The following is a 57,671-nucleotide window of genomic DNA, read 5'->3' on the forward strand; positions in this document are numbered from 1 at the left end:
TCCCCCACCGCCAAAGCATTGACCACACCCGTACTGTCAACACTGGCAACGGTTAAGTCCGAAGATAGCCAATCAACATTGGCGGTAACATCAGCATTCGTGCCATCACTAAATTGGCCGATGGCGGTGAGCTGAGTGGTAAAACCTATCGCTAACGGTGATGTTATGCCAGACACTTGAATGCCCGTGAGCTGCGCATCTGTGATGGCAACCGGCACGTCATTGCTGCTAAGACCAGATAGGCTTGCGGTAAATACACCAAGCCCTTGGGCAGCGCCGCTGACTTGCCCATCAAGGCTTACCGTCGCAATGGCTGTGTCACCACTTTGCCAAGCAACATCACCACTGATATCGGCTGTGGTGCCATCACTGAATTGGCCTATCGCCGTTAATTGGGTTGTCACCCCAAGGGCTATACTTGACTGAGCGGCGCTGACTTGAATTGACGTTAAAGTGGCATCCGATACCGCAATGGTAAGCACATTACTGGTCACGTCTGCTAAATTAGCACTAACACTCGCACTCCCCAGTGCGTTGGCCGTCGCTAGACCACTAATACCAACACCGACAGTCGCCGTGTTTGACGAGAGCCAAGTGACGTAATCGGTAATGTCGTAAAGTGAACCATCGCTAAATTCACCAATAGCTGTTAACTGGGTGTCAAAACCAACAGCCAAACTGATTTTAGGCTGGGTGATTTGAATACTGGTTAATGTCGCATCGGTGATTGCAATCGCTACATCATTGCTCATGACACCTGAGCTAATAGCCGTCAAGATGGCAAGGCCACTGTTAATTCCTGAAACCTCGCCCGTTACGCTCACCGTAGCAATATCAACGGCATCGCTGCGCCATGATACCGTGTCGGTAATATCTATCCGCGTACCATCACTAAATACGCCAACAGCGTTTAACTGGGTGCTAAAGCCTTTGGCAATATTGCGTTCAGCGGCTGTGACGTCAACCGCCACCAGTGTGGCGTCAACCACACTGATTGGTAATAAATTACTGCTCAACTGACCCAATGAGGCGGTAATAATCACGTTACCAACAGAGCTTGCGCTAAGTTTCCCAGCGAGATCGACCGTTGCAATCGATGCCTTTGAAGACAACCACGTGACACGCTCAGTAATATCGTCACTTGAACCGTCACTAAATTGGCCAATCGCTGTCAATTGCGTGCTAAACCCTTGGGCAATTTGGCTGTCATTGGCGCTGATTTGAATCGCCGTTAACGCCGCACTGGTCACCGCAATCGGCACTTGATTACTGCTGATCTCTAAAACACTTGCCGTTAATAAGGCAAGCCCGCTATCGACGCCTCTGACTTCTCCTGATTCATTCACCGTAGCGATGGCACTATCATTACTGAGCCAAGACACCGAATCACTGATATCGGTACTCGAACCATCGCTGAATACGCCAATAGCTGAAAGCTGAGCCGTGAAGCCTTTGGCAATACTGCTATGGGTTGTGCTGACTTGAATCGCTGTTAACGTGGCATCCATTACAGATATCGCAAGGTCATTACTGATGACTTGCTCAATTGATGCTGTGACTGTGACATCACCCACGGCATTAGCACTCAGCAAACCGCTTTTATCTGCACTGGCAATATTGGTAGCCGATGATAACCAATTGACATTATTGGTCACATCGTAGCTTGAGCCGTCACTGAATTGGCCAATGGCCGTCAGTTGTGTGTTAAATCCTTGCGCTAGTTGACTATCATTAGAAGTAATTTGAATCGCTATCAAGGCGGCACTGGTCACCGCAATCGGCACCTCGTTACTCACTATGCCAGCAACACTTGCTGTCAGCAGCGCAAGGCCAGTATCGATACCGCTGACTTCACCGCTAAGGCTTACCGTAGCAACAGCCGCATCATTACTGAGCCAGGACACTGAATCACTGATATCCGCGCTTGAACCATCGCTAAATACGCCTATGGCTGATAATTGGCTGGTAACCCCTTTGGCAATGCTACTTTCTGACGCACTCACTTGGATCGAAGTTAAGCTCGCATCCACCACAGACATCGCAAAGCCATTGCTGGTCACTTGATCTATTGTCGCTGTAACGGTGACATCACCCACGGCATTGGCGGTCAGTAAGCCCACCATGTCCACAGAGGCGATGGTTGCATCCGATGAGAGCCAATTAACATTATTAGTAATATCATAGCTTGAGCCATCACTGAATTGGCCGATTGCGCTATATTGGGTACTAAAGCCTTGTGCCAGTTGACTGTCATTGGCGCTGACTTGTATGGCCGTTAAGGCCGCGTTGGTAACCGCTATGGGTAACTCATTACTACTCACACCAGCAACATTTGCGCTTAACAGCGCAAGCCCCGTTCCAACACCACTCGCTTCACCTGAAATACTTACCGTTGCGACGTTGACATCATTACTTCGCCAAGAAACATATGTGCTGATATCGTAACTAGAGCCGTCACTAAATACGCCAATCGCGGTTAACTGACTGGTGATACCTTTAGCAATACTGCTCTGATTGGCTGTCACTTGTATCGCCGTTAACGTCGCATCGACCACAGAAATCGCCAACACCGGACTACTCGCTTGTTCAAGCGATGCCGTCACCGTCATATTACCGACAGCATTGGCAGTGAGCACGCCAGAGCTATCAACCGTGGCAATGCTAGTATTGGAAGACAGCCAGTTGACATAGTCGGTAATATCAAAGCTAGAGCCGTCGCTAAATAAGCCAATCGCGGTTAGCTGCGTCGTAAACCCTTGCGCTAGTTGACTATCATTCGAGCTAATTTGAATACCCGTTAACGTTGCCGTTGTCACGGCAACAGGCGCAGCATTACTGGTCACCCCTGCCACATTTGCAGTAAATAACGCGAGCCCAGTGTCGACACCGCTGACTTCGCCTAGCTCATTCACTGTCGCTACATTTATGTCGCTACTGCGCCATGAAACACTTTCACTAATGTCATACGTTGTGCCGTCACTGAGCACACCCAGTGCCGTTAATTGGCTGGTGAAGCCTTTGGCAATACTACTCTGTGTTGAACTGACTTGGATAGAGGTTAATGTCGCCTCGCTAACCGATACGAACACACTGTTGCTGTTAATTTGTGCAAGTGTTGCGCTAATGCTGGCATCACCAACGTCAAGCGCTGTAACACGGCTCGAGGTATCGATCGAAACAACATCAAGTGCACTGTTTTGCCAGTTAACATAGGGAGTTATATCAAATGTCGAGCCATCACTAAACAGGCCGATTGCCGTTAACTGACTCGTAAAGCCCCTAGCAAGTTGATTGACTGATATACTCACTTGTATCTGTTGCAGTGCAGCTTCAGTTACCGAAACAAGTACGCTGTTACTTTGCACACCGATAACTTGCGCCGAAATATTGCTACCTCCCGAAGCTACCCCCGTGACCAGCCCTTGTTGATCAACAGTGGCAACGCTAAGTTCGCTGGATTTCCAGGTAACCTGATCGGTGATATCAACTGAGGATCCATCACTGAAAATACCGATAGCCGTCAATGACGTTGTCAGACCTTTAGCAATAGCACTCTTTGTTACAGACACTTGGATGGCGGTTAACACCGCATCGCCAACCGTGATAGTTAGTTGATTACTTGTGACAGTATCGATAGAGGCACTGACAATAACCTCTCCTGACTCTATCGCCAATAGTCTGCCATCTTGACTTATCGTCACAGCATCCGTGTTACTCGTCTGCCAGCTGACCTCGGTGGTTAAATCGAACGTTGAGCCGTCATCATACTCACCAATCGCCTTCAGTACCGTGCCATATCCTTTGTTTAGGGTGTTGTCTTGAGCAGTAATTTGTAACCGAACTAAGGCCGGATCAGTGACGCCTAATTCAAGTGCATTACTGCCGACACGCCCCAGACTTGCGGTGATAACCCCGGAGCCAACGCCAACCCCCGTAACCTCGCCCTTTGCATCAACGACCAACACATCAAGTGCGCTTGATCGCCAATCAACACTGCTACTGATATCCAGCACGCTACCGCCACTGTATGTCCCTATAGCCGTTAACGAGGAGCTAAGTCCTAAAGCAAGGTTGTTTTGTTGGGCATTAATAACGATAGAGGTCAACACTTCATCTGCCACCGATATTGTTGCTACACTACTGCTCACCTCTGCCACCTGAGCGATAATCTCTGCTTGCCCTGCTTGAGCGCCTTGAATTTCACCGGCAGCATTTACCGTGACAATATTGGCGTCACTCGAACGCCAGCCAACACCGTTAGATAGGTCAAAACTTGAGCCGTCACTGAAAATACCGGTTGCGACGAGCGGGTAACGCACACCGAGCGGTAAGCGCAATTCTGCGGGGGTCAGTTGTATCGTGACTAATGCCGCATTGGTGATTGAAAACACAACAGCATTACTGTCAACGCCGTTTAAGCTCGCTGACACTAACGCGCCACCAACAGACAAGCCTACCAGCGCATTATTCGCATCAATAATGGCGGCATCAAGATTATCGGAATACCATTGAACATCGTCGCTAATATCTACTGATGAACCGTCACTATAAATACCTATAGCAGTTAAAGGCACACGAAAGCCCTTAGCAACAGTGCGCTCAGTGGCGCTTAACTGGATACGGGTTAAGGTCGCATCGGTAATGGTTAATGGCCATGTGTTGCTCGTTGCACCGTCTAATTGCGCACTAACAACCACATCGCCAGTATTGGTGGCTGTGAGCACGCCCGACTCGTCGATGGATGCAAGTGATGTGTTATCGACCGCCCAATTAACATATTGGGTAATATCAAACGTTGAGCCATCGCTAAATATCCCTGTTGCCGCGAATGCCGTGGTTAGTCCTTGAGCAACACTGCTTTGCGCGGATGTCACCTGAATGTCAGTTAACTCAGCATCTGTTACCGAAATAAGCAAGGCATTACTGGTGATCGCATCAACGGTTGCAGTCACCGTCATCCCCCCTGTGCCGACGCTGGTTAATATGCCTGTATCGTCAACCGTTGCCACCGTCGTGTCACTTGATGTCCAAATAACATAATCACTGATGTCATAAACTGAGCCATCACTTAAAATACCGGTTGCGGTGAGTGATGTAGTAAAGCCGTTCGCAAGCCGCGTCTGCGCAGCTTGCACTTGAATGGCAAGCAAACTTACCGCATTGACATGAACATCAATGCTGTTACTGACTATGTCTTCAAGGCTTGCCGTTAAGGTGCTACTCCCCACCGCAAGGCTATTTAATGAACCTTCCACACTAATTTGTGCAACAGTTTCATCCGTTAATCGCCAAGACACCTGTGAGGTAACATTTTTGATTAACCCTTGTGCACTGACCCCGTAGGCTTCAAAGGCAACGACGGCACCAACACCAAGGTCAATGCGGTCTGATCCGGCAACGTTAAATTGACTGGGAATAATATGTAATTTAACGACATCAATGTCAGTTGCGCTAACAACGATGTTTTGCTTGATAACAACGGTATTGCTGTCTTTACAGCCCAATAAACACAATACCAGGATAAAAATTCTAAGAAGGGTTGACCACATGTTGCTTGTTATTCTCCATGCTAAACGTTTGCTTAGCGCAAAGCGTCAATCACGACAACCGGCTACTTACCTCATCTCATGGACATGAATAACGTCTCGATAGCATGCCAAGCACGAGCTTGAGAGGAAATAATCACAGTGTCGTCAATGTCTGTGTAAAACATTCTTAGATGCCACAAAGATAGGGAACTTTGGCACGTAAAGGCAGTAATGTTTTCTTATTAAAACAAATATAGTACAAATTCTGAGGATGTTTATAACCGTTAAGGTTTTGTTATTCATATAAGTTTTAGGGGTAGCTCGCCTTCCTCATCTATCACCAGAGAGCGGGCGAACGCGATCAAACCTTAGAAACAGATATGATGATAATGGTCATAAAATTCAGGTAAGACAGGAAAGCGTATCGTCATCAAACCGAACGACACTATGTTGCTCATTTTTACATTTTACTAACAGATTTTTTAACTGTGGGGAGTACAATAGTCAACGTTAACTTTTCATAGTTTTCCTCCCTGAAATGATATTTCGCCCCACAACCTTGTGGGGCTTTTTTTTACTCTTTGTCCCGTCCTAAAATGGGTTTACCCTTTTAGGGCTGAGTTATGGACACTTCAAGCATCCAACAGGGGATATCAAAAACACAAAGACATCCCCCAGAGCAACGCGCTCCAGCAAGGCTAGTAATGAAATTCAAGATTGCTATAACTGCAGTACAAGTAAGGCTTGTCTTGATATACGCTCTGCCCGAAATACACTTTGGTATTATCGCTATGGTGCAAACTGATGTGATAGCGCTTATCTTGCCATTGATAACTCGCTTGCATCGCCCGCTTGGCTTGATGGCAGACCTTTTGCGCAAACAACTTAAAGTTATCACCTGCAAAAACGTCGTTTCGTTGTGGCGTCACATTAATGTTAAGATCTGACGGTGACTTATTAAATTTCACCTCGATATCATCGCCGCGAATGGTCGCCGTATCCCCTCGCGTTAAATAATGAATCATTGCCTTTCGTGCTGCTTTAGGCTGCAAAACAAACACCCCTTTGGCACCAACAACCGAAAAATCAATCGCATGTTCCTTGGTGACACCGTTCATGGAAGGCCAGTCAATGACTACCGCCGTCGCTTCATCGACGCCCAGTACGAAACTCGCTTGCGTCTGTTCCGCCAATATGGCAACGCGTCCCTGGCGACCACGCTCTGAAAAGTGCGTATCCATAATGGCAAAATTCACTAAGCCTAAGCCGCCTTGTGAGTGGTAGGTTAAATCCGTATTGAGCAAATTATCGTCACAGGTATTGGTTTTTTGACAGCCTTCTATCGGTAACACGTCAGCTTTAGCACCTCGTTGTAGTGCCGTTTCACTGCGACCATTGCTGATCATCACCGTTGGTTTACCTCGGTATTGACCACCCGACATGACCGCCGTTCCGGCGCTGGTGCCACCAACCACAAAGTGGCCCTGATTAAGTTTTTGCTTGATCAAGGCTAACACCTCATTATCGCTGCCATCGTCATTTAAAAAGGCTTTTCGGGTTAGTGATTGATCACCGCCATTGATAAATAGACCATCCGCATTGGCAATTTTATTAAGGATCAGACGTTTATCTTCACATGCTTGTTGCTGCTTAAGATACAAGTCACGATAGACTGACTGACGATTGGTTGAACCGTTTTCACGTAAACGGATGTTATCGAGCTCTAGACAAATATCTGCGTTATCCGCTTTTTGTTGCCAAGCTTTGTTAAGGGTCGCGTCAAGCGGTAACCATTCACTGTTAGCCCCCGCCTGAGCAAACACTTGCTGATAAAAATCGGCCGCTTCAAATGGATCGCGCGCCGATGCGGTTAACACCACGACATAGGGTTTATCAGTATCACTGTTATTTTTTGCGTGGTTAACAAAGGCGTAATATAACTCTTTAGAGAACACATCTTTACTTGACGCTAAATCGACTTTTTCAATCACTCGCTGCTCGCTCTCTGCGACACGGACTTCCAATAAGTCATGCAATAAAAAGTACTTAAAATCATTGAGATTTTTAATCACTTGGTTGCGATCATAAATACGGATTAATTCTCGAAGCTTTGACTTGCTGAGCACTTGTTGTTTGGCGATTTGACTGATGTTGGTGAGCACCGTCATTAATGCGTGAAATTCTGCATCACTAAAATTCGCTTGATGGTTGGCAAGCAAACTAAGTTGTTGCTTGCTAACTTGATAACGGCTTTCGCTCTTGCCACCCTTTATCATGGCACCGTTTAAGCACTGGCTCTGATTAAACGACGAGCAAGTTTTTAATCCGCCACCGACTAAAAACAATTTACTTAAACGTTTTTCATCGGTGGTTTTCGACTGGCTATATACCGGGCTAACCGTCGCAAACAGAGCGCAGAAAACGATGCCCGAAGCCACGGTGCTGATGGGCTTTAGCAAGCTTTTTAGCTCAAAGAATTTCATTGAAGATAAGGTGTGACGCAACATAAATAGTTTCCAAATCAGTCAGAAATAACTCTTGACTTAAGAATTATTAACATTTAAAAAATAAGTGTTACGTTAAAGAAATGCAAAATCATACTAACCAATAAAACCTATATGTACAAGAAAGCCTTTAAGCTAAATACATATAACTACTCAAATTATTACCTTTCTGAGTGGTTCGACGAATAAGCCACAGACGCTTTACCAGCAGTCTGGGGATTGTCGTATCCACAACTTACACTCTATTACTGATTAATCCTAGGACTGTGTCTATCTGTTTTTGCACATCGCTTTTGCGCGGGTTGCAAAAAATACAACAAAAATAAACCAATCTAGGGATCTAACTATGAGAACGTTTACCAAAACGCTGATTGCTGGTGCGATCAGCTTGGCAACTATCCAAGCGCATGCTGAACAACAAACTGACGACAAAGACATCGAGCGCATCGCCGTTACCGGTTCACAAATCAAAGGCGTCGATTTAGAAGGCGCGCAACCACTGAGTGTCTTCTCCGCTGAAGACATCGCCCGCTCTGGAGCCAGCAGCATTTCCGAATTTATGATGCAAGTGGGACAAACCCGTGGTGGCACAGGCTCATTTTCAACATCGGAATCTGGCGCATTATCCACCTCAACACCGGCCGGTATGGCAGCAGCCTCATTACGTGGTTTAGGTCCATCGTCGACGCTGACGTTAGTCAACGGACGACGCATTGCCGCCAGCTCATTTGCCGCGGGTACACAAAACTTTGTCGATGTGAACAGTATCCCATTGGCAGCGATTGAACGTATCGAAATTTTGGCCACCGGGGCATCGGCCATCTATGGCGCGGATGCGGTAGCTGGTGTCATTAACTACATATTGAAAAAAGATTATCAAGGCGCTGAACTGGGTGGTTTTTACGGTAATTCCACAGCGAGCAGTGATGAAGGTCAAAAAAACCTGAGTTTTGTCATGGGCACCACGGTGGCTGATGGGCAACTTACACTTTATGCCGATTACTATGACCGCAACGCGTTCAGCGCTCAAGACAGAAGCTATACCCGCGACCCATTGTTAGAGAGCTCATATTCTTATTTACCAAAAGACACACCGAACATTTACTATTGGTCAGCACGTGATGGTAATGAAATTGGCGCACCAAATTGTAAAACTGAGTTTGTAACCACGGAGTTTGGTGAGCAAATTTGTGCTTACTACGGCAATGAAGACGATTTACTGCAAACGGAGCTCGAGTCCGCTACGGCAGGTTTTTACTACAATAAAGAAATTGGTAACGTTGAGTGGAGTACCGATTTTTTCTACGCTCGTACCAAGTCAGTAAGCCAATCGACACCGGCGCCCATTGATCAAATCGATGATGAAGAAGGTCCATGGGCAAATGAGACTGCGTTAGAGATTTTTGATGAGGCGACTCAAGATGCCTTATTTGATGCCATTTACATTGACCCTTACGACACACCGGCTGGGCAAGAACTATGGGGCTTTCGTTACGATGCCCGTTTTGGCACCCCACGCACCATTGAAATTGAAACCGATGCATTTCGTTTGGTCACAGGCCTAAGCGGTGAAATCAATAACTGGGATTGGGAAACCGCGGTAACCTTATCAAAATCAGAATCTGAACAAGTGGCTGTTGCCGGTGTTTATAACCGTTACAAATACCATGCGGTATCGAATGGTGAGCTATGCAGTGACGGCAGTATCGCCAGTTTTGACGGTAGCCGCTTAGATTGTGGATCCGCAGAGCTGCTCGGTATGTATAATCCATTTTTGGCCGGTGATGCCGCCAACGATGCACTGTTAGCCATGGCGCAAGAGATGCCAACCCGTGACGGTGACAGTACCATCTATGCGTGGGATGCCAAGATCAGTGGCGAACTGTTTGAGATCAACGAGCAACCCGTCAGTGCAGCCTTTGGTGTTGAAGTGCGCAAAGAGGAAATCACCGACATTCCCGCACCGAGCTCACGCGCTCGACCGGAAAACGACTATTTAGTCGATGTCTATGGCTTTGGGTCAAGTTTGTCTGAAGCCGATCGCACCCAGTACGGCGCCTTTGCCGAAATTTACTGGCCAGTTAATGACCAACTTGAGGTCACACTAGCAGGACGTTTTGACGATTATGACGACTTTGGCAGTACATTTAACCCCAAAGTTGGCGTGACCTTCCGTCCCATCGACTCATTGGTATTTAGGGCGTCATGGTCAACCGCCTTTAGAGCGCCGTCATTAACCCAAGCTGGGGTAAAATTACGCACCACCACCGCCGGCTTTGATTGCGGCGCTAACCAAGCCGTTGCCGCGTTATACTGTGAAGGCTTTGGCGACGAACGCCGTGAAAACGTACTTGAATTAGGTAACGCCAACTTACAACCTGAAGAATCTGAATCGGTTAGCGTTGGTTTTGCCTTTAGCCCAACACAAGACATTACCTTAACCGTCGACTATTGGTCGTTCGATCACGAAGACCTGATTGATACCGACATGACTGGTGTACTTGCCGCTGCCATCACCGATGCAAGCTTGCGTCATTGTGGCTTAGTTCCTGAAGGCCGTACGGGTATTTCTTACGACCCCGACTTATGTCTGGTTACCGATGAAGCGGGTTTAACCATCGAACAAGACGGTGCTAATTTGGACCAAATTCTTAATGAGTGGGTACTTTTTGACGATCCGCGTTGGGCTGAATTACCCTTGTACCGCGATCATATCATTCAATTACAAAACACCGGTGAGCAAAACGTTAGCGGTATTGATGTTGCTTACGTTCAGGACATCGAGTTAGCGTCAGGTCGCTTATCATTCGATGCAGATTGGACCCATTATCTGGAGTTTGATCGCAATAAGCCGGGCTCTGATCAAATCGAAGAGTTGATTGGCACATGGCAGTACCCTGAGAACATCGCCAGTGTGCGTGTGGGTTATGAGCTAGAAGACTTCTACTCAAGTATCACCGCACTTTATACCGACAGTTACGCAGATGACATTGATGGCATGCGCGGTCGTGAACTGGACGAATTAGATTCGCTTGGTGTATTGGATGAAAACGGTGAGCGTGATGTCGATTCATGGACAACGGTTAACCTCAATGTCGGTTATGACTTTGAGGATGTGAACATTAACTTGGCCGTTAACAACATCTTCGATGAAGAGCCGCCAACGGCTTATGGTTCGCGCCGAGGTTATGATTCAATTAATCATAATGCCCTGGGTACGCATTATCGCCTATCCTTTACTTACTTTATTAAGTAACCTCAATTAGGGCGCGTTGAACTTTATTTAAAAATTCTACTGAAAGATAAAATCGTTTTAATCAAGGCAAAAGGTATGGTGTTTAGTCATCTAAGTTCATCTGCTTTAACGCAGAGTAAAACGATTTTAACCTCAGTCCAAAAGGCAATGGCTATTTTTCGCACTAGCGGCATTAGAATTCACTCAGTTGGAATAACCAAACGTCGTTTATTCTGCTTTGCTATTACAAAAAATAGCTCATTGTAGAAATACCAATAAAGATCAACACGCCCTGGGCTACGATCGTCATGATCGCAGTCGTTTATCTAGACAGTTTACTGTCTGTTTTTTCCAGATAACATGGTGACACTATGCAAGACAGTGGCAACAATGCCCCTAATTCTCAGATGACCGCGACTGCACGGCAAATGCCTGATGCGTTTATTATTTTATTTTTTGTGGTGCTTATCGCAGGCCTAATAACCTATGTAGTACCCGCTGGCACCTTTGAAACCCAAGCCTCGGCCGATGGCAGCAAACAATTACTCGTTGCCGGCACCTATCAGGTAGCCGATGTGGATAAATCGGTGCCATTATTTGCCTCAGGTGGTGGCGTTGGCTTTTTCAATTTTGCCTTTGAAGGGCTAGTCTCTGGTAGCAAATGGGGTAGCGCGATTGGCGTGATCATGTTTATTTTGATCACCGGTGGCGCGTTTGGCATCGTCATGAAAACCGGTGCCATCATTAACGGTATTCACGCCCTTATTGACAAAGCAAGTCACGCGGAAAAACTGTTCATTCCCACGTTATTTTTATTATTTTCACTCGGTGGTGCCATTTTTGGCATGGGCGAGGAAGCCATCGCCTTTTGTATTGTTCTGCTGCCGCTGATGAAAGCGCTTGGCTACAATGGCATTTTAACCGTTTTGGTCACCTATGTTGCTACGCAAATTGGCTTTGCCACTTCCTGGATGAACCCATTTAGTGTGGCTATCGCACAAGGTATTGCCGAAGTGCCGTTACTCTCAGGCGCAGGCTTTCGGGTGGTTATGTGGTGTGTGTTTACCTTAGTCGGCTTGCTGTTTACCATGCGTTATGCCGCGGTGATCCGCGCAAAACCAAGCCAAGATAGTGATCAACTGGGGACTGCTCAAGACTATCAATTTACCCGTACCGATGCCATTATTCTGCTGGTTTTCGCCGCTGTGATAATCTGGATTATTTGGGGCGTGGTTACCCAAGGCTATTATATTCCAGAGATCGCGAGCCAGTTTTTTACCATGGGTTGTATTGTTGGTGTCGTGGCCGTACTTAGCAAACGCTTGACCATGAACCAAGTCTCTGAGGCGTTTCAGCACGGTGCGAAAGAATTATTACCGGCAGCGCTTATCGTCGGCTTGGCTAAAGGCATCGTTATTTTGCTCGGTGGTGATGATCCTGCCAGTCCATCGGTGCTTAACACTATCTTGCATTACGCGGCAAGTGCTGCCAGCGACTGGCCAGCCTACATCAGCGCAATATTTATGCTGATGTTTCAATCCGTGTTTAACTTTTTTATCGCCTCCGGCTCAGGTCAAGCGGCCCTTACCATGCCGTTGATGGCCCCGCTCGCCGATTTGGTTGGTGTTAGCCGACAAGTTGCTGTGCTTGCCTTTCAATTGGGTGACGGTTTAACCAATATTGTGATTCCGACATCGGCGTCACTAATTGGTTGCCTTGGCGTTGTCCGCGTCGATTGGTTAGAATGGGCAAAATTTATTATTCGTTTTTTAATATTGCTCATGGCATTGAGCTTTGCGGTGATGATCACCGCAGTCGCCATAGGCTTTTAGGATCTGTGTATGAAACTCTTTAAAAACGCCACGCTCTACTCGCCAGACTATCAAGGAATACAGGATGTGCTGATCAGTGGCAATAAAATCATTGCCATTGATGATGCTATCAAAGTGAATGCCAGCCATGGCCTACAAACCATTGATTGTCGTGGACAACTGTTAGTACCAGGCTTTGTCGATTCGCTGGTACATATCACCGGTGGCGGTGGTGAAGGTGGTTTTCATACTCGAACCCCACAAATGCCCTTTAGCGATGCGGTAAAAGGTGGCGTAACCAGTCTTGTCGGTGTGCTAGGTACCGATGCCGTTACTCGCTCACTTGAAGATGTGATCGCCAAAGCAAAAGCCTTAAAGCACGATGGATTATCCGTATACCTGCACACTGGCTCATATCATTATCCCGTGGTCAATATCACCGGCAGTATTGAAAAAGACATTATGCTCATTGATGAATGTATTGGTGTGGGGGAAATAGCCATCGCCGATCATCGTGGCTCACAATTGAGTTGGCAAGAGCTTGCCCGCATTGCCGCGCAAGCTAGAGTCGGTGGCATGTTAGCCAATAAAGGCGGTATCGTCAGTATCCATGTGGGAGATGGCGATAGGGGTTTGTCGATACTGCATGAGGTTGCTGAACATTCTGACATCCCAATTAGCCAATTTTACCCAACGCACATTAATCGCACCGAAAAGGTCTTAGCACAAGGCATCGCCTTGGCGAACGCTGGCGGTTACATCGACTTTACCACCAGCACCACAGAGCAAATTCTTGCTGACGGCGAAGTGGCGGCCCCCGAAGCACTCAAACGTTGCTTGCAAGAAAACGTTAACATCGCGCAGATCACCATGAGCTCCGATGGCAATGCCAGTCTCCCGGTGTTTGACAGCAAAGGTCGGTTAACCGACTTACAAATAGGTCAAGTGACCAGCCTTCATCAGGCCATGGTTGATGCGGTAAAACAGCATGGTGTGGCACTTAACGATGCGCTTAAAACCATCACATCGAACCCTGCCGATATTTTGGGATTAACCCAAAAGGGCCAGATTGAATTAGGTTTTGACGCCGACGTGTTATTACTTGATGCCGATACGTTAACCATTAACCAAGTATTTGCTCAAGGTAAATGCCTGATGAACGCGGCTGGCGAGATAAAGCAAAGTTACTTTGATAGTTAATCACCAAGTATTGCCATCGACAACACATAACAGAGCAACAATTTATTGCCCTATTTTACGCTTTGTTAACGGCTTACTTACTGGTGATATTTTATACTGACAGAGTTAACTTTTCATAGTTTTCTTCCCTGAAATGATATGTTTCGCCCCGCTCTTTAGCGGGGCTTTTTTTATCCAAGTCTCTCATCGTTATCACACATTGACATCGACGTCATTAACACAGACTGCACCCAAAACAACACTGCCGTGTAACATCCACTTAACAACAAACCCTTGCGCAATTTTACACCTGGTTAACAGCTTTAACACAGCCATCCCTTTATACTTATCAGCGTTAACTTTCATAGTTTTCCTCTCTGAAATGATGTTTTGCCCTGCAGCCTTGCAGGGCTTTTTTTTATCTGTCACTCCCTCATCTGCCATTTCCTGGTACAGAGGACAACACCAACAGGCATGACATAAACGCTATAAAACAGCGGTTATACGTTACCTGTTATAAAAGCTTAACCATTAACATTATTGCAACCACAAATCATTGCGGTAATTTACATCCCATTAACGGATTTTTAATCGTGCGCTTGCTATTATCTCATGCAGTTAACGTTGAAAATTTTTCTTACCTGAAAAAGTCCTTTGCCTCACAGACTTGTGGGGCATTTTTTTAGGTTCATTTTCTCCATACATACACGTCAATATTCGCTACAATAGCGCAAGCAACAAGCAACCATTTAGACAAAGCTCGAGTTTACCGCTATGCCATTATGCTCTTTTCAGATCCCCTTGGTCTTTCATCCGATTTATAGTGAGCTAGACTTGCCCGTGCGCCATCGCTTTCCCATCGAAAAATATCGTTGCCTTTATCAATATTTATTACAACAAGGTGTATCACAACGTCTGTTCCAGCAACCAGAGCCCGCTGACACCCAGATGTTACAGCGCCTGTTAGATAATGAGTATTTGCACGCACTGATAGGTAACACGCTTGATGATAAAGCCATGCGCCGAATTGGCTTCCCTTGGTCAGAGCAATTGATCAAGCGCACGTTAACCGCGGTTGGTGGTACCTTGCTTACTGCAAAATTGGCGCTCGAACACGATGTTGCCATAAACCTAACCGGTGGTTATCACCACGCGTTTAACGATTATGGCTCGGGTTTTTGTATGGTCAATGATTTGTATGTGGCTGCAGATCAGATGTTGCAGCATCCAGACATTAACACCGTGCTTATTTTCGATTGTGATGTGCATCAAGGGGATGGCACCGCCGCTTTAGCCGCAGATCGTTCTGACATCATTACGGTATCGTTGCATTGTGAGAAAAACTTCCCTTATCGAAAGCAACGCTCCGACATGGACTTTGCACTTGATAAGCATATGCATGACGATGAATATTTAACCGTGGTTGAACAAGCGTTACAACTGGCGCTTGATTATCAACAAATCGATGCGGTGATTTATGATTCCGGTGTTGACATTCATCAGGACGACGACTTAGGCCATTTAAACATCAGCACGCAAGGGATATATTTACGTGATAAAGCTGTTTTTAATGCGTGCAAACAACGTCGCTTGCCCGTTGCTGCGGTGATAGGTGGTGGCTACCAGCGTGATATTCAGGCGCTAACCGACGTACATTTTCAGTTATTCAAAGCCGCCCATGCCGTCTATGGCCGCTCATAGCAACAAAGGCGGCGTGTTCAGCCTCGATTAAAACCAAGCAAGCAATTCGCTCATTGTCGAAGATAGTCAATTTAAATCCCCTTAAACAAGATTTGCTGATAAGGTTTGCTGATAGCGGCGCCATGTACCAACAGATTGATTGCTGATGGTATCACGCACTTGTGTCGCACTGGCGGTGGCAACAGGCGCACGATTATTGGCGAGATTGATAAATTCATCTTGCCAAGGCTCACCAATAAAATCGAACAGCGCTCTGCCCTGCTCGATAGGATCGTTGACAAAGGATTCGTACTTTAACCGATAGATGTTTTTCGCATAATCTTGCTGCCACGCATCCATGAGCGTTTGATAACCATGATAATACTGACTGCAGTCTTTTAAATCATAACTGTATCGATAAAACGGGAAATCACTGGCAAATAATTGTCGATAGTTACTGACCACCGTATCTTCATGATCTCTGTCTAAGCAAACAATTTTAGCGTTAGGCAATGCCTTAACAATAAATGGGATATACAAAAAATTGATGGGCATTTTATCGATAAACCGCGATGTGTTGCCGGTGACAGCTCGCGTTTTTTGAATATAGTGTTGTCCCAGTGTTAGCCAATTTATCTGAGTACTGGCTTGAATCGTTGCCTCATCTAATAACTCTGGTGATTGACAGCCTGTGCATTGTTTTAAGGCTATCGCAAAGTGTGGCATTTCACCGGCGGACGTTACATTGACCGACTGCGATAACACCCGCTCAATTAACGTGGTTCCGGTACGAGGCATACCAACCACAAAAATAGGCTCGTCACTCGGCTCGCCGTCATCAACAGCGGTCTGAAGTTGCTGACTAATGTTCGCTAACGCCGCAAACAGCCGTAAATCTTGTTCAATACGATAGCTAAGCTGCGCTTTTTTTTGTTGCTTAACCGGTGATAACACTGAAAACGCTTCATTATAATGACCCTGCTGCTCTAGCTTTCGAGCACAGGCATGCGCCAAAGACAATTTATCATCAATGCCAACAGCACGCTCAAATTGTGCCTGTAACCTGTTAAGGGCTACCTTATTAGGACGTAGCATGGTCAGCGCCCAGTGCACCGATGCAGCATCAGGCTTATTTACTAACGCGCTTTGGTAACACTCATCGGCCGCTGAGACATGACCAATGTATTTATACGATGACGCCAAGTTATTGTATAACTGCCACGGCACTTGATGTTGATCACCGAGCATGTCGATCGCTCGCTCAAAACATGACACGGCGTCGACATGGCGACCAACCTGACTATAGATCACGCCCATGTCATCCCATTGCTGGCCGAGATCGTTGCGCACGGTTTGCGTTATGTTGGCCGTGGCTTTGGCTGTCGTTAATAATCGCAACGCATTATCAGCCTCAGTGCTGGCACGCACATGATCGTGCGCCAACACATACAGTTTAGCGAGCATCACAAGGTAATGACTTTTTGCTGCAAGCGATTGTGCTTTAGAGCATAGCTCTATCGCTTTCGCTAAGTTTTGATGCTCAAAGGCAATGCGAGCCAACAGGTAATAGGCATCGGCGTACCCTCGGTCTTGTTGCAATATAGACAACAGGCACTGATGTGCCTGTTGATATGCCTTATTGCCTAAGGCTTGTTCTGCTTGTTTATGCAAGCGACTAATGGTATTGCTGATGTTATTCATGGCCTGTTACTGTTTATACACTTTACCGTCTTTCATCACAAAGCTGACGCGCTCAAGCACGCGAATATCCTCAAGTGGATTGGTTTGCACGGCGATCATATCAGCCAATAGCCCTGGCTTAATTTGCCCAACTTTGTCATCCCACTTCAACAACTCGGCAGCGTTGATGGTGGCTGCTTGCAATGCTTGTAACGGCGTCATGCCAAATTGTGTCATACGGCTTAGTTGTTTCGCATTGTCACCATGTGGGTAAATACCCGCATCAGTGCCCAAAACAATTTTCGCACCTTGTTTCACCGCTTCACGAAAACTGTCACGTTGACGTTGACCCACTTGCTTTTCTTTATCGATGTTTTCCTGCGGTACACCATTTTTTAGGCCCTCGCTCAAGGTGTATTCGGTATTATAAATATCCATCGATAAAACGGTACCGTACTGTTTTGCTAAGGCAATGGCATCCGCGGTTAAAAAGCTGGCATGCTCGATTGAGTCGACACCGGCTTTAATCGCATATTCAATACCTTCGGTACCATGCGCGTGTGCCGCCACGGTGCGGCCGTGAGTATGGGCTTCATCGACGATGGCTGTCATTTCCTCGAGGGTATATTGGCGTTGGCCAACTTTAGTGCCTTTTGAGAATACCCCACCGGTGGCGCAAAACTTGATCACATCCACTTGATACTTGACGTTTTTACGTACTTGCTCGCGCACTTGCCAAGGGCCATCCGCGACGCCATCGCCACGCTCTTCAAAACGATGGTTTAAGCTATTGCGATCGCAATGGCCACCGGTGATCCCTAACGATGGACCCGATACCGCCATTCTTGGTCCTGGGACTTCACCATCGTTAATGGCATTGCGCAGCGCCACATCCATATAATCCGCCGCACCGACGTTACGAATGGTCGTAAAGCCGGCTAATAAGGTTTTTTCAGCATTAACCACGCCGCCAATGGTGGCACGATGTGGTGATTGAAAATAACGATCATGAAACGATTTAGATAAATGGCGGACCACATGGGTATGCATATCCATCAACCCTGGCAATACGTATTGCTCACTTAGATCAATCTGCTTGGCATCGGGTGCGGGATTTGTATTACCTACGCTGACAATACGATTATCATCAACCAAAATATACTGATTTTCACTGATATTTCCTGATACAACATCAACCACATACCCAGCTTTGATCACTTGCTCTGCAGCGATCGTCGATACACTACACATCACAACAGCTGTTGCCAGCACGGTCTTTTTAATAAGGCTTTTCATTAGATAACGTCCTAATATGTCTTGCTGATATAACTTCTTAGTATTATTTTTGAGGCCATTTATGACATTAATTTTTTACGTAATGTCTTGAGTCAAAACGAAAAAAGGTACCCCATAAACCGAGGTACCTTAATCGATTAGCGCATGATATTACAAGTCAAATAAGTAACTAAAACGAACACCTACGGTGCGTGGCTTAGTGATAAAGTGACCGTAAACACGTTCAATTTCTGGCAAGTTGTAATTCATTTCATCAAACTTTGCCATACCTGCCCACGATTTATCGCGACGAGTCGAGGTAAAGGCGTATTTATTGAATAAATTATCAACATAGAAGGTAGCCGACCAAAGATCGCCTGATAACTTCGCTGAAATATTGCTTAGTGCATAACCCGGTAAAGTTTCGCCATCGGCTTTTAGACCCACTTTGGTGATAACATCACTTTGTGCGGTTAAACCGTAGTAAACGTTAAGCAACTTATCGCCAAACACTTCGGTGGCATAATCAATACCCAATGAAAATTGCTGCTCTGGTGCGCCCGGCAAGCGATCGCCGTCTTCACCATCGTAAAAGTTTTGTAAAGCCGTTCCCGGTTCATCAATCACGCCAAATAAGTACGGTGCATCTTCGGTCAACTCAGCTTTTGCATACGAGTATGTGGCATACGCCGTAATGCTATCGGTGACAACACCACGAACCGACAACTCTACGCCTTTCGAGTTTGCAGCGCCCGCATTTGAGGTGATGATCTCCTGACCATTAACCGTGGTAGCTTGGATTTGTGCATCATCCCAGTCAACGTTAAATAGCGCAGCGTTAACATGCAATTGATTATTAAACCACGTGCTCTTAAAGCCCAACTCATAATTGGTGGTTAAATCTGGCTCGTAGTCCATTTCATCAGGCAGCGCACATACTTGGATGGTGCCTTCTGCATCACACGGTGTAATACCGTTTGAACCACCTATACGGTAACCTTCACTGACAGTCACATAGGCCATCACATCATCAGAGAACTGATAACTGGTATTAAACTTAAATAAGCTGCCATCGTCCTTCGCACGTGATTCTGATAAGCTAATTTCGCTCGGCGAGCTAATTTCACCATTCCAAAACGGTGCCCAGTTACCAGACGCCGATTCAACTTCGTATTCGTATACTCGGGCACCAAGCGTTACTTGCCATTGCTCAGTAAATTGATAAGAGGCTTCACCGTAAAGCGCTTGCTCTGTCAATTTTGAGTCGTTAAGCGCGATGTACTCTAGATCGTACTCGATGTTCTCATACGCATCTTCACCAGGACCAAACCAGTATTCCGTTAAACCAGGCGTATATTCTCTATCGTCTGAATCGCCTTCAATTTGGTTATAGTAGTAGCCGACAATCCATGAGAACGGTGAGTCGGATTGTGATACCAAGCGTAACTCTTGGGTAAAGGTTTGCTCATTACCCGTATCTAGTGTGTATGCCGTAAACGCAGGGAAGTCTGCGTAGCCGCTCCAAATCGCACCGAACAATAAATCGGTTTGATCGCGCTGACCTGCCTGTTCATAATCTGACCAACCGGTTGCCGATACTAATTCAGCAAAACCAAGATCCAATTCCATCTCAAGGCTTAGCAATTGGTCGGTTTTTTCATTTGGCTCAACGACACGGTAGGCTGAGTCGTACTTGCCAACATAATCACCTAACGGGTTTTCAGCAGCGATTGCATTGTACTGAACAATCGAGTTACCACCGTTTTTCTGGTTTTGATAAAAATAGCTTAACGTCGCATCAAACCAATCGTTTGGATTCCAACGCAGCGCAACACGCGAGGTGGTAATTTGTTCGTCATTGACATCGTCTTGACCACAAATATTTTCTTCTACTGCTGCGGCATCGCTCCAATCTGGATCAGGTAATGACACACCTGGCTCACAAACAGCAAAACGATAGTCGACATAGCCTGGGGTATCGTAGTGGTTTACATTAACACGCAAACCTAACTCGTCATTAATGAGAGGCGTGTTAAACACAAAACCAACTTCACCACCCATATCATCGCTTTCACTTAGGCTAAAGATATCACCGGTGATGCTTGCTTCGGTAATATCTAATTCGGGTTTATTCAATAGATAACGAACGGCGCCGCCTAATGTGCCAGAACCATATAAAGTACCTTGTGGGCCAATAAGTACTTCAACACGTTCAATGTCGGTTAAACGTAAATCCACAAGCGTTGGGATTTCGCCAAGGTAGGTTGCTACCGTGCCACCATCGGCGCCACGCTCAGATGAGTTAGTATTTAAGCCACGGACAATAATAGATGCGCCTTCACGACCACCTTGTTCGGCAATGGTTAACCCCGGTACCCAACGTGCCACGTCTTCTGGCGAAGTGATGTTTTGGTTTTTCATTACATCAGCATCCAATGCAGAGATATTCATTGGTGCTTCTTGGATGCTTGATGAACGGCGCGAACCACTCACCTGAATGACTTCAATACCTTTAATGGCTTGTTCACTTTGTTCTTCGGCCACTACCAGAGTAGGCGCACTTATCGCCGCACTGAGTGCAACACACAAAGCAGTTTTTTTAAAAAACGGCGAGTGTTGTTCCGTCATGATTTACTTCTCCTAAAATTCGATCGACAGCAGTTATTCTTTTTCATTTTCTGATCAGTGCATTTCATTGACGCTGACAACAAAAAACAGCCCCCAAAAACACACAAGCAACACAAACGTAACACAGATTTAACCAGCTTTGATAGCCTTGGTAACATGCTTGTTATGTGAAAAATATTTACCTATAGAACAAATATAAATAGTTATGCGAACTAACTGCATAAGTTGTCGCGAAATGTAATATCTTTCGCATAACGAGTCAATATAAAAGTGACGTAAATTATGAATAAATTCACACGGAAAAAATGATCTGGTTGGATAGAAATACACGCTATGTCGCTATGACCACTAGATAGCTTATTGAAAAATCAAATTTATTATATTCGGGTAATAAAAAGCCGCCTTCCCCAAAGAGGTCAAGGCGGCTCAGAAACAACGATAGGGCTAGATACCCGGTATCAAGTTGTTTGCCATGTAAACCGTAAATAAGTATCCAACGGCATAAGCAAACGCCAATGCAGGAATGTAGCGCATATAACGCACAAAGCTTAACTCTTTCATTTTGCTCATGGCGATAATACCTGGCGCTGAGCCGATGATTAACATCGAACCACCGACGCCAACGGCATAGGTCAATCCAAGCCACTCAGATGAGCTGAGCACCGGTTGCGCTTTCAATAGCGCAGCCGTTAATGGTACGTTATCCAGTAATGCGGATGCGATACCGGCAAAGAAGTTAGAAATTTGTGGATCGTATTGCACATAGGTTTGCGTTACTAAATCCAGAGTGCCTATTTCTTTAAGTGCTCCCACCAACAATAAAATTCCCAAGAAGAATAACAAGGTGTCGTATTCAATCTCACGAATGTATTCTAATATTTTCTTTTCTTCTTGTGCGGAACGATAAAAACGTCCAACCAAGAACATCACCGATAGCCCAGTGAGAAATGTCAGTACTGGCGGTATAGCATAAAATACATTCATAACCATGGTCGCGATAATGGTGCAAAAGAATATCGCGGCGATGATCAAATCAACCGTTTGATAATCCGCTTTTATAGGTGTCACTTCTATCTCACCAGATACCGACATCGAGAAGATGGTCGCTAAACACAATACGCTCAACGTTGCCGGAATAAACAAGGTAAATAAGTGTGACATTTGCACATGACCGTCAAGAAAGATCATCAATGTGGTCACATCCCCAGTGATCAGCGCCACACCGCCGGAGTTAACGGCAAAAATACTCAATACCGCCATTCTGGCTTTAACACGCACATCGACATTAAGTGACTGGATTAACGCCAATGAGACTAAAATCGAGGTGACGTTATCGCAAATAGCGGACAATACTAAGGAAAACACCGCAACGATAAACATCAACGTTTTTACCCGTGCCCGCTTAGGCAATAACCGTTGCACAGCCATTTGAATGATGTTTTTCGCATTCAAATAGGCGACAAAGGTCATGGTCGACATTAAAAACAACCATAACGTAGCAATTTCTAACAAATTTTCTTCAAGGCGATGAACATAGTGCTGACTATTGTCGGTATGTCCAATAAACAGACACATCCACGACAGGCAACCAAACAACAAAGTGGTTTTGGCCTTATTAATATGGGTAATTTCTTCAAAGACGATGCTCAGCAACGCCAGGAGGGCAAACGAGAGAAGCAGAGTTTCTAACATTATTTTTAAATAGTGGTCACAAAGTGGCGCTACTATACGCAAAAATGGGGGCTAGCGAAACCACCGAAAAATGAAATCGTTAGAAAAAATAGATAACCCTAGCCGATACACACCAACAGGCCGTTAACCCGTAACAAACATGCCAGCAACAACAAACCTACGCCATTTTTTACATCTTGTTAACGGATTTTTATCCTCAACCACATATAATGAGCAACAGTTAACGTTCAATCGTTTTCTTCCCTGAAATGCTATTTTATGCCTCACGCCCTGTGGGGCTTTTTTTTATTTAAATTTCTGAAAAAATAGTGAGCCGAGTATGAGCTGATGTCTTAGTTAAGTACGCCTTGATTGACGAGAATAAGCCGTGTTTCTGTCGCCATAACTATCGCTATGGTCTGGGGTTGGCGACAACGATGAGCGCCAAGTAACTAGAGCGTGTTGATCTTTCTGGGTTAAATTTTGTTCGAATTAAATGCATTTTTATCGCGGCACTTGTGATACGCATAGTTATTCTCCGCACAGAGCAAGTAACAATGAAAAAAATGCATTTAAACGAATCCAAAGGACAGCTTATATGACGCCTTTCTACTGTGTTATCACTTACTTATGTGGAGTAACCACACAACATAGGCTCTGCCTTGTATAAAAACATCATAAATTGCTGCAAAAACAACCTCAAAAGATCAACACGCTCTAGACACATTACCGTACATTGGCGTTGAGTTTACGAACACGTATTCAAGCTGACCAAGCCACTGTCATCTACCCACACATACGCGGCTTGCTGAAATTGTCGAGCAAGTTGCTCTGCTTGTTGCTCGCTTAGATTGCAAATAAATAGACTTTTCTCTACCGGCCAATCGCCTTGTTGCGCAGCACCATACCCTTGCATAAAGGGCACTCCTAACGATTCAACAGCTTGCTGCAATGCTTGGTGACGTTGCGCGTTTTCTTTGTCACTCAGCAATTTACTCATTGGATTAGCGGCACTAATAAATGCCGCCGTCGGCTGCGCTTGCCTGTGCAAATAGCGACTCAAGGTTTTTTCAATATTACCGATATTGATCACCCAAATGCCGATGTCATCGTCGATCACGTAATCGGTATTAAGGTAGGCTTGTACTAACGCGTCATCCATTATCTGTCAATCTTGTTCATTATCGTTGCTGTGCGCTTAGTCTATCAGAAATAACCGCAAGCTGTTGATAAAATGGCAAGGTGATTATTTTTAACTACACTCATCTACTGAATAGCCTAACTAACGCGTATGTAAACGAATGTTGGGCACGACTGTTCGCCTGCCCCCCCATATACGGAGACTGATCATGTATAAAGCGTATTCTGCCCCCTCGGCATCCCAACCTCTCGAGCTCATTGAAAAACAGGATAAAGTCATTGGCGCGCATGAGGTTGAAATTGAAGTGCTATATTGTGGCATCTGTCACTCTGATTTAAGTATGTTAGATAATGCGTGGGGCTTGTCAGAATTTCCGCTGGTGGCGGGTCATGAAGTTGTCGGTAAGATCACCAAAACAGGCGCCCATGTAAAACATTTACACGTTGGCCAAGCGGTAGGCCTCGGCTGGCACAGTGATTATTGCTTATCTTGTCATAGCTGTATGTCAGGTGATCACAATTTATGCGCTAGCGCCGAAGCAACCATTGTTGGCCGTGATGGTGGCTTTGCTGAAAAGGTGGTTGCCAATGCTGCCAGTGTCATTGCGATCCCTGACGGTGTCGATTTAGCCAGTGCCGGTCCCTTGTTTTGTGGCGGCATCACCGTATTCAACCCCATGGTGCAGTTTGGCATTAAACCCACCGACAGCGTTGCGGTAATTGGCATCGGCGGCTTAGGCCATTTAGCGGTACAGTTTTTAAATGCTTGGGGATGTGAGGTCACAGCATTTACCAGTTCCGACGATAAACGCACCGAGGCACTGGGTTTTGGCGCCAAGCACACCATTAACTCACGTAGTAGCGACGAAATCGACGCGGCAGCAGGACGTTTTGATTATTTGATTTCAACCGTGAACGTGCCGCTTGACTGGGAGGCTTACATCAACACCTTAAAACCAAAAGGCCGTTTGCATTTTGTTGGTGCGACGTTAGAGCCCGTTGAAGTTGGGGTTTTTTCATTACTGATGGCACAACGCAGTATTTCAGCATCACCGGTAGGCAGTCCAGCAACCATTGCCCAAATGCTTGATTTTGCCGCGCATCATAACATCAAGCCGTTGGTGGAAATGTATAAATTCAGTGAGATTAATGACGCATTAGAGCGGGTACATTCTGGTAAAGCACGCTATCGCGTGGTGCTTGAGCGCTAACAACATAACGCTACTAAGGTAAAAACCTCAGCTAGGGGAGACAATCAACCAAGTAACATCTTTGCAACAACACAGTGTTGCAGATTATTACATACAGCACACAGATCATATGGCATACAGGCGGTATACTTGCCATCGTTAACTTTTCATTTAAGTTTTCCTCCTTAAAAATGCATATTTTGCCCTGCCATTTGGCAGGGCTTTTTTTATTCTGCACTGCAAAGTTATTTTTGTAGCGCACACTCTGCTTCAGTTTTTAAGCCAAGTTTCTTAAACACCATCGCCGCTGGGCAAAAATGGGTAAACGAGAACTGCAACATATTGGCACCAATAAAGGCGGTAAACCAAAAGAACCCTGGGTGGATGTAATGGGTTAGTGCCAGTGACAATAACACCATAAATCCCGCAAAACGAAATACGGCTTTTTCAACGGTCATAATAAACGACTCCTAATAAATGACTAATAGCGATATCTAACTCGCACCCAAACATTGGTATTGTCTTGGTGCTGTCCAAAAAATGTATATAGGTCTTTGCCAACAAAGAGGTTAGCGCCGGCGGCAAACAACCAGTTATCGTCATAGCGATAATTCAACGTGGGCTTGAGGTAAGCGTCATCGTCACTGGGCGAATAAAACACAAACAAACTACTGGTTAGCTTTTGCTGCATCGCTTGATGCGTTAAGCGTAAGGTGACAAGCTGGCGGTTTTGAGAAACCACTTGGTCCGGTTCAATGGCACTTGCCTGCAATGCCTGATGGTCTTGGGTATGCTCGACATAAAATTGCATTGCCCCTGTTAGGTTGCTGATCAGCTCTCGCTCATAACCGACTAATAAACGAACCTGATCGTTAGGCAGCAATGGATTTACGCCTTGGCTATCGTCGACACTGTTGTAAACCGCAAACTCAGCATTAACTAATCCAGCCAATGCGGGTGCTCTTACACTGGCCCCATAGCTTCGTAATTTAGGAAAGTAATTGCTCACCCCTGCCTCAGTGATTTGTGCGCCCACGGGCGTGGTCCAAGGTCCTTTATAGCCATACACGCCATATTCAATACCATTTATGGTTGTCGCGATACGAAGCGCATATTGTTCATCATCACTGCGCAACACGTTAAACTGCTCAGGGGCGACAACCGCTTGTTGCAAAGGCGAATAAAAAGAAAAACGCTCACCTGAAATATAGTTATCTGCCGTAAACTTAGGCGAATACGCTACATCAATGGTGGTATCGCCCACATAATGCAGTAGGCGGATAGCATCATTCGGAGCCTTGAGATACGCATCATCACGACCGGAAAAAAACGATTGCCAATCTTTCGCGAACAGATCATTTAAGAACAGATAATCCCCTGTCCCCCAGGTGATCACTTGCCGACCAATAATGACATCGGTATTTTCCAAGGCATGGATAGCCACGTTAAACAAGCGAAGATCATAATCGCTCTCACGAGTCACATCATCGATAAACACATCGGCTTTGGCATTAAAGGTAAACCACTGATGACGATATGAACTGTCCAGTTGCGCGCGGATTTCAGCCAGTGATTGCTGTGACGCCGTCACATTGGTTTGGGTAAACTGTCCGTAGCCGGCTTCAACGAAGCCCGATACTTGCCAGTTAGAAGTATTGGTGTCGTCGCCCCAGTTATCACCTTGCCAACTATCATCTCCCCAGCCGTCATCCTGCCAAGTGTCATCAGTCCAGTCAGTCTCTTCGCCAACGCTTTCCTGCTGTCCATCATTGTTGTGCAGGGTATCATTCTGCTTGGTCTCTGTACTGCTGATTGTCACCGGTTGTTGCAGAGCGTTATCCGTAACGTCAGTAGCTGGTGATGCCCAAACCACCAATGGCGCCATCAATAGGCTGTACCCTGCGATAATGCGATAACGCCGATGTAACGTGATAAGTTGCTTAATCATTGGCCGACCTACTTGAGCCATTCTGCGGGTGGGGTGCGCAGACTACGGTTACTGAAAATACTGTCAGCCAAGCCTAAGTCATAGCGCACATGGCGAAATTGCATCTCAGTAAATGATCCATCGGTTAGCTGTTCAATACGAGAGTGTAATACCGTTGGGTAGCCTTGGATATTTTCCACTTTTTTCACCGTCATACGACGCATCGGCTGCCCTTTTACATCAAAATAAGTGACTTGCATTGGCAAAAACGTTTGTTTGTCGATAGCCACCTGATAATAAGCAAACTCGACACTGCTCGGATTTTTAGGGCTGCCCTTAATTAGGTAGTTATCAGCGGCTTGCTCAATAAGTTCGAAGTTATCTTCTTGTGGATTACGCCCAGATACATCCTCGTAATAAAAATGAGAGCCGACAAACGAGGTGCGTTTATCGCCAGCGGAAATGCGTTTCACCAAATCCAGCGCCGGCAGATATAACCAGCGGTTATCATCTTGACTAACATGCTTTTCAACACGAAATACCGTGCCTTTCACATCGGTAGGTCGAGAGAACACGACCAGCATATTTTGCTGCCCCTGATCTTCAATATCTTGGCGCAAAATCACAAACTGGCGCATTTGCTTATTGCCATTTTGATCAACAATCATCATTCTCGCCTCAGCGCGACCATCTTGACCTGCGTAGTACGAGGCAAGATTAGATTTGCGGATGATCTCATCCACAGTCAATGATGCTGCGTGACTGACAACAGACAATAAGCCAGTCAATAGCATCAACACGGTTTGAATACGCTGTTTCATAACATTCTCCTGCATAATATTTCGGGCATTATGTTTTGTGCATAAGGTTTCGCGCATAGGACCGCTCATTAAGAGCGGTCGATAATCGTCAGTAATGCTGGCAATAGCACTAACGTCACCAAAGCGGAGACCACCATAATACTGGCTAGAAAAAAGCCAACGGTGATGTACGGCACCAGCGGTGAAAACAGCAAGGGTGTAAAACCTATGGCAATAACAATTGCATTTCTGGATATCGCTTTACTGGGTTCATAACACATTTGTTCCAGTGCTTTTTTCATTGAACCAAGTTCTTTACGCAATTCACGCAAGCGTTGTAAGTAGTGAATGGCAAAGTCAATCGACAAACCTAAGGTTAACGCCGACAACACCGCTATCGGCATGTCATAAGCTTTACCCATCCAACCAATCAGGCCGTAAATCAAGGTAATGGTAAACGTTAACGGTAGCATGGCTAATACGCCAAATTTCAGTGATCGAAACAGCACCACCATCATAAGAAAGACAATCGCAAAACTCGACAGTAAGCTGTTTAGCATGCCACTGACCATGAGATCTTGCCAAACAACATTAAGATACGACTTACCTGCCCAATCAACGCTTACCGCAATTGGCGCTGAGTGCGTGCTGATATAATCTTCAACAAACGCCACGACGTCGGTCATGTGTTGATTATCACCACTGGTCATTTGCAACCACATCAGTGACGATGTGTAATCGGTATTGACGAAGTGCCATAAGTCTTGTGGGCGATGTGATGATTGATACTGCAGCAAGGTTTGTGCAACACCCGCCTGGCTAATAGGGATCACAAAATCGGCATCATCACCAGAGCGCAACTCACGATTGACCGTTTTAACGATATCCACCAGTGAATTCACTTTACCGACTAAACCCGACTCAAGCAGGGCTGATTGCAACTGACTTTGCCAATTCAACATGTCAGGATTGGTAAAGACCTTCTGGCTGTTAATGATGGCTTCTGCTTGTTCACTTAATTGCGCTACGCGCTCAGCTTGTGCGCCATCAAGGCTAAAACTTAAATCATCCAACATAAATAGCAGCGTTTGATCGATACGGTGCCGACTTAAATAGCGTTCAATATCAGAGACATCAACACCAATATTGGCCACATGCTGCAATTGCTGCGTAAAGTCGTTGCTTTGTGACAAGTTTAGCTGCTGCGGTGACATCACCAGCCAGGCATCGTACGTACCGGCAAAGTGTTTGTTTAACACCTTATCGGCGACACGAATTTGATGATCTTGTTTAAACCAATTTACCGGGTTGTCGTTAATTTCAATACGACTGATACCCACAATGCTTATTATTAACACCAGTAAGAAGGTGCTAATAATCACCTTACCCTTTTGACGTGCCGTCGCGCCTAACACCAGCAAGGCTTTTGACAATATGCCCTTTGCTTCAAGACGAGCAACAGAGTCATGTAAATCCGCTATCGCGCGATCAGACATACGTGAGATGTACGCCGGAATAAATAAAATGGTCAGCACGAATGCCAATAAAATACCGCTACCAATAAAGGCACCGAAGATTTTCACAGGTGGAATTGGCGTCAGCAATAACGAGTAAAAACCCACCGCTGATGTCAGTGAGGTAAATAGCATCGGCTTATACAAGTGCTGCATCACCGTTGCTAATACCTGTTTAACGTCATCGCCACGGCGATAACGATCAGCAAATTCAGAAAGAATATGTACTGAATCGACCACAGCGATAGGCATTAAGAAGATGGCGATCATCGATGACATAATGTGCACCGTAAAGCCCATGCCAATCAAGGTGCCCATAATGATGATCACCGTCGACATGGCCACCACCATCGGCGCAATGATCAACGGAATGTTACGGAAAAAATACCAAAGCAATAAGAAAATGGCCAAGCCCGCCAATGGCGCAGCAACCCCCATTTGCACAAACATTTCAAAACCAAATTGGTCTTCGGCGATCGGCAAGCCGGTGATATGAACCGCAAGAGGGCTATCTAATTGCTCAGTAAACTGACGAATTTGCTCGGCAACAGGATAGCTTTTATCTTTTGATGTCAGTGGAATGTAAATGGCGGCCGCCTTGCTATCGCCAGATACTAAGGTATTTTCCAACATCGGTAGACGCTTTACCGCGGATTGGATAGCTTCAGCATCTGTACTATTGGTAGGCGCTTGCTTCATTAAATAAGAAAATTTGATACCGCTGTTGTTACCCTGTTCGTCTATTTGCTGTGAAATATTATCAACCACATCGAGCGCCAAATAATCATCTAGGACGACATCATCAAGCGATCGGATAAACACCGACAACTCGTGCAGCGTGGTTAGATTATCAACCGTATAAATGGAGTCATCGCTGACCATGCCAACCACGACCATATCGTGCATAACAAATTGCTGTTTGATTTGATGATGAAACACGCGCGCCGGCGCATCAGCGTCGAGCATGTTCTCAGGATCCGTGTCGATTTGTAGCATTGGCATCATCGCCAACGTCATCAACACTAAGGTCGCTAATATGACATACAATTGCTTGGGTTTGGTTAATACCCAACGTAATAACCTCGAATACATCCTCATTTCCTACTGTTTTGCATAACATAGCTCGACACACAACATATGATGCGAAACCATATTAGAATAATCTTAATTAGATTTATCTAATATACTCTTTTATATTAGTGATGTCTAATGTAAACTGTCGGGGTATTCTGATCAGAGTGAATCATCATGCTAGATGTTGCCAATTTTGAACAACAAGTAAACCAAGCAGCCTTACTGCTAAAAACGATGGGCAATGAAACCCGTCTGCAAATTTTATGCAACTTGATTGAGCAAAAACGTACTGTGACGCAGCTCAATGAGCGTATTAACATCAGTCAATCGGCACTGTCACAGCATCTTGCCAAACTTCGCGCCGATAACTTTGTCACCACCGAAAAAGACGGTCTGCACGTGTATTACACGGTAAGCATGCCGGTGGTGGCGAAAATACTCGCGGTATTGCAAGACGAGTTTTGTCCACAGTAACAGCCCCCGCTTTAACGTTAGTGAGCTACTCCGGCAATTCTATACTAAACGTACGTCTGTGCTAAGACAGCAGGCGGACAACATCACAATCTGCTTGAGCGGCAAAGCCGCCTAACGCTAATGAAGATCATGCCGCTGAAAATATTGAATGTTTTTCTAATGCGGCTTTGATGAAATCAATGAAGGCTCTGACTTTTAGAGGCATATAATGACTTTTTGGGAAAATGGCGTGGATCGGATAGTGTATCGAAAATTGTGGTAGAACCTGGATCAGGTCCCCTCGTTGCAATTCTTGGTAAACCAACCATTTTGGCACTAAAGCAATGCCCGCATCAGCTAACAGCATTTCCTTTAAACCAAAACCGTTATCGCAGGTAAAATTACCAAACACTTCGACTTCTTCACTGCCATTAGCACTCTCTAATAACCAGTTTGTGCCCTTTTGCGGTAACAAACTGTATCGCAAGCAATTATGTCCTTTAATTCAGACAATGATGACGGACAAGGATGCTGGTTTAAATAGTGAGGAGATGCGACAATTATGAGCTGATAGCGCCCTAATTTTTTCGCCACCAGTGAAGAGTCCGGCAGATTACCAAGTCGTACAGCGACATCCACCCCTTCTTTAACCAAATCGATTTTCTTTTCATCAAATTTTATATCGATTTTGATATCTGGATAGGTTTCCAAAAAGCGGGCAATGGGTGTGGCAAGGTACATACAACCAAACATGGTAGGCGCTGAAACCCGCAAATGACCTCGAGGGGTAGTCGTTAACGAACGGGTTGTGATCTCGGTTTGTTCTATCTCATCTAAGATGCGAGAAACTTGTTGAAAATAGCTTTTCCCAGCTTCTGTCAGCGCATGTTGACGATTGCCTCTGACAAACAGTTTCACCCCAAGGTGTTTTTCCAGCGCCGCAAGACGTTTGCTGATCGTTGCTTGAGTGGTATTTAATTCTTTTGCAACCGCAGTAAAACTGCCCGTTTCAACAATTCGCACAAATGACTGCATAGAGCGCAATGCATCCATAAACTATTCCCCAATAGAATAATAGCTATAACCTTAATGCTATAACTATAACTAAGATTTATAACTATGCTTAAGCCTATAGTAAGGCAATAACTCACAGCGTGTGATACAGATGATCCGATTTGTTCATGTCAATGACATCCCCACCAGTGGCTTTGCCGGCATTGTGGAAACACAAATGGTAAAAAGCCCAAGGTTGTGGCCAACTGCGCAAAATCAACCGCTGATAAGTCACGGATTAGGTGATTTTGTCTACTTAGCCAATGGTTATTTTAAGCCAAATGATGGTGTGCCCATCCATCCACATAAAGATGTGGATATTGCCAGCTTTATTGTATCGGGCGCAGTGGGTCATGAAGGCACATTAGGTCATGGCACAACCATTCAGGCACCTGGCGTGCAAATACAGCGAGCCGGCACTGGTATGCAACACTCTGAGTTTAATTTGACCGATAACGCTGCAGAGATCATTCAATTGTGGTTTTTACCGCCAAGTAAAGGTTTATCGCCCGCATATCAAAATATCGTTTTACAGGAGGGCGAGCTCACCACCGTACTCGGCGACGTTGATAAAGGCACGTTTGATAACAATATGTTATGCCAAATCGGTTATCTAACGGACGACCAACGCGTTGAGGTTAATCAGCCCTTTATCGCTTTAATCACCCGCGGTGAAGCGGACGTCAACGGACAAATCATTGACCAAGGTACACTGGTTGAAGGCGATAGTGCCATCATTACCGGTAAACATAAATTGGGGATCGTTTTGATCACAACAAAAGGATAATCATCATGAAACATATTCTGTTTTTCTTCATATTAGTCATTTTCAGCGCACCCCTAACAACTATCTCAAGTCAGGCGAATGCCGAGCAAGAGCCGGTATGGGACGCAAATATTGTCGTATTAGAAAGCGAAAAGCTCGCCGATGGTGTCTATGCCTATTTTCCTAACGATGCTAAAAGCAAAGAAACCCAAGGGATCCCGTTGGCAACCAGTGGCGGCTTTATCTTCGGTGATAAATCGGTGTTAATGATAGACACCATGCTCAACAAACGCTTAAGCCAACAAGCGCAAGCGTTAATTAGCAAAACCACAAGCTTGCCAATTCTCTACGCTGTCAATACCAGTTATCACGGAGATCATTCCTACGGGAATATGTATTTGCCTGACACCACGCTGATTATTCAACATGAAGTGACCGAGCAATATATTCAAAATCATTTTGACAAAGATACGCAATTTATGATGCAAAATTTTGGACAAGGTCGTGGCATTGAAGACATAAAACCAACGCCAGCCAATATCCTGATCCCCAGACAAGGCAAATTGCTACTCGATTTAGGCAACAAAAAAGTCGAGATTATTGATTTTGGTTTTGCTCAAACGGGGGGCGACTTGTTTGTTTGGGAGCCGCAATCCAAGGTCATGTGGACCGGTAACGCAATCAGCGCCATTAAGCCCGCATTGCCTTGGTTATTAGACGGGCATTTACTTGACACGCTCGCCTCGTTTAAACGCGTTTATGATTTTTTGCCTGACGATGCCCGTGTGGTACCAGGTCATGGTTCGGTGATCAAACGAGCAGACATTAAATGGCATATTGATTATCTTGAGGCGGTAAAGCAAGGTGTACTTGCCGCACTAAAACAAGGATTAACACTGGAACAAACCATAAAAACCGTTACGCTTGACGAATTTAGGGGCTATGCCTTGTTTGATTGGGTCCATCCATCGTTGAGTGTACCTGCAGCCTATAAAGAGTTGAAAGCGCAAAAAGATCAGAAAGACGAAACAAAGTAGTCGCGTTCAGACTGGTGCCCAGCAATTAACAATAGGCACTGCTTCATTAAATCATAGCTACCTGTGGTAAAACTTTTGATATCGGCGCACAAGTTACGCTAGAATCGGCTTTATTTACCAAATAGCTAAGCTGCTTTATTTATGACCAAGCCAGTAAATGTAAACCCGGACGAAATCGCCAAGTTTGAACGTATTGCCCATCAATGGTGGGATTTAGAGGGCGATTTTAAACCGCTGCACCAAATCAATCCATTGCGCCGTAATTTTATTCAATCGCATGTAGGCAACCTATTTGATTTGAACATCATCGATGTCGGCTGTGGCGGCGGTATCTTGGCAGAGAGTTTGGCTAAGCTTGGCGCTAAGGTAACGGGTATCGACATGGGTGAAGAGCCACTTAATGTCGCGCGCTTGCATGCTTTAGAAGCGGGTGTCTCGGTTAATTACCAAAAAATCCCTGTCGAAGATAAAGCCACTGCTGAGCACGAGCAATACGACGTGGTCACGTGCATGGAAATGCTTGAGCATGTACCCGATCCCCAATCGATTGTAAAAGCCTGCAGTGATTTAGTGAAACCTGGTGGTTATGTATTCTTTTCAACGCTAAATAAAACCATGAAGTCGTATTTATTTGCGATTGTCGGTGCAGAAAAAGTGTTAAAATTGGTACCCAACGGTACCCACGATTGGGACAAGTTTATCCGCCCTTCGCAGTTGATTGGTTGGGCAGAGCAAAACAACTTACACTGCTTCGATGCCACCGGTATTCATTACAACCCATTAACCGAAAACCATAAGTTAGCCGATGGCCTTGATGTCAACTACATCATCGCCTGTCGAAAAGTAAGTCAGGATTAATCGCATTCGGCAATAGTTTGCCCGATAATAAGACACCAACAAGGCGCACAGCGATACCGCAATGCGCCTTTTTCATACGCCTTCTCTTTTTCACGAATTGCCTAGGTCATGCTTTTGCTATCGTCACAGAGCCGAGCCCGACAAACACACATCGCAAAATGCGGTGATATACATTCTGATCTCCCACTGACAAATCAATGCCAAGATTATTTTCACAATCCACAGCCAACCATTGCCAGCAAGCACTTCGATTAAAGAATGACCAGATCGATAAATTCCTGTATTTTCATAGCCTTAATATCTCTTAGTAAAATTAGCTATAATATCCGTTATATTTGTCACAAAAAGATAATAAAAAAGTTTTTCACCTAAAAAAAGATCTTGCATTTTTGCCGATTATCGCCAATTCAACGCCTTTGATGTAAGTTATTACTAACCCAATTTACGCAAGTGATTTTTCCACAATTTAACCACAAGATGTAGGGCTTGCATTAGACGTCAAACCTCATTATCTTGTGACAATACAGTTTTAAAACCCCTAGATATAGTGCATACGTACTTGATGACAAAATGTGCAATTAGGGTGATAAATACGCGTAGCTGCGGCTACGTTTGCTGTGCAGCAGCACTGATAATTTAATAACAACAACATGCAGGGAAGCAGATCAGGTATTACTGCCCTTTGCCTCGATATCAAGACGAAGCTTATGTACAAAAACTTTACTGACAGGTCATTCATGAACAATAACCTTTTTGTCACCAAACGTAATGGTGAAAAAGAGCCAATCGATTTAGAAAAAATTCATAAAGTCATCGCGTGGGCATCGGAGGGACTCGACTCGGTATCGGTGTCACAAGTCGAGATCAAATCTCACATTCAGTTTTATGATGGCATTAAAACCGAAGATATTCATGAGACGATCATTAAATCAGCAGCCGACTTAATTTCGGAAGAAACCCCAGATTATCAATATTTGGCGGCACGTCTTGCGATCTTCCATTTACGCAAAAAAGCGTTTGGTCAATATGAACCACCGGCCTTGTACGCACACGTACAAAAAATGGTTGAGCTGGGCAAATATGATCAGCACTTGCTGGAAGATTACAATGCCGACGAATTTGCGCAAATGGACGCCTTTATCGATCACGATCGCGACAAAAACTTCAGTTATGCTGCGGTAAAACAGCTTGAAGGTAAGTATTTAGTTCAAAATCGCGTATCAGGTGAGATTTACGAAAGTGCTCAATTTCTTTATGTGCTAGTTGCGGCATGTTTATTCGCAAAATACGATAAAGCGTCACGTATGGATTATGTGCGCAACTTCTATGATGCGATTTCGACCTTTAAGATTTCACTGCCGACGCCAATTATGGCGGGGGTTCGTACGCCAACTCGTCAATTTTCATCATGCGTATTGATTGAAACAGGCGATAGCTTAGACTCAATTAACGCCACATCAAGCGCTATTGTAAAATATGTCTCGCAACGTGCCGGTATTGGTATTAACGCAGGTCGTATTCGCGCTCTTGGTAGCCCTATTCGCGATGGTGAAGCATTCCATACCGGATGTATTCCATTTTACAAACACTTCCAAACGGCGGTTAAAAGCTGTTCGCAAGGTGGTGTACGTGGCGGTGCCGCGACCTTATTCTACCCGCTTTGGCATTTAGAAGTTGAAAGCTTATTGGTGCTAAAGAACAACCGTGGTGTTGAAGAAAACCGTGTTCGCCACTTAGATTACGGCGTGCAATTTAACAAGACCATGTACCAACGTCTGATCAAAGGTGACTACATCACCTTATTCAGCCCGTCTGACGTACCGGGTTTATACGATGCATTTTTCGAAGATCAAGCGCTATTCGAAAAACTGTACGTGCAATATGAAAACGACAACAGCATCCGTAAAAAGCGTATTAAAGCAATCGAGTTATTTACTCTATTTGCCCAAGAGCGTGCATCAACAGGTCGTATTTATCTACAAAATGTTGACCACTGTAATACCCACAGTCCGTTTGATCCAAAAGTGGCGCCGGTTCGTCAATCAAACTTATGTTTAGAGATTGCGCTACCAACCAAGCCACTGAATAACGTTAACGATCCGGATGGTGAAATTGCCCTATGTACGTTATCAGCATTTAACTTAGGTAAAATAGACTCTCTTGATGAGCTTGAAGGGCTTGCAGATATTGCTGTACGCGCTCTAGATAGCCTATTAGACTATCAAGATTACCCGGTCCCTGCTGCCCATAACGCGACCATGGGTCGTCGTACATTAGGTATTGGTGTGATCAACTACGCGTACTATTTAGCGAAGAACGGCGTATTCTACTCAAACGGCAGTGCCAATAACTTAACGCACCGTACGTTTGAAGCCATTCAATATTATTTGTTAAAAGCCTCAAACACCTTGGCAAAAGAACAAGGTGCGTGCCCACTCTTTAACGAAACCAAGCTAGCGCAAGGCATTTTGCCGGTGGATACCTACAAAAAAGATGTCGACAACATTTGCAGTCAAGACTTATTGCTTGATTGGGACACGTTGCGTGAAGACATCAAAAAGTATGGTGTACGTAACTCTACTGTATCAGCCTTGATGCCATCAGAGACCTCGTCACAGATCTCTAATGCAACCAACGGTATTGAGCCACCACGTGGTTTAATTTCGATTAAAGCGAGTAAAGATGGTGTATTAAAGCAAGTGGTACCTGAGTACGAGCGCTTAAAACACGATTACGAGTTATTGTGGAATATCCCAGATAACACGGGTTACTTAGAGCTTGTGGCGATTATGCAGAAGTTTGTTGACCAAACCATCTCGGCCAACACCAACTACGATCCAAGTAAATTTGAAAATGGCAAAGTGCCAGTAAAACAAATTTTAAAAGATATTCTGTTAGCGTATAAGCTTGGCGTAAAAACCATGTACTATCACAACACCCGTGACGGTGCGAGCGACAGCCAAAACGACGTCGATGACGGCTGTGAAGGTGGCGCGTGTAAGATATAGGTTGTGTGCTTAAGGTAAAATATCACTTTGGTGGGTAACTTTACGTAAACCTATATAAAACAAAGAATTAAGGGAAGTGTTTAACACTTCCCTTTTTTGTATGTGTCACCAGGATGACTATGTTGTAATAACTTTGCTGACCGCATCAAGCCATCCATTGTATAGCGTCGTTCTTAGCTCATCATCCATATTCGGCATGACTTGCATATTGGTTTGCCATAACTGCTGAATGTGCTCTAGCGACTCAAATACGCCCGCTTGAAGGCCGGCTAAATAAGCTACACCAAGAGCGGATGTTTCTATCGTGTGTGGCCTATCGATATCAACGGCTAAAATATCTGAGAGAAATTGGTTAAACCAATTGTTATCGGCCATGCCACCATCAACGCGCATCGTATGAATATCAATGCCATCTTTCGCTACGGCCAACATTAAGTCTTTTGTTTGGTACCCGACCGACTGAATGCTAGCGCAAACAATTTCATTTATGCCCGTTGCTCGGGTGAGCCCTAAAATCGCCCCTCTGGCATCTGGATCCCAGTATGGCGCCCCAAGTCCGGTAAATGCCGGCACAAAATAGACACCATGCTCATTATGAGCAAGGTCGGCAAGCTGCTCTGTATCTGCCGCGTTTTCAAATAGCTTTAAATTATCACGCATCCATTGCACCGCAGCGCCAGCAATAAAAATGCTCCCTTCTAGCGCATACGTCGCCTTACCGTTCAACTGATAACCAATGGTAGTCAGTAACCGATTACTTGACGCCAACGCGCGTTCACCGGTATTAACCATTAAAAAGCAACCGGTGCCATAGGTGCTTTTTGCCATCCCCTTGGCGAAGCAGGTTTGGCCAAACATTGCTGCTTGCTGATCCCCGGCAATGCCCTGAATGGCAATTTCTGCCCCAAACTTATTGGTCGTGCCAAAATCATACGCACTGTCCCTTACGCCGGGCAGTAAATTTTTAGGAATATTAAACAGCGCGAGCAGCTCGTCATCCCAGCACTGCTCATGAATATTATAAAGCAATGTTCTGCTAGCATTCGTTGCATCGGTGAGGTGTGACCTTCCATCGGTTAAGTGCCACAGTAAAAAGGTATCAACCGTGCCAAAGGCCAGTTGATCACTATCGACTTTTTCTCTTGCGCCTTCAACATTATCGAGGATCCAGCGAATTTTCGTTGCTGAAAAGTACGCGTCGAGTAACAACCCGGTTTTGCGATTAATGAGTTCACTTTTGCCGTTCGCGATAAGTGAACGGCAGTATGGCGCCGTTCTTCTGTCTTGCCAAACAATCGCATTGTAAACTGGCAGCCCCGTTGTCTTATCCCAAACTAATGTGGTTTCCCTTTGGTTACATATACCAACAGAGGTTACTTGTTCTGCGCCGATTCCGTATTCTTCAATGGCTAGCTGAGCGGCAGTTAATACGGTATTCAGAATGTCATCAGGGCAGTGTTCAACCCAACCGTTTTTAGGGTAATACTGAGGAAACTCTTGCTGGACCGAGTGCAAAGCGTCGCCCTTTTCATTGAAAATAATCGCTCTGGAGCTGGTCGTACCTTGATCGATTGAGAGAATGTATTGGCTCATTACGTTCCTGTGTTCAGTGTTTTTTGCGCGTGTGGCCGAGCTAAATATTGAGTGATTTTTTGGATGTCATCATCGCTCAGGGTTAACGCAAGTCGCGAGCGACGCCAGACAATATCTTCCGCTGTTACTGCCCATTCGTGTTCAGCTAAATAATCAACTTCACGAGCGAATAGGTTTGTACCAAAACACGCCCCCATATCGTCTAATTTGCTAACGCCCTCAAGAAGTTGATAGCTCAATGTGCCATAGCTACGCACATACCGGTGAAGCAAACAGGCCGGTAGGAATGGAAAATCCGCCGTTAATTGAGCCAGTAATGTTTGCTTAGAGGTAAAATTCCCACCGGGCAATGGTACTTGGTCGGTTAAACAATCAGCTAAGCCAGGGAACCTTGGTTTTAACGCGTCCACTACCGTTTTTGCGAGCCGTCGATAGGTGGTGATTTTGCCACCAAAAACAGAAATGATGGGGGCCGTTCCTCCGACCCAGTTTTCCTCTATGGTGTAGTTTCTGGTGACTTTGTGTGCTTCAACAGAGTCGTCGTCCAGCAAAGGTCGAACGCCTGAATAGGTTTTAACAATCATCGAGCGATCGAGTTGCAGTTTGAAATATTGATTACTCGTGTTAATGAGATAATCTATTTCATCATCGTCAATGGCCACAGCACTCGGACAACCTTGGTATTCAACATCGGTGGTCCCTATGATTGAAAACTCCTGTTCAAAAGGTAAAACAAACACGATACGCCCATCCTGATTCTGCAGAATATATGCGTCATCCGTATTGTGGATTTTCGGCACGATAATATGGCTGCCTTTGACTAAGCGAATTTGTTGAGGCGCTTCTAGGTTAACAATACTGTCGAACAATGACGACACCCATGGGCCAGCAGCATTGATCAACGCACGAGCTGATACCATGTAGCGAGTTCCATTCTTTGGTTGCAGTGTTACCTGCCAATGGTCTTCGTGTCGTGCTATTTTTGTGCATGTACAATAGGTACGAATACTAGCGCCGTTACGCTTTGCTGCGAGGGCATTTAGTACCACTAACCGTGCATCATCTACCCAGCCATCGGAGTAAGTAAAACCTTGATGAATTTCGTTTTTTAATGGCGATTGCTCGTCAAACGTTACGGCGGATGACGTCGCTAAGGTGTTTGTTTTGGCAAGATTGTCGTACAGGAATAAGCCGACTCTTATCATCCATGCCGGGCGTAGATACGGTCGATGAGGCAGAATGAACCTAAGCGGATGCATGATGTGCGGCGCGTTTTTAAGTAATATCTCGCGCTCATCCAGTGCCTTTTTCACCAGTTTAAATTGGTAATGTTCCAAATAACGCAAGCCACCATGTATTAGTTTACTGCTGTTAGATGAGGTCGCAGAAGCTAAGTCATTTTGTTCACACAGTAATACACTCAAGCCTCTACTCGCGGCATCGGCAGCAATACCCGCGCCATTGACGCCGCCGCCAATGATGATGAGATCGTAATGGTGTTGAGAAGCTGATTGAAACGTCATATTAATTCCATTAGCCACATAACAAAGCAAAACACGGGACATAACCCAATGTGAAACACGTCTGGTCGTGCCACACTACGAGCGGGAGTTTCCCATCGCCATAGATAAAACCTATGCGTAACCGTTATTATCCCACCTGATAGCCATTTGACCAAGCGAGTGCGTCACTTGCTTGCAATAACACTCCCGCGCTATGTTATTGTAAAAACATGACCAGATTAACAAACCCACCAGACCAACTGGGGCCTTCAAGCCCTACGGCTTTGGTAATGCCATCGCCAGGTTCCGACAGACTTAACCCCATGGTAATGAACGTGGTTGGCGACATCACATAGGTATACTCAATAAAATAATCATCGGCTAAATGCTCGTCGGCCACACCGGTAACCACGGTTGATAAACCATCAGCAAAGTCCAAACGAGACGCTTGACCAAATTGCACAGGGCTTTTCAGCTCATTAACGCGAATATGCGCTGCGCGTAAATTAATGATGTGCTTTTCTGACGGTTTTAACGTCAATGTTAATTGATGTGACTGGACATTAGAGTTGATAAACACCATCGACGATTTGGAGCCTGTCGACCACGATGACGGCGAGCCTTCGTAATACAAGGGATCAAAGCGTTCTAAATCATCAGTATTGGGGTCGTCGCCACTGAACGTTTGATATGAATAGACCAACGTCGGTTGCCACGGTTGCTCAAGTAATGTGGTACCGAGTTTAATGCGTCCGCCCCAAGCATCTAAGTCGATATCACTGTTCCACTGATACGCTACGTCCCATTGGCTAAACACCTTATATTGCTTATCGGTATAGACATCGGTGAGGCCATAATGATTAATAAAACTTAAGTTATCGCGGCCATTTTCGATAATCGATGGTGGACCAATACCGGCAGGTGCCGCTTTAGGGTACGGTGAACCAGATTGCAAGACGTGGCCATAGGTAAAGCCAAACATGCTGCCTTCTGAGGCGAATGGCATGCGAATATCTAGACCCGCAAGTTGTGTATCGGTATTGTTCGAATCCAGCTCATTGGGATCAAGATAAAAAACCGTGGTTGAAACGGTATCGACGGTCCCTTTAATGATGACTGCGCGCTCCCAAGCCTTTCGTGGTCCAAGTTTTAACGCGCCACGCTCAAATCCACTGGTGGCACCATTGGCAATCAACATGCCTGAGCCCAGTTTTAACTCGCGTGCACCGGCGGAGATATCCCACGCAAGACCAGTATCATCCGCTGTTTTAAAACCAACATACGCTTCTTCGAGTGTTAACCGACCGGTATCGCCAGTTTCATAGGCATCGGTACCCGCTGTCGCTGACGCCACAACCGACACATTACCGTACATATGATAATCGGTAAATTGTTGGCCAAAACGGATCCCCGGCTTAACATACAACTCTAACCAATCTTTATTAGGATCATAATTTGCCGAACGGGCAAAGCTGCCAGCTAAGTCCCAAAACAGATCTTCTTCTCGTACCGCGTTAATACCCAGTTGAACATGAGGCGTATATGACAATTCTTGCCCATTTTTTTGTTCCGCATACGTCGACCATACGGTGCCACTCAACACTAAGCCAAGTGTTGCTAACATAATGTTGGATAACCGCAACGGTTTACGGTGAATATTCATCGAGTGTGACCCTATAACGAAAATTAACGATATAAAATCAGTTTAGTCGCATACATGAAAACTCGCTAAGTTTCAGTTGCATAGACAGCAATGAACGCAACAAAACACACGCGGTATAAGGGCTATAAACACAATAGCCCCAGCGTGGCCCTAGGCTAGGTGAGTACCCTATCTAGGTTAAATACATCGTGGTTAAGGTGAACGACAATATGACCCACATGATGAAGATCAATGGAATACCAACGCGCATAAAGTCGGAAAAATGATAGCCGCCAGCGTTCATCACCAATAAATTGGTTTTATAGGCCATCGGCGTTGCATAACTTAAATTAGCGCCAAATAATACCGCCAAGACAAATGGCTCTGGTGGCGCGCCTAATTGCTGGGCGACCGATATCGCGATGGGGGTGCCAATAACCGCCGCCGCATTATTCGATACCACATTCGTCAACAACGCTAATAACAACATTAACGCGGCCAACACCCCGCCGTCAGGCAAGCCTGACGATAACGCCACAAACAGCTCGGCAACATATTGTGCTGCCCCTGTTTCTATCATCGCCAAACCAAGTGCTAATGACGCTGCAACAATCAAAATCACTTGGGTACTCAACGCTGCCGATACTTCTTGCCAATTAAGGCAGCGTGTCGCTAACAACAACAGCACCCCGCAAATGGAGCTGATCACAATCGGGATAATATCGAGCACAGGCAATGTTACCACCGCACACAAAATGCCAAGCGCCAATGGCGCCTTTTTGGTGTGCACTAACTTGGCCGCACCATCAACCACGAGAATACCTTGTCGAGCTTTGAGTTGCTCAATTTGTTCAACATCGCCTTGCACCAACAGGATATCACCCACTCTCAGAGTTACCGTGCCAATGCTTTGCCGACCAATTTCCATCGCCTTCCCATCTCGGTGTAATGCGATAACCGATAAACCATATTGTGACGCAAAATTCACCTCTTTTAAGGTTCGACCGATCAAACCCGAGCCTAAAATCACCACGATTTCAGCCAACATTTGCGATCCGTCCTCAAAGGGGTGATCGGCATCGACTTTATGTTGTCCAGAATATAACGTGGCTTTTAACAGTTGTTCGTATTCTTTTAATCGGTCCGGGTAGTCTCTAACCAACAACCGATCATCCGCCTTAATAATGGTATCTGGCAGTGGCAATAATTTATGATTGTCCTTACCCCGAATAATCCCTTGCACCTGCAATTGCCCATCGGTGAGCTTGATCACTTCGGCAATGGTTTTTCCTGGGGCATTGCTATCTTCATTAAGATTTAAATAGGCACTGAACAAGCGCGGCGATGTATCGGGCATATTGGCGTTACGCTCAGGTAAAATACGCGGTGCAATCAGCCACAGATACACCAAGGCTGCCGCGGCACCGACCAACGCAGGAACCGCAAAATCAAATAAGCCAAAACGCTCTAAGCCGAGATCATGGGCAACACTAACAACAAGTAAGTTAGTTGAGGTACCAATGGTTGTTACCATGCCACCAACTAAGGTGGCAAACCCCATAGGCATCAGCATGCCACTGGGATCGGCTTTGGTGCGAATAGCGACACTGATCAATATTGGTAGTAATAGCACGACCACGGGGGTGTTATTAACAAAGGCACTCAATGCCCCGGCAATCAGCAAAGTCAATAGTAGCGATATTTGTGGGCTTATCTTCCAAAGTTTCGCCAAATTGCGCCCTATCGGCTCAAGTGCACCGGTTCTCACCAACGAATGACCTATGATCATTAACGCGCATACCGTCACCAAAGCTTCATGGCCAAACCCATAAAAGAACGATACAGGGCTGATCTCACCCTTCGCCCCCGTAAAGGGAAAAATGGCGAAAAATACCGTCAGCACGGCGATCACCGCTAAGGAAGATGTTTCCAATGAAATATCTTCTCGGCGAAATAAATAAAGAGCGCCCAACGTCAGTAGTAATACCGCTAACACATGGTAGTTAGGGAGACTCGGGAGGCTTGCCAGTATCATAAAAACTCGTTATAACGTTATTCTTTTCAAGCAATTGAGTTAAAGCATAGTCACAAATTGAAACAAATAGCAACCATCAACGTACATTGCTAAGTCAAGGTTTTTTATCGAAAATAAATACCTTTGTGATAACTGCTTGTCGCCATAGTTATTTAAAAAAATCAACCTAAATAGTTATGAAAATTCGCCGAATTACGCTAGATAAAAATCCATATTTGGTGTTATCATCGAGTTATTAGCCACCATATATAGTAAAAATGGTGATTTCAGCACAGCTGCAGGCCACGTAATACCTGCACCTTGGTTATCGTTACCACGGGCGTTATCGTTGACGGATTAAAGCCACGCTTTGTTCAGCGATGTAACATCAACCCAAAATGACAAGAATTAATACTGCGTGCGACGACACTAAGAGCAGTATTAGAAGGAGAAAGAATGTCGTACTCTACTTTTAATCAAACCAAAAACAATCCGTTGTTAGAACCTATGTTTTTGGGGCAAACCGTTAACGTGTCACGTTACGACCAACAAAAGCACCCGATTTTTGAAAAATTGATTGAAAAGCAGTTGTCATTTTTTTGGCGCCCTGAAGAAGTAGATATTTCTAAAGACCGTGCTGATTGGCAATCATTAACCCAAAGTGAACAACACATTTTTATTTCAAACTTGAAATATCAAACCTTGTTGGATTCTATTGCCGCGCGTAGCGTTAACGTGTGTTTACTGCCGTTGGTATCAATTCCTGAGTTAGAAACATGGATCGAGACATGGGGATTTTATGAAACCATCCACTCACGTTCGTACACACACATTCTACGTAACTTGTTCACCAACCCAAGTGAAGTGTTTGATGACATCGTTATCAACGAAAATATTTTAAATCGCGCCAGTGCGATCAGCGAATACTTCGACCGCGTGATATTACTGACTCAGTTATACCAAGCACAAGGTGAAGGAACGTATACAGTGGATGGTGAAGACGTTGTGGTGACAACGCGTGAAATCAAAAAAGCGCTGTATCGTTCAATTTGTTCAACCAACGCACTTGAAGCGATTCGCTTCTACGTGTCTTTTGCCTGCTCGTTTGCTTTCGCTGAACGCGAACTTCTTGAAGGTAATGCCAAAATCATAAAATTAATTGCCCGTGACGAAGCGGTGCATTTAACGTCGACGCAACACATTTTAAATATCTGGGCGAGCGGAAAAGACGATCCTGAAATGAAAGAAATCAGTGAAGAGCTGCATCAGGAAGGTTTACAGATTTTCTTAGACGTTATTGAGCAAGAAAAGCAATGGGCTGATTACTTATTTAAAGATGGTTCAATGATTGGCTTGAACGCCGAGATCTTAAAGCAATACATTGAGTATCTTTCAAACCAACGTCTTACAGCTATTGGTTATGCACCGCAGTTCGACATTAAGAGCAACCCACTCCCGTGGATCAATGCCTACTTAACCAGTGATAACGTGCAAGTTGCGCCACAAGAAACCGAAATTTCATCGTACCTTGTGGGGCAAACAGACAGCGCTGTTGATGCCACTGACTTTGAAGATTTCGATTTATAAGTCCTATTCTTCGTGACAAAAAAAATCACGGTCAATAACAAGGTTGTCGACATGCCGTTCGACAACCTTATATTCAAAACCACCTTAGAGTTCCTTGAAGCCAATAACGTTGAGGTGCATTACCATTGCCGCGATGGCTTTTGTGGTGCCTGCCGCTGCCAGCTTATCGACGGCGACATTGAATACATTAACGGCGAACCATTAGCGTTTATTCGTGATGGTGAATTCTTACCTTGTTGCTCTGTTCCAAGCACTGACATAAAAATCACCATTGACTGATTACCCTACTCATCAACCTGCACTAACGCCCTCGTTTACAGACATACTTCCTTATTGATACACCTTAAATATCGCTTTACTTTCATATAAATATCAAGGCATTATGATGTTTGATAGACGCGCTGTTATATCAATAGATTTGTTATAGCATTAAGTGGGTCAGCCAGAAAATGGCGCCCCCCCCTAATGCCTCACACCAAAAGCAGCAACGTCCATCGGACAAATGACACGCTCGTTTATAGCAGGGAATGGTTGCGGATAGTAAACAGGAACAAAAATGAAGTATTTTCTCATATTAACGGTATTTTTACTGTCAGGTTGCTCTACTCAAAACTTTGGAAATTATGTGGCAGAAAAAGTTTTTGAGAAAATCACCAACACAGAGATCAGTCATGTTGGCGCAAGCTGTCCAAACATTAAAAGACGTTGTTCAAATGGCAACTACGAGGAGTGGTATCAACAAAATGGGCAAAAAGCATGTGCGTGCAATAACTAACAACAATAGGGATAAGTGAAACCATCTCTTCCCTGTTCATCAACATGACATGAAAAACTCAGCTTTTGACAGCGACCGTTTATCAGGCTGGACGTGTTTTATTGATTTACGTTGTCGCTTTAGCTTATTGCTTTATTTTCCTGCGCAGTGATAAAAGCACCAGTTAGTTTCGCTCGCGCTCTGTGCAGATGAGTGTTGCCTAATCGTTAAATTACTGTAAGAATTATCCATCATTGCTCAGGGAGTTTATTATGTCATCACCACAACGAAGCCTTACCCTTAGATTTTTGGCTGAGCCTCAGGATGTAAACTTTGGCGGAAAAGTACACGGTGGTGCCGTGATGCGCTGGATTGATTTAGCCGCTTATGCCTGTGCGGCGGGTTGGAGCTCAAAATATTGTGTGACCGCCTATGCCGGTGGTATTCAGTTTGTCTCACCCATTCATGTGGGTAATTTAGTCGAAGTGGACGCAAAAGTGATTTATACCGGTCGTTCATCGATGCACATCGCCATAGAGGTAAGTGCCTGTGATCCGAAATCGTTAGCAAAACGACTGACGACGCACTGTATCGTTATTATGGTGGCGGTTGATGAAAGTGGTCATCCCGTGGCAATCCCGCAGTGGCAGCCGGTGACCGAGCAAGATAAGAAAGAGCATGAAACCGCCATTAAGTTGATGGACATGCGAAAAACCATCAAACAAGAAATGCAGATCTATAATAAAGCACAGTAAACATAAAATACCTACGTATTGCACTATTGCATCGGTAACGCTGCTCGGCCGTTGCTATAGTCCTTCAGCCATGAGTGCAACATACCGACAACGATGCTAAACACCAAAGTAAACAACAAGCTGTTATTGACCACCTTAACCTTACTGGTGTTGTCGCTATTGTTAAATTTGCACCTGCTGTCTCAACTCAGTCAACAACAAAAGCAAGCTGCTCTGCTAAGTCCTTCCCTCTCTCAGGATCAACGCTTAGCCAACCCCTTTAAAACACAACGTAGCGATTTACCAGAGACACCTCAACACCAAGAGCAAACCATAGCAGACACCCGCACTGAAGGCGTCAATTCGGAATTATTATTAATTCAAGCCAAAGCCAAACAATTCTTTGCTAGTTATCAGTTTGATAATGCACTTGATATGTATGCGGAACTGCACAGTGCTGATGCCATCTTAGCTGAGCAGTTAAAACAGCTGTGGGTTAAAGAGAGTGAGGCCTGGCTTGAACAGGAGCAGCTGTCGTTAGCCAACAGCTTTTTAGATCTTTTCATTGGTCGCTACCCGTTTGACTTTGATATGACAAGGCTATTTGGCAAGCTGTTACACAAACGTGGGCAAACAGAGCAAGTATTTAATTTATATGCTGACATTATTCGCAATGAGTATGACGTTAGTCGACAACAAATCCTCACGGCGGAGCTCAATCACTATTATCATGCTTGGGCGACGTCACAAAAACAGCGCCAGAAATATCAACATCTTATCGACGTCAGTAAAACTTTAATCGAGCAACAAGGCAATGTGCCGAGCTTCGTATTGAGCGTTGCCGAAGCACACATACAGCTAAATCAAATTGATACCGGATACCAATACTTGTTGTCAATCAGTCACCTTGACACAGTGCAAGATGAGGTAAATAACTTATTGGCACTTATCAGTCGCAAGCGCCGTAGTTTGGAGGGTATAGCCCTGGCTCGTCACGGTGAGCATATGGTCGTGCAAGCAACGATGCAAAGCAGTCGCCAACAACTTGATACGGCATTAATGATCGACACTGGTGCATCGATGACAGTGATATCTGAACAAATCTTTGCAGAGCTCAGTCGATACCATGACATTGCGCGCCACCGCGAGGTCAATATTCATACGGCATCGGGGACTGAGCAGGCATTTACCATTCTCCTTGACGGTATTATGCTTAATGAGTGGCGCATCGATAATTTTGAAGTCGTGGTGATGCCGTTAACGAGTATGGAAGGTGCCGATGGCTTGCTTGGCATGAATTTTTTCAAGCATTTTGAGTTTCAAATAAACCAAGCCGACATGCTGTTAATGCTCAATCCTAAATAGTGCAAGAACATACCCGAATGACCATAGCATATGTACCTATATATAACCCATCGGTATATATAACATAGCATTGAGCACCTTTTATATTATGGATGACTACCGTACAATGCCAAACCTTTATCTTAATACGTTAAATGACAACAACTGATGACTGAATTTACCCCATTGAGTGCCTTGCTAGGTGGCGCCATTATCGGAATTGCCGCAGCTTTACTGCTGCTATTGATTGGTAAAACGGCCGGTATTTCCGGCATCGTCGGCGATGCCTTAAAGCAAAAAACATGGCGGATCTCCTGGCAAATGATGTTTATTATTGGCTTGATATTAGCCCCTTTGATGATTAGCCCAGTGTTCGATGCATTACCGGACAGCATCAACGTCGGTTGGTGGGAGATTATTATTGGAGGCTTTCTGGTTGGCTTTGGTGCGCGCTTAGGCTCAGGCTGTACCAGTGGCCATGGTATTTGTGGTATTGGTCGTTTTTCAAAACGCTCTATTATCGCAACCCTGCTGTTTATGTTCAGTGCCGTGATTACGGTATACATTCAACGCCATATTATCGGAGCTTAATCATGTCTCAACCCCTTAAGACACAACTTAGTGCATTAGCCTGTGGCCTGGTATTTGGCGTCGGTTTGAGCGTATCGCAAATGGTTAATCCCGATAAGGTGCGCAACTTCCTTGATATTTTCGGGCAGTTTGATCCAAGTTTAATGTTGGTGATGGCAGGTGCACTGAGCGTGTTTGCCTTAATATTTTTTGCCATCGTCAAACAGCGTAAAAATGCTCTCAACGGTGATACATTAAACCTGGCCCGCAAATCTAAACTGGACGGTGAGCTGGTTATAGGTGCCGTTATTTTTGGCATAGGTTGGGGGCTGTCGGGGATCTGCCCAGGTCCCGCTTTCACCAACATCAGTGGTTTACAAGGTAAAGTACTGGTTTTTATTAGCATGATGTTAGCCGGCATATGGTTAGCGGACAAAGTAAAACAACACCGTCGTAAGCCGATGTAACGAAAACGCTTATCACCTAATTGCTAGAATATGATGTCAGCGACCGTCGTGTGGCTGACATTTTCTCTACAATTTTCGACGGCACGCCCCGTTATTTTTTGTTACGAACATGTTACGTATCATCTGATGGCGCTCATAACAAACAATCCCATCGTTTAGCCGCAACGACAGCGCACCAAGATTGTTCAATAACGGCCAAATAGACAAATGACTGACATCGTACTTGTGATCATATCAACTAAACGCACCAAATTAGCCCCTTAATATCACATCACGTTGTATTAATGTAATTACTTGCTAACCGAGATACATCGACTATTCATGGCGCCAGTCTCATTTGAAAAACTTACGTTTAAATGGTCCCAAACCATCTGTTGATAAGTGCTCAAAGATTGTGCAAATTGTAACCGTTGAATGTTAATTTTAAACCAGTACCCTCTGTGCAATTGATGAAACGTGCCGCCAAAGCATCGTTTTACCAAATTTACTGCAAAAATTCGCACCGACAATGCAATAAAACATCAAAAAAACGGTTTACCACGAACGAACAATATACCGTAAACCATTGTTAACTAAGGATAAATAGACAAAACAAGGAGTTAAGTTGATTATATAACAATGTCGCGAATGACTCGCATGCATAGCGTTCAATTACAATTATATACATCATGTAAACGCTTACTTACCGTTAACAACGTGGGTTAACTTATCTAAATCAGCGACAAGCCATGAGCCGATTAAATTACTTAAGGAACGCCACCACCTGTGGATAAGTCTGTTTATATATTCTACAAGCTACAGCTAGTAAGGGTTATACAAAGGTGGCTCATAAAATTTTGTTTCTAAGTTGCATATAAAATGTAAAAAGTGCTGTTTTATTAGTAACTTTACTAAAGTTTTTCACAATTTCAGTGGATAACTTTAGCAACCCCTTGTTTTATTTGCCTTGCCATAATGCAAGTGTTTTTTTTATTTTTTTTTGATAAAAATCATCTGTAAAATGATACCCTTAGTGGCGATTATTACTATCGAGACGAATAGACGAGTAAATGAACAAACATCAGCCTTCAACGCCCTATAACGTCGTATTATTTGGTGCCAGCGGTTTAACCGGCTCTGCCCTTATTAATCAACTGATTGATCACCCGATGATAGGCTACATTGTCATGATGGTTAGACGGCCATTGCCAATAAAGCATCATAAAATAGAGCAGGTTGTCACCGATTTTCAGAATCAAGCGGTTATCAAAACGGCACTCAAAGGCTGTAATATTGCTTATTGTTGTTTAGGGACAACCATCAAAGTTGCCGGCAGTAAAGATGCCTTTAAAGCGGTAGATCACACCTTGGTCACGCAACTTGCTAAGCACTGTAAAGCGATGGACGTTGAGCAGTTTCACGTGATATCCAGTATTGGTGCGAATGCCAACAGTTCATCGTTTTATTTGCAGGTCAAAGGGGCAATGGAACAAAGCCTTAGTGATCAACGATTTTCCCAATTAATCATTTATCGCCCTTCGCTGTTACTTGGCGAGCGCAAGCAATGGCGAATCGCTGAAGGCCTTGGTGGTTATCTGTCGCGTCTTCTGAGCTTTTTGTTTATTGGTCCATTGCGTCAATATAAACCGATTTCGGCATCACAAGTGGCATCAGCGATGCTCGATAACAGTCTGCGCCTCATGTCAAAGCCACAGTCAAAGCAGCACAAAACATGCAGGGCCAATAGCAAACAAACCGCGCAAATCACCGTTTTCGACAATAGGCAACTTCACCAAATCAGCCATGACACGGTATAGGTTCTGTTGTAATTTGTGGTATAAATTTTGTTCGAATTAAAAGGAATGTAATCGAGGCGCAGTGACAGACCTATGGTTGTTCCATACAAACGAGCAGCAACAAAGATAAGATTGCCTTTAAACAAATCCATTGGACAACGTTTAATGAGTCGTTTGACCGCGTGATGAATCACTCATGTGGAATGACCCAACAATAAAAGCGCTGGCTTGTCAAAACACTCACGAAACAGCCGCAAAAATCAACATCCCCTAGCGTTGAGTCAAAAAAATCGCCGACTGAAAATGTCGGCGATTCGCATAAAAACGGACAATCGTGTTGATCGCTATACCGTGATGCTCAACACCATATCATTAATGCACAGCACACTAGGCACCATATTTTGCAAACAGCGCTAGCATGTCATCTTCCGTTAATACCGTAACACCAAGATCCGTGGCTTTGCTAAGTTTGCTCCCGGCTTTTTCACCCGCGACCAAATAATGGGTCTTCGCCGATACACTGCCCGATACCTTAGCACCTAACGATTGCAATATATTTTTCGCTTCTGTACGCCCCATTTGACTTAACGTGCCGGTTAACACAAACGTTTGATCTTTTAATGGCAATTCGTCCTCGCCTTTGACCTCAATCGCAGGCCAATCGATGCCTGCAGCCAATAACGCATCAATGACCTCATTATTATGAGGCTGCTGGAAAAACTGCACGATATTACGAGCCACGACGCTGCCTACATCGGCCACACTTTGCAACGCATCGACGTTGGCATGGCGCAGCGCCTCTAATGTTAAAAAGTGCTGAGCTAAATTATTCGCCGTACTTTCACCAACTTCACGAATACCAAGCGCGTAAATAAATTTCGCCAGTGTGGTATGTTTGGCGCTATCAAGGGCGTTAATCAACTTTTGCGCCGATTTTTGTCCCATACGCTCTAATGTGCTCAGCACGGTTTCATTAAGTGAAAATAAATCGGCTGCGGTTCGGATCAATTTTTCATCAACCAACTGTTCGACCAACTTATCACCTAACCCATCAATATCCATGGCCTTTCGAGACGCAAAATGTTTAATCGCTTCTTTACGCTGGGCACCACAAAATAAACCGCCCGTACAACGCAACACCGCTTCACCCTCAGGGCGATGCACGGCAGACGCACAAACAGGACACTGGCTTGGAAAGCTAATCGCTTGGGCATTGTCTGGACGTTTGGCGATAACCACACTGACAATTTGCGGAATAACATCGCCAGCTCGGCGAATGATCACTGTATCGCCAATTCGTAAGCCAAGTCGAGCAACTTCATCTTGATTATGCAACGTCGCATTTGATACCGTAACACCACCGACAAACACCGGCTGTAATCGAGCAACGGGCGTTATTGCCCCGGTACGCCCCACCTGAAATTCTACATCCAATAAGGTGGTCATTTCTTCTTGTGCCGGAAATTTGTAGGCTGTTGCCCACCGCGGTGCCCTTGCCACAAAGCCAAGCGTTTGTTGCATTGTAATATCATCGACTTTTAATACGACACCGTCAATTTCATAACTGAGCTGATCGCGGCGCTGAAGGATATCGTCATAAAATCGCTGACAGTCAGCAATGTCTGTTAATTGTTTCACCTCAGGGCACATTGGTAACCCAAGCGCTTTTACTTGCACTAAGCGCTGATAATGTGAATTTGCCAACCAAGATTCATCGCTGACAAAACCCAATGAATAGGCATAGAACGCCAATTGGCGCTTGGCCGTGATGCGTGAATCCAGTTGGCGCAACGAACCGGCCGCCGCATTTCGAGGATTGGCAAAGGTCTTCTCGCCTTTTTTAATCGCCTGCTCGTTTAAGCGCTCAAAACTCGCTTTGGGCATAAACACTTCGCCACGCACTTCGACAACATCAGGGTAATGACTGCCGTGCAAACGTAATGGAATGGATTGAATGGTACGCACATTGTCGGTAATGTTTTCACCGGTTGTGCCATCGCCACGCGTTGCCGCCTGCACTAAAAGGCCATTTTCATAACGCAAGCTCACCGCAAGGCCATCGAGTTTTGGCTCTGCGCAAAAGGTGATATCCCGTTTTCCTAGACGTTCGCTTATGCGTTGCACAAACGCCTGCCAACTTTGCGCATCAAATACATTATCCAATGACAGCATCGGCATTTGATGCGTTACTTGGCTAAACGCTTTTAATGGTTGGCCACCAACTTTCAGGCTTGGTGAGTCAGGTTGTGCAAACTTTGGGTAGTGTGCTTCTAATGCTTGTAATGCTTTTAACTGGCGATCATAGTGTGCATCTGGCACCGTCGGTGCATCGAGTACGTAGTACTGATAATTGTACTCGTTAATTTCATCGGTTAATTGTTTTATTTGTTGTACGATTACGTCTGTTTCAGCCATTAAACTTACTCTAATAAAAAAGCCCCCAAAACATAGGGGGCCGTGAAACAAAAAAGACCTAGGCGCCAGCTAGACGCGCTCGGCGATCGAATTCTCGAATTCGACTGATGTAATGTTGCTCGGTTTGGCGAGTCATCACTGAGCGTTGACCGTCCAGTACTTGGCCACCTAGCTCATTGGCTAAGTGCTTTGCTGCCGTTAGCATTTGTTTAAACACTGTTTGCGGATCTCTTGCATTTGGCAGCGTCATAAACAGGGTGACACCACGGGTCGTGAAGTGCTCCATGTTATCCAAATCAAAGGTCCCAGGGTTGACCATGTTAGCCACAGAAAAGGTAATACGACCATTGCCAGCATTATCCTCGTGGCGGTGGAAAATATTCATCTCGCCAAACTTCAAACCTAGCGTTAAAAAACATGGCAACATAGTAGCGCCCATCATGACCTGACTATCGGGCATAACAACCGATAAGGCCAGTACCTCTTGCTCCACAGGCTGCGCTGATTTGCTGTCGTCAAAATCAATTTCCATTTGATCGCGCTTTGGCGCAGGTGTTGGCGTGTTATGTTCTTGCCCGCGACGTTCTGCCGTAGGAGGATTCGGCTCAACAGCGTTATTTTCGCCACTGTGATGACGAATGTCCGTCGTGTCATCATGGCTTTTACGATGTTGAGTTTGATTTAACTCCGGTGAATGCTGCTGTGCTGGGCGAGATTGCTCCTGGTTCGATAAGCCCGCTTGCTCAAACGTATGTACCGTATCGATAATATCATCTTGCTCTACCGCACTAAACGACAATTGTTGCTCCGGCAACAGTGCTTCGTCGCTATCCGCAGTGTGACGCAACGCATGATCAACGTCTGGATCTGATAATAATTCATCGTGATTGGTGCGAGATGTATGTATTTCAACTTTATCAACCGAGCTTACGCCGACTAACACGCCTTCAGCGCTACCATGTGCCTCTGGCGATGCCGGTTCGCGGTTTGACTGCACAGACGGTGCTGGTGTGGCTTCGTGGCCTATGACAGGTTTAGGTATGCCCACACCATCTTGATCAAAACCATCGCGATCAAAATTTCGCTCGATGCTTAACGCATCGACACCTTCGGCACTCGTTGGTTCGAGTTTTAATGGATTTTTACCGTCTCGTCTGATTTTTTGACGACCATTGAGGAATATCGCAATAACGACGATAACACTGATTATTATTAATATATCTCTTAAACTGATTTCCATTATCACGCTCTTTCTAACCTGCTTCTGCCATAGCCACAGCCTCGTCGATATCCACCGCAACCATGCGGGACACGCCAGGCTCATGCATAGTAACCCCGGTTAAGTGCGAGGCCATCTCCATAGCAATTTTGTTATGGCTAATATAGATAAATTGTACTGTCTGCGACATTTCTTTGACAAGCTTACAAAAGCGACCAACGTTTGCATCATCCAAAGGTGCATCCACTTCGTCGAGCATACAAAATGGTGCGGGATTAAGTCGAAATATCGCAAATACCAATGATAATGCGGTTAACGCCTTTTCACCACCGGAAAGTAACGCAATTGTACTATTTTTTTTGCCCGGTGGCCTTGCCATAATGCTCACACCGGTATCAAGCAAATCATCTCCGGTCAGTTCCAAGTAGGCACTTCCACCATCAAAAACCTTAGGAAACAGATATTTAAGATCGTTATTCACTTGATCAAACGTTTGCTTAAACTGCTGTTTTGTTTGCCGATCGATTTTGGCTATCGCCCCTTCTAATGTTTCTAAGGCCTGTTCCAAATCATTATGTTGACTGTCTAAAAACTGCTTACGTTGTGATTGTGCCTCAAATTCATCAATGGCAGCCAAATTAATGGCCCCCAATTTGCTGATTTGTTTACTAATGGTCGCCAGTTTTACCTGCCACTGACTTTCCGTCGCATGGCTCGCCAAGCGAGCAATCACATCAGGCAATGACTGGCGTAGCTCAACTAACTGCTCCTTTGCCGTGGTCGCGCGTACTTTATGGTTTTCGCTATCAACGACCAACTGTTGTAACTGTTGTTGCGCCGCGGTGATGTCTTGCATCAAGCTATGTTGTTGGCGATTGAAGTTATCGATGTCGTTATTGGATTGCTGTACTCGTTGATGAATAGCCCCCTGCTGTTTGTCCAATTCGCTGGTTTGCGTTAACAGCTGCTGCAACGCCTGTTGTTGCTCCGCTAACGGTCTTTGACTATCGTGCAGTTGCTGTTGATACCGCGTGCTTTGGTCGTCAAGTTGCGTCAATCGCTGTTGCTCGCGTTGCCATGTTTGTTCAGCATTGCTCAGATCATGTTCCGCTTTTTGCTGCTGTAAGCGTAATTGCTGCAATTGCTCAGTGATCTCGCGTTGTTGTTGCTGATATTGGCGATACTGTTGTTGCAGTGCATCACGTTGCTCTATCAGCTGTTGTCGAGCATGCGGATCAGCCTGTCTATCCTTATCAAGTTGCTGTTGCTGCTCTAACAACTGCTGATAACGTGAGAGCTCTTGCTGATATAACGACTCTTGGCTTGCCAACTGCGCTTTAACGTGCTGGTAGTCGCTTTGTGTTTGTTGATATTGTTGCGCTAACAATTGTTGTTGATGATGATGTTGTTGCTGTTGCAGTTGCTGTTGCTGTAGACGTTGCACTAACTGGCGTTGCTCTGCTTGCAAGGTATGCAACGTCTCTTCACTATGGTCTAATCGCTGTTGTGCTTGCGTGTGTTGCGGCTCAAGTAACCCTAATTGTTGTTCAATAGCTCTCAACTTAGCTTTGCGCTGTAACAGATCTGGCTGAGTGGCATCAGCATCAGCCAAAATTCCCTTGCGTAGCCACCCCTTGCCAGCCCAAATGCCTTCGGCACAAATCAGCGATTGTTCAGCGGTTAAGGTTTGCCGTTTTTGCATCAATTCTGCAACATCGTCGACGATACGGATATGAGCAAACAAAGCGGTCAACGATTGCGCATTAGCAATTTTTGATAACAGGCTGCTGGTGTCATCCAATCGCTCCGCCTGATTGGCCTGCTGTGTCTCAATGATCAGCATACCTTGTGCCAAATCCGTGACAACGCCGCTGACATCAACGTTTTCACTGACCAGGTGTGCCTGCAACCAATGACCAAGCACCATTTCCACCGCGGTTTCCCAACCAGGCTCAACATCCAGTTGCTGCAATAACGTTGTTAGTGACTGCTGACCTGCTCTGGTCAACCACTGCGATTGGTGTTTTTGCCAATCGTTTTGTGT

General features: G+C 45.1%; 36 protein-coding genes and 2 pseudogenes (2 of these 38 running past the window's edge). 18 read left to right on the top strand and 20 right to left on the bottom strand.

Translation table 11 applies throughout. The annotated features are described in order from the left end of the window. The 3 genes and pseudogenes from ACAX20_RS09535 to ACAX20_RS09545 form a co-directional block, all read right to left on the bottom strand. Positions 1-443: the beginning of a beta strand repeat-containing protein gene (locus tag ACAX20_RS09535; protein WP_371189632.1), read on the bottom strand. The gene continues 5,665 nt to the left of window position 1, outside the view; 443 of the gene's 6,108 nt are visible here — the first part of the coding sequence; the start codon lies at positions 441-443; its stop codon lies beyond the left edge, outside the window. A 57-nt stretch (positions 444-500) separates the two neighbouring features. Then, positions 501-5,549, bottom strand: a pseudogene (locus ACAX20_RS09540) (beta strand repeat-containing protein); the annotation flags it as partial. A gap of 677 nt (positions 5,550-6,226) precedes the next feature. Next, positions 6,227-8,035: a cyanophycinase gene (locus ACAX20_RS09545; RefSeq protein ID WP_371185749.1), complete on the bottom strand. Its 1,809-nt coding sequence runs from the start codon at positions 8,033-8,035 to the stop codon at positions 6,227-6,229. 343 nt (positions 8,036-8,378) lie between these two features. Here ACAX20_RS09545 and ACAX20_RS09550 point away from each other — a divergent pair, with 343 nt between their 5' ends. The 4 genes from ACAX20_RS09550 to ACAX20_RS09565 all read left to right on the top strand — a co-directional run bounded on the left by ACAX20_RS09550 (position 8,379) and on the right by ACAX20_RS09565 (position 15,958). Then, positions 8,379-11,288 carry a TonB-dependent receptor domain-containing protein gene (locus ACAX20_RS09550; protein WP_371185751.1) on the top strand — a complete coding sequence of 970 codons (2,910 nt, stop codon included), beginning with the start codon at positions 8,379-8,381 and terminating at the stop codon, positions 11,286-11,288. 350 nt (positions 11,289-11,638) lie between these two features. After that, positions 11,639-13,099 carry a putative basic amino acid antiporter YfcC gene (gene yfcC / locus ACAX20_RS09555; RefSeq protein WP_371185753.1) on the top strand — a complete coding sequence of 487 codons (1,461 nt, stop codon included), beginning with the start codon at positions 11,639-11,641 and terminating at the stop codon, positions 13,097-13,099. A gap of 9 nt (positions 13,100-13,108) precedes the next feature. After that, entirely contained in the window at positions 13,109-14,278 is a 1,170-nt protein-coding gene (gene iadA / locus ACAX20_RS09560; RefSeq protein ID WP_371185754.1) for a beta-aspartyl-peptidase, read from the top strand. Between the two features lie 753 nt (positions 14,279-15,031). Next, complete coding sequence (locus ACAX20_RS09565; protein ID WP_371185756.1) at positions 15,032-15,958, top strand: histone deacetylase; 927 nt, start codon at positions 15,032-15,034, stop codon at positions 15,956-15,958. A gap of 81 nt (positions 15,959-16,039) precedes the next feature. Here the strand turns inward: ACAX20_RS09565 and ACAX20_RS09570 are convergent, their stop codons facing one another. The 5 genes from ACAX20_RS09570 to ACAX20_RS09590 all read right to left on the bottom strand — a co-directional run bounded on the left by ACAX20_RS09570 (position 16,040) and on the right by ACAX20_RS09590 (position 24,353). Continuing rightward, the gene (locus ACAX20_RS09570) at positions 16,040-17,638 is read right to left on the bottom strand and encodes a sulfotransferase (protein ID WP_371185758.1); all 1,599 of its coding nucleotides are present in this window, start codon (positions 17,636-17,638) and stop codon (positions 16,040-16,042) included. Between the two features lie 6 nt (positions 17,639-17,644). After that, positions 17,645-18,913 carry an amidohydrolase family protein gene (locus tag ACAX20_RS09575; RefSeq protein ID WP_371185760.1) on the bottom strand — a complete coding sequence of 423 codons (1,269 nt, stop codon included), beginning with the start codon at positions 18,911-18,913 and terminating at the stop codon, positions 17,645-17,647. A gap of 150 nt (positions 18,914-19,063) precedes the next feature. Then, positions 19,064-21,520: a TonB-dependent receptor gene (locus ACAX20_RS09580; protein WP_371185762.1), complete on the bottom strand. Its 2,457-nt coding sequence runs from the start codon at positions 21,518-21,520 to the stop codon at positions 19,064-19,066. Positions 21,521-21,964: 444 nt separating this feature from the next. Further along, on the bottom strand, positions 21,965-23,212 hold the full coding sequence (gene nhaD / locus ACAX20_RS09585; RefSeq protein ID WP_371185764.1) for a sodium:proton antiporter NhaD: 1,248 nt from the start codon (positions 23,210-23,212) through the stop codon (positions 21,965-21,967). 727 nt (positions 23,213-23,939) lie between these two features. Continuing rightward, entirely contained in the window at positions 23,940-24,353 is a 414-nt protein-coding gene (locus ACAX20_RS09590; RefSeq protein WP_371185766.1) for a DUF3293 domain-containing protein, read from the bottom strand. Positions 24,354-24,540: 187 nt separating this feature from the next. On the opposite strand from ACAX20_RS09590, the gene ACAX20_RS09595 reads away from it, so the two are divergent. Beyond that, positions 24,541-25,542: an NAD(P)-dependent alcohol dehydrogenase gene (locus ACAX20_RS09595; protein ID WP_371185767.1), complete on the top strand. Its 1,002-nt coding sequence runs from the start codon at positions 24,541-24,543 to the stop codon at positions 25,540-25,542. Between the two features lie 224 nt (positions 25,543-25,766). On the opposite strand, the gene ACAX20_RS09600 is transcribed toward ACAX20_RS09595, so the two are convergent. From ACAX20_RS09600 to ACAX20_RS09615, 4 genes are all read right to left on the bottom strand, one after another. Further along, positions 25,767-25,979 carry a DUF2892 domain-containing protein gene (locus tag ACAX20_RS09600; protein ID WP_371185768.1) on the bottom strand — a complete coding sequence of 71 codons (213 nt, stop codon included), beginning with the start codon at positions 25,977-25,979 and terminating at the stop codon, positions 25,767-25,769. A gap of 23 nt (positions 25,980-26,002) precedes the next feature. After that, positions 26,003-27,469 (bottom strand): hypothetical protein, encoded by a 1,467-nt coding sequence (locus tag ACAX20_RS09605; protein WP_371185770.1) that lies wholly within the window; start codon positions 27,467-27,469, stop codon positions 26,003-26,005. An 8-nt stretch (positions 27,470-27,477) separates the two neighbouring features. Beyond that, positions 27,478-28,269 carry an outer membrane lipoprotein-sorting protein gene (locus tag ACAX20_RS09610; protein WP_371185772.1) on the bottom strand — a complete coding sequence of 264 codons (792 nt, stop codon included), beginning with the start codon at positions 28,267-28,269 and terminating at the stop codon, positions 27,478-27,480. Between the two features lie 68 nt (positions 28,270-28,337). Next, positions 28,338-30,854: an RND family transporter gene (locus ACAX20_RS09615; RefSeq protein WP_371185774.1), complete on the bottom strand. Its 2,517-nt coding sequence runs from the start codon at positions 30,852-30,854 to the stop codon at positions 28,338-28,340. A gap of 156 nt (positions 30,855-31,010) precedes the next feature. On the opposite strand from ACAX20_RS09615, the gene ACAX20_RS09620 reads away from it, so the two are divergent. After that, entirely contained in the window at positions 31,011-31,310 is a 300-nt protein-coding gene (locus tag ACAX20_RS09620) for an ArsR/SmtB family transcription factor (RefSeq protein WP_371185776.1), read from the top strand. Positions 31,311-31,437: 127 nt separating this feature from the next. Here the strand turns inward: ACAX20_RS09620 and ACAX20_RS09625 are convergent. Then, positions 31,438-32,342: pseudogene (locus ACAX20_RS09625) on the bottom strand (LysR family transcriptional regulator). Between the two features lie 112 nt (positions 32,343-32,454). Between ACAX20_RS09625 and ACAX20_RS09630 the strand changes: the two are divergent. The 4 genes from ACAX20_RS09630 to nrdA all read left to right on the top strand — a co-directional run bounded on the left by ACAX20_RS09630 (position 32,455) and on the right by nrdA (position 38,011). Beyond that, positions 32,455-33,129: a pirin family protein gene (locus tag ACAX20_RS09630; protein ID WP_371185777.1), complete on the top strand. Its 675-nt coding sequence runs from the start codon at positions 32,455-32,457 to the stop codon at positions 33,127-33,129. Positions 33,130-33,134: 5 nt separating this feature from the next. Continuing rightward, the gene (locus tag ACAX20_RS09635; RefSeq protein ID WP_371185779.1) at positions 33,135-34,145 is read left to right on the top strand and encodes an MBL fold metallo-hydrolase; all 1,011 of its coding nucleotides are present in this window, start codon (positions 33,135-33,137) and stop codon (positions 34,143-34,145) included. Positions 34,146-34,286: 141 nt separating this feature from the next. Next, positions 34,287-35,003 carry a bifunctional 2-polyprenyl-6-hydroxyphenol methylase/3-demethylubiquinol 3-O-methyltransferase UbiG gene (gene ubiG / locus ACAX20_RS09640; RefSeq protein WP_371185781.1) on the top strand — a complete coding sequence of 239 codons (717 nt, stop codon included), beginning with the start codon at positions 34,287-34,289 and terminating at the stop codon, positions 35,001-35,003. 737 nt (positions 35,004-35,740) lie between these two features. Next, positions 35,741-38,011, top strand: coding sequence for a class 1a ribonucleoside-diphosphate reductase subunit alpha (gene nrdA, locus ACAX20_RS09645; protein ID WP_371185783.1), 2,271 nt, complete (start codon positions 35,741-35,743; stop codon positions 38,009-38,011). A gap of 117 nt (positions 38,012-38,128) precedes the next feature. On the opposite strand, the gene glpK is transcribed toward nrdA, so the two are convergent. From glpK to ACAX20_RS09665, 4 genes are all read right to left on the bottom strand, one after another. Beyond that, entirely contained in the window at positions 38,129-39,604 is a 1,476-nt protein-coding gene (gene glpK / locus ACAX20_RS09650; RefSeq protein WP_371185785.1) for a glycerol kinase GlpK, read from the bottom strand. Beyond that, positions 39,604-41,127, bottom strand: coding sequence for a glycerol-3-phosphate dehydrogenase (gene glpD / locus ACAX20_RS09655; protein WP_371185787.1), 1,524 nt, complete (start codon positions 41,125-41,127; stop codon positions 39,604-39,606). Before glpD ends, glpK begins: the two co-directional genes overlap by 1 nt. Before the next feature lie 196 nt (positions 41,128-41,323). Further along, positions 41,324-42,769, bottom strand: coding sequence for an alginate export family protein (locus ACAX20_RS09660; protein WP_371185789.1), 1,446 nt, complete (start codon positions 42,767-42,769; stop codon positions 41,324-41,326). A gap of 172 nt (positions 42,770-42,941) precedes the next feature. Further along, positions 42,942-44,783 (bottom strand): SLC13 family permease, encoded by a 1,842-nt coding sequence (locus ACAX20_RS09665; protein ID WP_371185791.1) that lies wholly within the window; start codon positions 44,781-44,783, stop codon positions 42,942-42,944. 435 nt (positions 44,784-45,218) lie between these two features. On the opposite strand from ACAX20_RS09665, the gene nrdB reads away from it, so the two are divergent. From nrdB to ACAX20_RS09705, 8 genes are all read left to right on the top strand, one after another. Then, positions 45,219-46,349, top strand: a complete 1,131-nt coding sequence (gene nrdB, locus ACAX20_RS09670) for a class Ia ribonucleoside-diphosphate reductase subunit beta (protein WP_371185793.1) — start codon at positions 45,219-45,221, stop codon at positions 46,347-46,349. A gap of 51 nt (positions 46,350-46,400) precedes the next feature. Continuing rightward, entirely contained in the window at positions 46,401-46,628 is a 228-nt protein-coding gene (yfaE, locus tag ACAX20_RS09675; protein ID WP_371189634.1) for a class I ribonucleotide reductase maintenance protein YfaE, read from the top strand. A 277-nt stretch (positions 46,629-46,905) separates the two neighbouring features. After that, positions 46,906-47,124 carry a hypothetical protein gene (locus tag ACAX20_RS09680; RefSeq protein WP_371185795.1) on the top strand — a complete coding sequence of 73 codons (219 nt, stop codon included), beginning with the start codon at positions 46,906-46,908 and terminating at the stop codon, positions 47,122-47,124. 251 nt (positions 47,125-47,375) lie between these two features. Then, on the top strand, positions 47,376-47,858 hold the full coding sequence (locus ACAX20_RS09685; protein ID WP_371185797.1) for an acyl-CoA thioesterase: 483 nt from the start codon (positions 47,376-47,378) through the stop codon (positions 47,856-47,858). Positions 47,859-47,951: 93 nt separating this feature from the next. Further along, a complete protein-coding gene (locus tag ACAX20_RS09690; protein ID WP_371185799.1) occupies positions 47,952-49,202 on the top strand; it encodes a retroviral-like aspartic protease family protein in 1,251 nt (416 codons plus the stop codon). A 147-nt stretch (positions 49,203-49,349) separates the two neighbouring features. Further along, positions 49,350-49,772 carry a YeeE/YedE family protein gene (locus ACAX20_RS09695; RefSeq protein WP_371185801.1) on the top strand — a complete coding sequence of 141 codons (423 nt, stop codon included), beginning with the start codon at positions 49,350-49,352 and terminating at the stop codon, positions 49,770-49,772. A gap of 2 nt (positions 49,773-49,774) precedes the next feature. After that, a complete protein-coding gene (locus tag ACAX20_RS09700; RefSeq protein WP_371185803.1) occupies positions 49,775-50,218 on the top strand; it encodes a DUF6691 family protein in 444 nt (147 codons plus the stop codon). A gap of 1,049 nt (positions 50,219-51,267) precedes the next feature. Next, positions 51,268-52,014 (top strand): NAD(P)H-binding protein, encoded by a 747-nt coding sequence (locus ACAX20_RS09705; protein WP_371185805.1) that lies wholly within the window; start codon positions 51,268-51,270, stop codon positions 52,012-52,014. Between the two features lie 366 nt (positions 52,015-52,380). Here ACAX20_RS09705 and ligA read toward each other — a convergent pair whose 3' ends face one another. The 3 genes in view from ligA to smc are tightly spaced (at most 58 nt apart) and all read right to left on the bottom strand, a layout consistent with a single transcriptional unit that may run on beyond the window. After that, entirely contained in the window at positions 52,381-54,408 is a 2,028-nt protein-coding gene (ligA, locus tag ACAX20_RS09710) for an NAD-dependent DNA ligase LigA (protein WP_371185807.1), read from the bottom strand. 58 nt (positions 54,409-54,466) lie between these two features. Further along, a complete protein-coding gene (zipA, locus tag ACAX20_RS09715; protein WP_371185809.1) occupies positions 54,467-55,648 on the bottom strand; it encodes a cell division protein ZipA in 1,182 nt (393 codons plus the stop codon). Positions 55,649-55,661: 13 nt separating this feature from the next. Continuing rightward, on the bottom strand, positions 55,662-57,671 hold the 3' portion of the coding sequence (gene smc / locus ACAX20_RS09720; RefSeq protein ID WP_371185811.1) for a chromosome segregation protein SMC. It continues 1,506 nt past the right edge of the window; 2,010 of the gene's 3,516 nt are visible here — the last part of the coding sequence; the start codon falls outside the window, past its right edge — the gene reads right to left on this strand; its stop codon occupies positions 55,662-55,664.

Source organism: Thalassotalea sp. Sam97 (assembly GCF_041379765.1).
GTDB classification, from domain to species: Bacteria; Pseudomonadota; Gammaproteobacteria; order Enterobacterales; family Alteromonadaceae; genus Thalassotalea_A; species Thalassotalea_A maritima.

Bases quoted from the DNA above. Each gene is read 5' to 3' on its own strand.
- ACAX20_RS09665 (WP_371185791.1), bottom strand. From the start codon at position 44,783: ATGATACTGGCAAGCCTCCCGAGTCTCCCTAACTACCATGTGTTAGCG.
- ACAX20_RS09595 (WP_371185767.1), top strand. From the start codon at position 24,541: ATGTATAAAGCGTATTCTGCCCCCTCGGCATCCCAACCTCTCGAGCTC.
- iadA (WP_371185754.1), top strand. From the start codon at position 13,109: ATGAAACTCTTTAAAAACGCCACGCTCTACTCGCCAGACTATCAAGGA.
- ubiG (WP_371185781.1), top strand. From the start codon at position 34,287: ATGACCAAGCCAGTAAATGTAAACCCGGACGAAATCGCCAAGTTTGAA.
- yfaE (WP_371189634.1), top strand. From the start codon at position 46,401: ATGCCGTTCGACAACCTTATATTCAAAACCACCTTAGAGTTCCTTGAA.
- ACAX20_RS09570 (WP_371185758.1), bottom strand. From the start codon at position 17,638: ATGAATAACATCAGCAATACCATTAGTCGCTTGCATAAACAAGCAGAA.
- ACAX20_RS09690 (WP_371185799.1), top strand. From the start codon at position 47,952: ATGCTAAACACCAAAGTAAACAACAAGCTGTTATTGACCACCTTAACC.
- ACAX20_RS09615 (WP_371185774.1), bottom strand. From the start codon at position 30,854: ATGTATTCGAGGTTATTACGTTGGGTATTAACCAAACCCAAGCAATTG.
- ACAX20_RS09550 (WP_371185751.1), top strand. From the start codon at position 8,379: ATGAGAACGTTTACCAAAACGCTGATTGCTGGTGCGATCAGCTTGGCA.
- ACAX20_RS09590 (WP_371185766.1), bottom strand. From the start codon at position 24,353: ATGGATGACGCGTTAGTACAAGCCTACCTTAATACCGATTACGTGATC.
- ACAX20_RS09600 (WP_371185768.1), bottom strand. From the start codon at position 25,979: ATGACCGTTGAAAAAGCCGTATTTCGTTTTGCGGGATTTATGGTGTTA.
- nrdB (WP_371185793.1), top strand. From the start codon at position 45,219: ATGTCGTACTCTACTTTTAATCAAACCAAAAACAATCCGTTGTTAGAA.
- ACAX20_RS09580 (WP_371185762.1), bottom strand. From the start codon at position 21,520: ATGACGGAACAACACTCGCCGTTTTTTAAAAAAACTGCTTTGTGTGTT.
- zipA (WP_371185809.1), bottom strand. From the start codon at position 55,648: ATGGAAATCAGTTTAAGAGATATATTAATAATAATCAGTGTTATCGTC.
- ACAX20_RS09635 (WP_371185779.1), top strand. From the start codon at position 33,135: ATGAAACATATTCTGTTTTTCTTCATATTAGTCATTTTCAGCGCACCC.
- yfcC (WP_371185753.1), top strand. From the start codon at position 11,639: ATGCAAGACAGTGGCAACAATGCCCCTAATTCTCAGATGACCGCGACT.
- ACAX20_RS09660 (WP_371185789.1), bottom strand. From the start codon at position 42,769: ATGAATATTCACCGTAAACCGTTGCGGTTATCCAACATTATGTTAGCA.
- ACAX20_RS09620 (WP_371185776.1), top strand. From the start codon at position 31,011: ATGCTAGATGTTGCCAATTTTGAACAACAAGTAAACCAAGCAGCCTTA.
- ACAX20_RS09700 (WP_371185803.1), top strand. From the start codon at position 49,775: ATGTCTCAACCCCTTAAGACACAACTTAGTGCATTAGCCTGTGGCCTG.
- ACAX20_RS09605 (WP_371185770.1), bottom strand. From the start codon at position 27,469: ATGATTAAGCAACTTATCACGTTACATCGGCGTTATCGCATTATCGCA.
- ACAX20_RS09630 (WP_371185777.1), top strand. From the start codon at position 32,455: ATGATCCGATTTGTTCATGTCAATGACATCCCCACCAGTGGCTTTGCC.
- ACAX20_RS09680 (WP_371185795.1), top strand. From the start codon at position 46,906: ATGAAGTATTTTCTCATATTAACGGTATTTTTACTGTCAGGTTGCTCT.
- ligA (WP_371185807.1), bottom strand. From the start codon at position 54,408: ATGGCTGAAACAGACGTAATCGTACAACAAATAAAACAATTAACCGAT.
- ACAX20_RS09610 (WP_371185772.1), bottom strand. From the start codon at position 28,269: ATGAAACAGCGTATTCAAACCGTGTTGATGCTATTGACTGGCTTATTG.
- glpD (WP_371185787.1), bottom strand. From the start codon at position 41,127: ATGACGTTTCAATCAGCTTCTCAACACCATTACGATCTCATCATCATT.
- ACAX20_RS09545 (WP_371185749.1), bottom strand. From the start codon at position 8,035: ATGTTGCGTCACACCTTATCTTCAATGAAATTCTTTGAGCTAAAAAGC.
- ACAX20_RS09565 (WP_371185756.1), top strand. From the start codon at position 15,032: ATGCCATTATGCTCTTTTCAGATCCCCTTGGTCTTTCATCCGATTTAT.
- nrdA (WP_371185783.1), top strand. From the start codon at position 35,741: ATGAACAATAACCTTTTTGTCACCAAACGTAATGGTGAAAAAGAGCCA.
- ACAX20_RS09705 (WP_371185805.1), top strand. From the start codon at position 51,268: ATGAACAAACATCAGCCTTCAACGCCCTATAACGTCGTATTATTTGGT.
- nhaD (WP_371185764.1), bottom strand. From the start codon at position 23,212: ATGTTAGAAACTCTGCTTCTCTCGTTTGCCCTCCTGGCGTTGCTGAGC.
- glpK (WP_371185785.1), bottom strand. From the start codon at position 39,604: ATGAGCCAATACATTCTCTCAATCGATCAAGGTACGACCAGCTCCAGA.
- ACAX20_RS09685 (WP_371185797.1), top strand. From the start codon at position 47,376: ATGTCATCACCACAACGAAGCCTTACCCTTAGATTTTTGGCTGAGCCT.
- ACAX20_RS09695 (WP_371185801.1), top strand. From the start codon at position 49,350: ATGACTGAATTTACCCCATTGAGTGCCTTGCTAGGTGGCGCCATTATC.
- ACAX20_RS09575 (WP_371185760.1), bottom strand. From the start codon at position 18,913: ATGAAAAGCCTTATTAAAAAGACCGTGCTGGCAACAGCTGTTGTGATG.